Source organism: Enterococcus sp. 3G6_DIV0642 (assembly GCF_002140635.1).
Lineage (GTDB): Bacteria > Bacillota > Bacilli > Lactobacillales > Enterococcaceae > Enterococcus_D > Enterococcus_D casseliflavus.
In genome coordinates this window covers 1,930,547-1,988,217 of record NZ_NGLH01000001.1, presented here as the reverse complement: position 1 = coordinate 1,988,217, position 57,671 = coordinate 1,930,547, and the positions used below count along the sequence as shown (strand labels likewise).

Annotated in this window: 49 protein-coding genes, 1 rRNA gene, 1 pseudogene and 1 other annotated feature (2 of these 52 running past the window's edge); of the genes and pseudogenes, 34 read left to right on the top strand and 17 right to left on the bottom strand. The window is 41.4% G+C overall.

The features are described from left to right. Both A5878_RS09505 and A5878_RS09500 read left to right on the top strand, forming a co-directional pair. On the top strand, positions 1-1,211 hold the 3' portion of the coding sequence (locus A5878_RS09505) for an MDR family MFS transporter (RefSeq protein WP_010749631.1). 268 nt of this gene lie to the left of the window's left edge; the window shows 1,211 of its 1,479 coding nt (coding positions 269-1,479); its start codon lies off the left edge, out of view; it ends in the stop codon at positions 1,209-1,211. Then, positions 1,208-1,915: a DUF4811 domain-containing protein gene (locus tag A5878_RS09500; RefSeq protein WP_005230129.1), complete on the top strand. Its 708-nt coding sequence runs from the start codon at positions 1,208-1,210 to the stop codon at positions 1,913-1,915. Before A5878_RS09505 ends, A5878_RS09500 begins: the two co-directional genes overlap by 4 nt. 133 nt (positions 1,916-2,048) lie before the next feature. Here the strand turns inward: A5878_RS09500 and A5878_RS09495 are convergent, their stop codons facing one another. From A5878_RS09495 to A5878_RS09485, 3 genes are read right to left on the bottom strand one after another with little or no spacing between them, the layout of a single operon-like run. Continuing rightward, entirely contained in the window at positions 2,049-3,203 is a 1,155-nt protein-coding gene (locus tag A5878_RS09495) for a pyridoxal phosphate-dependent aminotransferase (protein WP_074535255.1), read from the bottom strand. Between the two features lie 17 nt (positions 3,204-3,220). Continuing rightward, on the bottom strand, positions 3,221-3,943 hold the full coding sequence (locus A5878_RS09490; protein ID WP_005230134.1) for an amino acid ABC transporter ATP-binding protein: 723 nt from the start codon (positions 3,941-3,943) through the stop codon (positions 3,221-3,223). After that, positions 3,936-5,417 carry an ABC transporter permease subunit gene (locus tag A5878_RS09485; RefSeq protein ID WP_005230136.1) on the bottom strand — a complete coding sequence of 494 codons (1,482 nt, stop codon included), beginning with the start codon at positions 5,415-5,417 and terminating at the stop codon, positions 3,936-3,938. Before A5878_RS09485 ends, A5878_RS09490 begins: the two co-directional genes overlap by 8 nt. A 415-nt stretch (positions 5,418-5,832) precedes the next feature. Here A5878_RS09485 and A5878_RS09475 point away from each other — a divergent pair, with 415 nt between their 5' ends. The 5 genes from A5878_RS09475 (at position 5,833) to A5878_RS09450 (ending at position 10,790) form a co-directional block, all read left to right on the top strand. Next, positions 5,833-6,495 (top strand): 2,3-diphosphoglycerate-dependent phosphoglycerate mutase, encoded by a 663-nt coding sequence (locus A5878_RS09475; protein ID WP_074535257.1) that lies wholly within the window; start codon positions 5,833-5,835, stop codon positions 6,493-6,495. A 103-nt stretch (positions 6,496-6,598) separates the two neighbouring features. Beyond that, positions 6,599-6,865, top strand: a complete 267-nt coding sequence (locus A5878_RS09470; protein WP_005230142.1) for an ACT domain-containing protein — start codon at positions 6,599-6,601, stop codon at positions 6,863-6,865. Between the two features lie 8 nt (positions 6,866-6,873). Then, positions 6,874-8,223 (top strand): PFL family protein, encoded by a 1,350-nt coding sequence (locus A5878_RS09465; protein ID WP_081116911.1) that lies wholly within the window; start codon positions 6,874-6,876, stop codon positions 8,221-8,223. Positions 8,224-8,363: 140 nt separating this feature from the next. Continuing rightward, positions 8,364-9,956 (top strand): TPM domain-containing protein, encoded by a 1,593-nt coding sequence (locus A5878_RS09460; RefSeq protein WP_086295478.1) that lies wholly within the window; start codon positions 8,364-8,366, stop codon positions 9,954-9,956. A gap of 216 nt (positions 9,957-10,172) precedes the next feature. Further along, complete coding sequence (locus A5878_RS09450; RefSeq protein WP_005230151.1) at positions 10,173-10,790, top strand: HAD-IA family hydrolase; 618 nt, start codon at positions 10,173-10,175, stop codon at positions 10,788-10,790. A gap of 72 nt (positions 10,791-10,862) precedes the next feature. On the opposite strand, the gene A5878_RS09445 is transcribed toward A5878_RS09450, so the two are convergent. Together A5878_RS09445 and A5878_RS09440 are read right to left on the bottom strand one after the other, a co-directional pair. Then, positions 10,863-12,305, bottom strand: coding sequence for a cell wall metabolism sensor histidine kinase WalK (locus A5878_RS09445; RefSeq protein ID WP_086295474.1), 1,443 nt, complete (start codon positions 12,303-12,305; stop codon positions 10,863-10,865). Further along, positions 12,295-12,963, bottom strand: coding sequence for a response regulator transcription factor (locus tag A5878_RS09440; protein ID WP_005230154.1), 669 nt, complete (start codon positions 12,961-12,963; stop codon positions 12,295-12,297). Before A5878_RS09440 ends, A5878_RS09445 begins: the two co-directional genes overlap by 11 nt. Before the next feature lie 170 nt (positions 12,964-13,133). On the opposite strand from A5878_RS09440, the gene A5878_RS09435 reads away from it, so the two are divergent. Both A5878_RS09435 and A5878_RS09430 read left to right on the top strand, forming a co-directional pair. Further along, positions 13,134-14,933 carry a penicillin-binding transpeptidase domain-containing protein gene (locus tag A5878_RS09435; protein WP_086295472.1) on the top strand — a complete coding sequence of 600 codons (1,800 nt, stop codon included), beginning with the start codon at positions 13,134-13,136 and terminating at the stop codon, positions 14,931-14,933. A 198-nt stretch (positions 14,934-15,131) separates the two neighbouring features. Then, entirely contained in the window at positions 15,132-16,172 is a 1,041-nt protein-coding gene (locus A5878_RS09430; RefSeq protein WP_081116914.1) for a CAP-associated domain-containing protein, read from the top strand. 118 nt (positions 16,173-16,290) lie between these two features. Here A5878_RS09430 and A5878_RS09425 read toward each other — a convergent pair whose 3' ends face one another. Next, a complete protein-coding gene (locus tag A5878_RS09425) occupies positions 16,291-17,316 on the bottom strand; it encodes an AraC family transcriptional regulator (protein WP_156236665.1) in 1,026 nt (341 codons plus the stop codon). Between the two features lie 167 nt (positions 17,317-17,483). Here A5878_RS09425 and A5878_RS09420 point away from each other — a divergent pair, with 167 nt between their 5' ends. Together A5878_RS09420 and A5878_RS09415 are read left to right on the top strand one after the other, a co-directional pair. Beyond that, entirely contained in the window at positions 17,484-18,773 is a 1,290-nt protein-coding gene (locus tag A5878_RS09420; RefSeq protein WP_081116916.1) for a PTS sugar transporter subunit IIC, read from the top strand. 19 nt (positions 18,774-18,792) lie between these two features. Further along, the gene (locus A5878_RS09415; protein WP_081116917.1) at positions 18,793-21,384 is read left to right on the top strand and encodes a family 78 glycoside hydrolase catalytic domain; all 2,592 of its coding nucleotides are present in this window, start codon (positions 18,793-18,795) and stop codon (positions 21,382-21,384) included. Between the two features lie 60 nt (positions 21,385-21,444). Here the strand turns inward: A5878_RS09415 and A5878_RS09410 are convergent, their stop codons facing one another. From A5878_RS09410 to A5878_RS09385, 6 genes and pseudogenes are all read right to left on the bottom strand, one after another. Next, positions 21,445-22,113: a metallophosphoesterase gene (locus A5878_RS09410; protein ID WP_179135468.1), complete on the bottom strand. Its 669-nt coding sequence runs from the start codon at positions 22,111-22,113 to the stop codon at positions 21,445-21,447. Between the two features lie 447 nt (positions 22,114-22,560). After that, positions 22,561-24,840, bottom strand: a complete 2,280-nt coding sequence (locus A5878_RS09405) for an ABC transporter permease (RefSeq protein ID WP_081116919.1) — start codon at positions 24,838-24,840, stop codon at positions 22,561-22,563. A gap of 1 nt (position 24,841) precedes the next feature. Further along, positions 24,842-25,534, bottom strand: a pseudogene (locus A5878_RS09400) (ABC transporter ATP-binding protein). Between the two features lie 97 nt (positions 25,535-25,631). Beyond that, a complete protein-coding gene (locus A5878_RS09395; RefSeq protein ID WP_081116921.1) occupies positions 25,632-26,240 on the bottom strand; it encodes a response regulator transcription factor in 609 nt (202 codons plus the stop codon). Next, the gene (locus A5878_RS09390) at positions 26,230-27,120 is read right to left on the bottom strand and encodes a sensor histidine kinase (RefSeq protein WP_086295468.1); all 891 of its coding nucleotides are present in this window, start codon (positions 27,118-27,120) and stop codon (positions 26,230-26,232) included. The genes A5878_RS09395 and A5878_RS09390 overlap by 11 nt, the downstream gene beginning before the upstream one ends. Positions 27,121-27,237: 117 nt before the next feature. After that, positions 27,238-28,002: a hypothetical protein gene (locus A5878_RS09385; RefSeq protein ID WP_081116923.1), complete on the bottom strand. Its 765-nt coding sequence runs from the start codon at positions 28,000-28,002 to the stop codon at positions 27,238-27,240. 368 nt (positions 28,003-28,370) lie between these two features. On the opposite strand from A5878_RS09385, the gene A5878_RS09375 reads away from it, so the two are divergent. From A5878_RS09375 to holA, 4 genes are all read left to right on the top strand, one after another. After that, on the top strand, positions 28,371-29,012 hold the full coding sequence (locus tag A5878_RS09375; RefSeq protein ID WP_081116925.1) for a helix-hairpin-helix domain-containing protein: 642 nt from the start codon (positions 28,371-28,373) through the stop codon (positions 29,010-29,012). 93 nt (positions 29,013-29,105) lie between these two features. Continuing rightward, positions 29,106-29,603, top strand: coding sequence for a ComE operon protein 2 (locus tag A5878_RS09370; protein WP_086295465.1), 498 nt, complete (start codon positions 29,106-29,108; stop codon positions 29,601-29,603). Beyond that, positions 29,575-31,815 (top strand): DNA internalization-related competence protein ComEC/Rec2, encoded by a 2,241-nt coding sequence (locus tag A5878_RS09365; RefSeq protein WP_074535272.1) that lies wholly within the window; start codon positions 29,575-29,577, stop codon positions 31,813-31,815. Before A5878_RS09370 ends, A5878_RS09365 begins: the two co-directional genes overlap by 29 nt. 31 nt (positions 31,816-31,846) lie before the next feature. After that, positions 31,847-32,866, top strand: a complete 1,020-nt coding sequence (gene holA, locus A5878_RS09360; RefSeq protein ID WP_074535294.1) for a DNA polymerase III subunit delta — start codon at positions 31,847-31,849, stop codon at positions 32,864-32,866. Between the two features lie 52 nt (positions 32,867-32,918). On the opposite strand, the gene rpsT is transcribed toward holA, so the two are convergent. Next, complete coding sequence (gene rpsT, locus A5878_RS09355) at positions 32,919-33,173, bottom strand: 30S ribosomal protein S20 (protein WP_005230162.1); 255 nt, start codon at positions 33,171-33,173, stop codon at positions 32,919-32,921. Between the two features lie 236 nt (positions 33,174-33,409). Between rpsT and A5878_RS09345 the strand changes: the two genes are divergently transcribed. Together A5878_RS09345 and A5878_RS09340 are read left to right on the top strand one after the other, a co-directional pair. Further along, positions 33,410-34,465, top strand: a complete 1,056-nt coding sequence (locus A5878_RS09345) for an inorganic phosphate transporter (RefSeq protein WP_005230169.1) — start codon at positions 33,410-33,412, stop codon at positions 34,463-34,465. A gap of 12 nt (positions 34,466-34,477) precedes the next feature. Beyond that, on the top strand, positions 34,478-35,101 hold the full coding sequence (locus A5878_RS09340; protein WP_005230171.1) for a DUF47 domain-containing protein: 624 nt from the start codon (positions 34,478-34,480) through the stop codon (positions 35,099-35,101). Positions 35,102-35,176: 75 nt separating this feature from the next. Here the strand turns inward: A5878_RS09340 and A5878_RS09335 are convergent, their stop codons facing one another. From A5878_RS09335 to A5878_RS09325, 3 genes are all read right to left on the bottom strand, one after another. Then, positions 35,177-36,010, bottom strand: a complete 834-nt coding sequence (locus A5878_RS09335) for an undecaprenyl-diphosphate phosphatase (protein WP_005230172.1) — start codon at positions 36,008-36,010, stop codon at positions 35,177-35,179. Between the two features lie 148 nt (positions 36,011-36,158). Then, complete coding sequence (locus A5878_RS09330; RefSeq protein ID WP_005230175.1) at positions 36,159-36,863, bottom strand: histidine phosphatase family protein; 705 nt, start codon at positions 36,861-36,863, stop codon at positions 36,159-36,161. Between the two features lie 33 nt (positions 36,864-36,896). Continuing rightward, complete coding sequence (locus A5878_RS09325) at positions 36,897-37,517, bottom strand: MBL fold metallo-hydrolase (protein WP_005230178.1); 621 nt, start codon at positions 37,515-37,517, stop codon at positions 36,897-36,899. A gap of 98 nt (positions 37,518-37,615) precedes the next feature. Here A5878_RS09325 and A5878_RS09320 point away from each other — a divergent pair, with 98 nt between their 5' ends. The 3 genes from A5878_RS09320 (at position 37,616) to A5878_RS09310 (ending at position 41,602) form a co-directional block, all read left to right on the top strand. Then, the gene (locus tag A5878_RS09320) at positions 37,616-38,029 is read left to right on the top strand and encodes an N-acetyltransferase (protein ID WP_205905123.1); all 414 of its coding nucleotides are present in this window, start codon (positions 37,616-37,618) and stop codon (positions 38,027-38,029) included. Between the two features lie 280 nt (positions 38,030-38,309). Next, positions 38,310-38,846: a hypothetical protein gene (locus tag A5878_RS09315; RefSeq protein WP_081116929.1), complete on the top strand. Its 537-nt coding sequence runs from the start codon at positions 38,310-38,312 to the stop codon at positions 38,844-38,846. A 257-nt stretch (positions 38,847-39,103) separates the two neighbouring features. Beyond that, positions 39,104-41,602 (top strand): ATP-dependent DNA helicase, encoded by a 2,499-nt coding sequence (locus A5878_RS09310; protein ID WP_086295463.1) that lies wholly within the window; start codon positions 39,104-39,106, stop codon positions 41,600-41,602. A 91-nt stretch (positions 41,603-41,693) separates the two neighbouring features. On the opposite strand, the gene A5878_RS09305 is transcribed toward A5878_RS09310, so the two are convergent. Next, complete coding sequence (locus tag A5878_RS09305) at positions 41,694-42,185, bottom strand: YajQ family cyclic di-GMP-binding protein (RefSeq protein WP_005230187.1); 492 nt, start codon at positions 42,183-42,185, stop codon at positions 41,694-41,696. A 153-nt stretch (positions 42,186-42,338) separates the two neighbouring features. Here A5878_RS09305 and A5878_RS09300 point away from each other — a divergent pair, with 153 nt between their 5' ends. From A5878_RS09300 to A5878_RS09235, 14 genes are all read left to right on the top strand, one after another. Beyond that, positions 42,339-43,274, top strand: coding sequence for a YitT family protein (locus A5878_RS09300; protein WP_005230189.1), 936 nt, complete (start codon positions 42,339-42,341; stop codon positions 43,272-43,274). A gap of 74 nt (positions 43,275-43,348) precedes the next feature. Beyond that, a complete protein-coding gene (locus A5878_RS09295; RefSeq protein ID WP_005231940.1) occupies positions 43,349-43,678 on the top strand; it encodes a metal-sulfur cluster assembly factor in 330 nt (109 codons plus the stop codon). Between the two features lie 756 nt (positions 43,679-44,434). Next, a complete protein-coding gene (locus tag A5878_RS09290; protein WP_081117258.1) occupies positions 44,435-44,752 on the top strand; it encodes a DUF2500 domain-containing protein in 318 nt (105 codons plus the stop codon). Positions 44,753-45,292: 540 nt separating this feature from the next. After that, positions 45,293-46,366 carry an alcohol dehydrogenase catalytic domain-containing protein gene (locus A5878_RS09285; protein WP_167823177.1) on the top strand — a complete coding sequence of 358 codons (1,074 nt, stop codon included), beginning with the start codon at positions 45,293-45,295 and terminating at the stop codon, positions 46,364-46,366. A gap of 24 nt (positions 46,367-46,390) precedes the next feature. Next, the gene (locus A5878_RS09280) at positions 46,391-46,693 is read left to right on the top strand and encodes a PTS sugar transporter subunit IIB (protein ID WP_015509814.1); all 303 of its coding nucleotides are present in this window, start codon (positions 46,391-46,393) and stop codon (positions 46,691-46,693) included. Positions 46,694-46,695: 2 nt separating this feature from the next. Then, positions 46,696-47,952, top strand: a complete 1,257-nt coding sequence (locus A5878_RS09275; protein WP_081117256.1) for a PTS transporter subunit IIC — start codon at positions 46,696-46,698, stop codon at positions 47,950-47,952. 62 nt (positions 47,953-48,014) lie between these two features. Then, positions 48,015-48,455 carry a PTS sugar transporter subunit IIA gene (locus tag A5878_RS09270; RefSeq protein WP_081117255.1) on the top strand — a complete coding sequence of 147 codons (441 nt, stop codon included), beginning with the start codon at positions 48,015-48,017 and terminating at the stop codon, positions 48,453-48,455. Between the two features lie 164 nt (positions 48,456-48,619). Continuing rightward, the gene (locus A5878_RS09265; protein ID WP_256925803.1) at positions 48,620-50,389 is read left to right on the top strand and encodes a PTS sugar transporter subunit IIA; all 1,770 of its coding nucleotides are present in this window, start codon (positions 48,620-48,622) and stop codon (positions 50,387-50,389) included. After that, positions 50,355-51,014, top strand: coding sequence for a class II aldolase/adducin family protein (locus A5878_RS09260; protein ID WP_081117253.1), 660 nt, complete (start codon positions 50,355-50,357; stop codon positions 51,012-51,014). The genes A5878_RS09265 and A5878_RS09260 overlap by 35 nt, the downstream gene beginning before the upstream one ends. A 17-nt stretch (positions 51,015-51,031) precedes the next feature. Further along, positions 51,032-52,072 carry a galactitol-1-phosphate 5-dehydrogenase gene (locus tag A5878_RS09255; RefSeq protein WP_081117252.1) on the top strand — a complete coding sequence of 347 codons (1,041 nt, stop codon included), beginning with the start codon at positions 51,032-51,034 and terminating at the stop codon, positions 52,070-52,072. Positions 52,073-52,281: 209 nt separating this feature from the next. Beyond that, positions 52,282-53,220: a dihydroorotate oxidase gene (locus tag A5878_RS09250; RefSeq protein ID WP_081117251.1), complete on the top strand. Its 939-nt coding sequence runs from the start codon at positions 52,282-52,284 to the stop codon at positions 53,218-53,220. Positions 53,221-53,282: 62 nt separating this feature from the next. Next, positions 53,283-53,804: a GNAT family N-acetyltransferase gene (locus A5878_RS09245; protein ID WP_086295459.1), complete on the top strand. Its 522-nt coding sequence runs from the start codon at positions 53,283-53,285 to the stop codon at positions 53,802-53,804. 139 nt (positions 53,805-53,943) lie between these two features. After that, positions 53,944-54,129: a hypothetical protein gene (locus A5878_RS09240; protein ID WP_005230211.1), complete on the top strand. Its 186-nt coding sequence runs from the start codon at positions 53,944-53,946 to the stop codon at positions 54,127-54,129. A 541-nt stretch (positions 54,130-54,670) separates the two neighbouring features. Beyond that, positions 54,671-56,230, top strand: a 16S ribosomal RNA gene (locus A5878_RS09235). A 229-nt stretch (positions 56,231-56,459) separates the two neighbouring features. Further along, positions 56,460-57,671, top strand: a sequence feature (mutual gap in cmsearch alignment for this rRNA model is longer than 100); it runs 3,114 nt beyond the window's last position.

Below are 57,671 nucleotides of genomic sequence, written 5' to 3'. Positions count from 1 at the left end.
TGAGCATCTTCCTTGCAGGAACGATCGCTTGTTTTGCTGCACCGAACTTTTCTACATTATTGATTGGCCGCTTAGTGCAAGCTGCCGGTGTAGGGATCTCGATGCCGCTTTTGCAAAATATCATGTTGTCGATCTTCCCACCAGAAAAACGCGGTTCAGCCATGGGCATGTCAGGAATCGTTATTGGGTTAGCACCAGCCTTAGGCCCAACGTTATCTGGTTGGATCATTGATCATTATGACTGGCGCTATTTGTTCGGAATGGTCATTCCGATCGTCGTTTTAGTCTTAGTCTTAGCGCTCTTTCTAATGAAGAGTGTGATTGAATTGTCGCATCCGAAAATCGATCTGTTCTCAGCGATTTTATCAACCCTTGGTTTTGGTACATTGCTCTATGGCTTTTCAAGCGTCGGCGACAAAGGGTGGGGCAGTATGGAAGTAATCGGTTTTCTAGCAGCCGGTGTCTTTTTCATTGCTTTCTTTGCATGGCGTCAATTGCACATTGAGCATCCGTTCTTAGAGTTGCGCGTGTTCAAATCAACGACCTTTACCTTGGCGTCGATCCTTTCAGGGGTCACGAATATGGCGATGATCGGTGCTGAAATGGTTCTCCCATTGTATATCCAAAACATTCGTGGTGAGTCAGCGTTTCATTCAGGATTGATGTTATTGCCAGGTGCGTTGATCATGGGGATCATGATGCCGATCACTGGTGCGATCTTTGATAAGTATGGTGCAAAACGTTTAGCTATCACCGGGATGTTTATCTTGACTGCCGCAACCTTACCATTTGCTTTCTTAACAAAAGATACACCGATTTTGCATATCATCATTCTTTATGGGATTCGGATGTTCGGGATCTCAATGGTGATGATGCCAGTAACGACTTCAGGAATGAATGCCTTACCTGGTCATTTGATCAGTCACGGTACCGCGGTAAACAATACGTTCCGTCAAGTAGCCAGCTCAATTGGTACGGCTATCTTGATCAGTGTCTTGACAAACGTCACTAAGGGCAACTTGCCAAGTGATTCTTTGCTGGATGCAACGCCTTTGGCATACAAAGAAAAAGCAATCGAAGCGACTTTATCTGGCTACCATGCCGCCTTTTATGTGGCAGCGGTCTTTAGCTTCTTAGGATTCTTGATCGCCTTCTCCTTAAAGAAAAAAGAACCGCGATTGACGGTTCTTGAAGGAGGTGCGGACAAATGATCTTGCTTTTGATCGTTCTTAGCGTATTAGGGTTTGCGGTACTGAATGTCTTTGCCAAAAACAAGCTGCAAACAGGTTTATCATTGGTCTTAGGTCTAGTCTTCGTGGCAAGTGTCGTCGCACTGATGGCCAATTTGACCTATCATTTTGGAATGGAAAAAGAAACGACTGCTAAAACAACCCCACTGGTTTCTAGTGCCGATAACGAGAATTTTGATTTGCTATTGTATCAGCCATTAGGAGATGGTACGGAAAAAATCTACCTATATAAAACGGATGCTGATCAAGAGGAACCAAAACAAACCGGTACTGATAAAGTGACTAATGTTGTGGAAACAGGGGCTGATTCAGCTCAATTAGAAACAAAAACGACGCGCTGGGTTTATAAAAGTGACCTATCACGCTTCTTGTTCGGGATCGCTGATAACGATGGCCAATATGTCAGCCGTACCAATACGTTCTCATTGCCAGATTCATGGGAAGTCTTGAGTGTGGATCAAGCAAAAAAACTGGCTTCTTTAGCGAAAGAACAAGCAGACACTATGAAAACACAAGGACAAGCCTATGTCCAAGAAAAAATGCAAGCTGCATTAATGGCTGATCCAACTATGGATGAGGCAGCCCAAAAAGCAAAAATCGCTGAATTGACAGAAGCTTATCAAAAAGAAGCGATGGCAAAATTACTAGAAGAAGCAAAAAAGTAAAAACGAGCAGATAGTCAGGGGATGGAAGAATCAAATCGGATTCTTCTGTCCCTTTTTATATGGAACGTGATACTTTTGAAAAACGGCTACCACCAAAAAAAATCCCACACACTAGAAGTGAGTGGGATTTTCTTTAGTCAAATGAGCACGCGGCAATGCGGTCGAAAGCTTCTTTTAACAAGTCCAACGATTGGGTGGCAGCTAAGCGAACATAGCCATCGCCGGTCGTTTCTCCAAAGGCTTTCCCAGGGATCATCAGCACACTGGTTTCCTTTAATAATTTCTCGACAAAGCTGACAGAGTCCAACCCCGTTTGTTTAATGTTGATGAAGGCATACATGCTTCCTTTGACTGGGGATAAGGAAAGGAAGGGGATCTCAGCAACCCGTTGTTCAATGTAGGTCAGTCGTTCCTTAAAGACAGCAACCACTTGCGGCACGAGGGTATCATAGTGATTCAATGCGTAAATACCTGCCCGTTGTGAAGGAGTTGGTGCCGAATAGGCGATCGACTCATTGATCAGTTTTGCCGTAAGATTGATCGATTCAGGTGCGATCATGTAACCGATCCGCCAGCCTGTCATGGCAAAGGCTTTTGAGAAACTGCTGAATGTGATGGTGTTCTCAGGTGCGAAGGCTGCCATCGGTACAAAGGTGTCATCAAAGCAAAAGGCTTCATAGACTTCATCTGAGAGGATTAGTAAGTCATGTTCAATGGCAACTGCTGCGATTTTTTCAAAAGTTTCTGGAGAAAAAACAGCACCAGTAGGATTGTTGGGTGAATTGATAATGATTGCCCGGGTTTTCTCAGTGATAGCGGCCTTTAAAACCTCGACGTCGATTTGAAAGCCATCTTTTTCAAAGGTCGGAATAAAGACTGGCACACCACCGACTAGTTCGACTTGTTGTTTGTAAGGCGAAAAGTACGGTTCGTGAATAATCACTTCATCACCGGGATCAATGATGGCAGCCAAAGCTAAGTACATGCCATGCAATGCACCGACAGTTCCTCGTACTTGGCTAGGAGAAAAAGTAAGCTGGTATTGCTTTTGATAAAAATCAACGACGGTTTGGATAAAATCAGCACTGCCGTCTGAAGCGGTGTATTTTGTATGACCCGCTTTGACGTCAGCAAAAGCTGCATCAATGATTGTCGCATCTGTAATCAAATCAGGATCACCAATCGACAAATCAATCAAATTTGGGGTTTTCTTCGCAAGAGTGGCGATCTCCATTAAAAGATTTTCTTCTGGTTGTAAAAAACGTTCTGCAATCAACGGACGGTTCATTTTGTCATCTCCAATTTCTATAAAACTTTGCTTAAAAAATCCTGTGTCCGCGCATTTTGCGGATGCTCAAAGATCTGTTCTGGTGTTCCTTGTTCTTGAATGATACCGTCAGCCATAAAGATGACACGATCGGCGACTTCTTTTGCGAAGCCCATTTCGTGGGTAACGACGACCATCGTCATGCCTTTTTCTGCCAAAGCTTGCATGACCGTCAACACTTCTCCAACCATTTCTGGGTCCAATGCTGAGGTTGGTTCGTCAAAGAGCATTACATCAGGATCCATTGCCAACGCTCTAGCAATCGCCACCCGTTGCTGCTGCCCGCCAGAAAGGCTAGAGGGGTAACTATCCGCTTTTTCAGCTAAGCCAACTTGCTCCAGCAATCCTTTCGCTGTCTCTTCGGCAGCAGCTTGCTCTTGCTGTTTGACTTTGATCGGGCTGATAGTCAGATTTTCTAACACCGTTTTATGAGGGAATAAATTGAAGCTTTGAAAGACCATTCCCATTTTTTGACGAATCTGATCGATTTTCACCCCTTTTGCCAATAAATCATTGCCTTCGAAGGTGATTTTCCCACCAGTCGGCTGTTCAAGTAGATTCAAGCAGCGTAAGAAAGTACTTTTCCCACTTCCTGAGGGTCCGATGATCACAACGACTTCACCAGGTGTCACTTCAAGATCGATTTCTTTTAAGACGGTATTCTCGCCAAATGTTTTCACTAATTTTTCAACTTTAATCACTAGTTTTCATTCTCCTTTCAGCAACACCCAATAGACGTGAGAGGGCGAAGGTCAATACAAAGTAGATCAATGATACGATAACGTATGGTAAAAATGGTTTGAAGCTGGCCCCTTGAACGACGCCTGTTTGGAAAATCAGTTCAGACACACCGATTACCGATACGACCGAAGACTCTTTGATGACCGTGACAAATTCATTTCCTAAAGCAGGCAAGATGTTTTTGATGGCTTGCGGGAAAATGATGAAGCGCATCGCTTGGATCTGATTCATGCCTAATGAACGAGCGGCTTCCAGCTGTCCTTTATTGACGGCATTGATCCCAGCACGAATGATTTCTGCCACATAGGCGGCACTGTTTAGTGCTAAGGCAATACAGCCAGCAGCTAACTTCGACAGCTCTAAGCCTAACACGCCTGTTCCAAAGTATACAATAAATATTTGTACTAACAAAGGTGTTCCCCGAACATATTCAATATAGACAGCGGCAATGACTTTCAATGCTTTTGACTTAGAAAGCTTCATAAAGGCTAACAAGCTGCCACCGATAGAGCCGAATAATACCCCAACCAAGGCTAGGAAGATCGTATAGCCAGTTCCAGTGATGTAAAAAGGCAGATATTTTTCCCAAAAGCTTTGCTCTTCATCGATCGTGCCTTCTTCGGTAAACATCAATCGATAGGCATCTTCTTTGTATTGGCTTAAAAGATCATTACTAATGATAGTTTCAATGGAGGAATTGAGTTTTTCCAGTAAAACTGGCGCTTCTTTCGAGATGGCGATCGCGGTCTCCTTCACGCCGTTTTCAAACGTGACATTTTCGGCTAATGCCAAGGTATCATTCGCCGTCACATAAGCTTCGGCGACGGGACCTTCCATCACGATCGCATCGATCTTGCGTGATTTTAGATTGGTGATCAAATCAGGCACCCTTTGCAAAGAGGTGACGGTCGAGCCAGTCAATTCTGTATTTGCCAGCTCTTCTTGTGTGGTTTGTCGTTGTGCACCGACAGCTACACCATCAAAATCAGCCGTCGATTGGAAACGATCCGCATCTTCTGCTCGAACCAGGACGGTCTGTTGGACTTCCATATAGGTATCAGTGAAATTGACTTCTTTACGGCGCTCATCCGTAGCAGCCATCCCAGAGATGACGACATCGATTTTACCCGTTTTTAGAGCCCCTAACAGCGCGTCGAACCCAAGCTCCTCAATTTTCAGATCGACCCCTAAGTCATCTGCAATTTTTTGGGCAATCGAGATATCGATCCCCACGATTTCATTTTTTCCATCAACATTGGCACGGAATTCATATGGTGCATAATCGGCAGATAAACCCACGACCAATACACCATTTTCTTTGACTTTTTCATAGATTGGATCGGTTTCTTCTGCATGTGCTTGTCCGACAAAGAAAAACGGCAGCAACGCTGTGATGATCCCCAATAAAACAGTACCCTTACTAAACCTTTTCATGTAAACGCCCCTTTAACTTTTTCTGTGCATCTATTAAAAATGCAAATAATAACTAATAAATGTATAAAAATACATATAAGTGATAGAAACTATCATAGCATAACATCAGTTGAAGTCAATAAGTCAGAGAAAAAAAGTCAAAAATTGTTGTAGAGCGTAAAACCATTTATTCAAATTATTTGCAATCCAAGGAAGAACAAAGTGGAGAAGGAACAGCAGCCATTTTCTATACACATCTATTTGAAAGGATGCTTAGAAAATAACGGATAGTGAAGAAAGAAAGCAGCTTCGCTTAAACGAGAAACAGGATCTGCAATGACAAAATAAAAAGTTGTCTGAAACAAAGCGGCAAAAACGAAACATAAGACATTTTTTGGATTTCTTGCGATAATAAAAGAGAAGAGGAGGCGATAGAGTGAAGGTCGTATTGATTCGACATGGTGAAAGCGAAGCAAATTTTGAAAATTACTGGACAGGCTGGCTAGATGTTTCTCTGACCGAAAAAGGCCGACAACAAGCTTGGGATGCGGGGGAACAGATCAAAGAATTAGGGATTTCCTTTGATTTTGCCTTTGCATCTGTGCTGCAGCGAACGATCATCACCTGCGATGCCGTTCTGGAAGCCAGCGATCAGCTTTGGGTCCCTGTGAAAAAAACATGGCGCCTAAATGAACGTCATTATGGCCAATTAGTAGGGGTCAATAAAGATGAGATGGTGGCAAAGTATGGAAAAGAACAGGTGCAAAAATGGCGACGTGGATATGATGAACCGCCTTTATATGTGGAGGAAAATGATTTAGACCGACGCTATGATTCTTTAGACCCTCGCTTGATACCTAAGGGAGAAAATCTGGGGATGGTGGTGGCGCGAGTAGTCCCATTTTGGCAAGACCAGGTGGTTCCGTTACTTAAAGATCATAAGAATATTCTCATTACTGGTCATGGGAACAGCTTGCGGGCGTTAGTCAAATACTTGGAAGACGTGCCAAAAGATGCCATGGATACGATCGATATTCCTAACGCACAGCCGATCATTTATGAGTTTGATAGCCAAGCAAACTTGATTGAACGGGCGTAATAACGAACATTTAAAGAATAAACCACATTTTCGTTTGATGTTACATCGAAAATGTGGTTTTGTTGTGCTATAATAAGAAAAATTTTATGAAAGGCGGGAGGATATGAAAGCCGTATTAACCGTTATTGGAAAAGACAAGGTTGGGATCATTGCTGGTGTTAGCCAGAAATTAGCAGAACTAGAAATCAATATTTTAGATGTGTCCCAAACGATCATGGAAGATTACTTCACGATGATGATGCTTTTAAACATGGATGCCAATCAGGATTTTGATGGTGTTCGTGAGGAGCTTCACCAAATTGGTCGTACATTAGGTGTAAAAATCAGCATTCAAAATCAAGAGATTTTTGATACCATGCACAAATTATAGGAGGCACTATGGAGACAAATCAAATACTTGAAACCATTCGCATGGTGGAAGAAGAAAACTTAGATATTCGTACCATCACAATGGGGATCTCATTATTGGATTGTATTGACGCCGACATTGATCGTACCTGTGAGAAAATTTTTCAAAAAATTACAACAAAAGCGAAAGATCTTGTCAAAGTCGGCGAAGAGATCGAAAGTGAATATGGCATTCCGATCATTAACAAGCGGATTTCGGTTACCCCTGTAGCGATCATAGTGGCAGCTTGCCAGCCGACACCCGCAGACTGTATCAAAGTTGCGAAGACCTTGGATCGAGCGGCGCAAGAAGTCGGAGTAAATTTCATCGGCGGCTATAGCGCACTAGTAGAAAAAGGCTATCAAGGCGGCGACCTTGCACTGATCGAATCGATTCCAGAAGCCTTGGCTCAAACCAATTTTGTCTGTTCGTCGGTCAATATTGGATCAACGAAAGCTGGGATCAACATGGATGCAGTACGTCTGATGGGAGAAACAGTCAAGAAGACGGCTGAGGCATCAGATATGGGCTGTGCGAAGCTCGTCGTCTTTGCGAATGCAGTGGAAGACAATCCCTTTATGGCGGGTGCTTTTCATGGGGTCGGTGAAGCTGATGTGGAAATCAACGTTGGTGTCAGCGGACCTGGTGTCGTCAAACGTGCCTTGGAAAAAGTCAAAGGCGAGTCCTTTGATGTTGTGGCGGAAACAGTCAAAAAAACAGCTTTCAAGATCACGCGGATGGGGCAATTGGTCGGGCGCGTGGCTTCAGAGCGCTTGGGCGTTCCATTCGGGATCGTCGATCTTTCGCTGGCGCCAACTCCTGCAGTCGGCGATAGTGTGGCATTGATTTTAGAAGAAATGGGTCTAGAATCTGTCGGTACCCACGGAACGACGGCGGCTTTGGCCTTGTTAAATGATGCAGTAAAAAAAGGCGGCGTAATGGCATGTAACCATGTTGGAGGTCTGTCGGGTGCCTTTATCCCCGTTTCTGAAGACGCAGGGATGATCAAGGCTGTAGAAGCTGGTTTATTGAATTTAGAAAAACTTGAAGCCATGACGGCGATCTGTTCTGTCGGTTTGGATATGATTGCGATTCCAGGAGATACTTCTGCTGAGACGATCGCCGCAATGATTGCGGATGAAGCAGCGATCGGCGTCATCAACCACAAGACGACAGCTGTCCGAATCATTCCAGCGAAAGACAAAAAAATCGGCGACCGCATTGAATTTGGTGGATTATTAGGGACGGCACCAGTGATGAAAACCAATCCTGCACAGTCTACTGATTTCATTTTACGTGGGGGACGTATTCCCGCTCCGATCCATTCATTCAAAAATTAATTTGTACTCCTTTACTAGGAAAATATGATAAAATGACCTTTAAAAGACCGACCCAAATGCTGTCTTTTAAAGGTTTTTTAGTCATGTAACTATTTTTTTCATGCTTAAGGCGGATGTTTTATCATTTGAAATCGAATACAATGAAAGATAACACGATGAAAAGGGGTGGTAAAATGAAGAAAATCTTCCAACTTGGGATGTTGGTTTTTGTTGGTTTGATGGGATTTTTTGTCCTTCAACCATCAATTGCCTTTGGACAGACATTTGTTCGTGATGATGCCGGGGTCCTTTCACAAGAGACGATCAAACAAATCGATACTTTGAATAAAGAGAGCTTTCAATCATTGACTGGAGCACCAGAATATGCTGTGATCACGATCCCTTCTTTAGATGGGCAATCGATTGAAGAGCGTAATTTGGAACTGTTCAATGAGTATGGTTTAGGAAATCCAGAGGACAATAATGGACTATTGTTTCTCTTTGCCATTGACGATCGTGAATTTCGTCTGGGTTATGGCGATGGACTATCCTATGTCTTCAGTGAGCTATCGGAAGATGATTTAGTGGATGAAGATGCCAAAGACGCATTACGAGATGAAGATTATGATACAGCGATATTGGCAGCTTCTAATGAAGTCTATCAGCGAATGAAAGAAGCGGATGAAACGATTGGTTTAGGGACGATCTATCAAGATGGCAAGCAAATGTTAGCAGAAAAACAGGCACAAGAAGCAGAAGCCACTAAGCAGATGTGGTTCACTATTGGTAAAATCGTCAGTGGTGTCGTAGCGGCAGCAGCTGCAGGCCTTGTCGGGTTCATCAGTTTTCGCCATCTTAAAACCAAACGGCGTTTTGAAGAGCACCTGCCATTGCCGAAACATCTGTTAGAAGATAGTCACTTCCAACAGAAAGATTTCTTGAAATGGGCTAGCAATAGAAAGAACTATCAGCGTTACCATCAGTATCAGACAGCAAAAGATTGTCAAAAAGCATTTACGCAGTATGTGACGAGTACTTATGTGCCAGCGAAATTGAGTTCGGTCACTGGATTGTCGACAGCGGATAAACGAGTCATCCAACACAGCTTGATGAATCCAGCAATTGGCGCCTATTTTTCAAACTTGCTGATGAAGAAACAAACCACGGTCAAACATTTCGGTCAGGTGATCCTTACACAACATGACACCTTAAAAACCTATGAAGCCCAATTAGGCAGGGAAGTGACTGAACGGATGGCAGACTACGATTTGACTGATGCGGTGTTACCCGAGAATCTGCCTTTAGCAGATGCTTATCGAGCAGAAATAGCCAAGCAAGCCAAAGAAGAGATCAGAAGACGCAATGAGCAAGGGCGATACTTAGCTCAACTTGTGACGGAAAAAGCGACCTATCCTGAGATGGTACAAGCCATTCCAAAAGAAGTTTCTAATGTTCTAGCGGAAGTGAAAACAGATGCCTTGTTCCAAGTTGACTTGAAACAGGTTTATCAAAATCACCCAGATTTAGCAAACAAATTATCCTCATTTGATGCTTCTGATCGAGCAGCCGTTTTGAATAATGCTCGCCAAGAGTATGACCCCCATGGTATGAATATGGCGTTGTTCTTTGTGATGATGAATAATCATGTGACCCATCAAGAACAAGTCATTGCCGATACGCAAAGTTCGTCGAATGATTTTGGCGGTTTTAGCGGAGGAAGCAGTAGCGGTGGCGGTGTTTCTGGTAGCTGGTAATTTTTTCGTAAGGAAGAACGTTCATTGTTCTGCAATGCATTCGCTTGCATGTAGGTTTGTGCAAGCGGAAGGATTGTATGTCAATGGCGTTTTTTCTTGTGGAGGAAATCCCTTGATAAATAAGACAAACCAAACAAAGTGTGGTAAACTTTTTAGAGTTACTGAAAATGAATGGGACTTTCATTCATTTGAAAAAGGGAGAAAACGAGGGATATCATGTACCAATCTTACATATGGGATTTTGACGGAACACTTTACGACAGCTACCCAATCATGTTAAAAGCTTTTATCAAGACATTGAAGGAGTATGGCTTTGATCCAGATCCAGCGGAGATTTATTATATACTGAAAGATTCATCTTCCAAAAAAGTTGCTGAAAAATACAACTTAGATTTTCAAGAGTTCACTAAAGCATTTAAAGCAAATGAAGCGCTGGATGATCGTTTGCCGCTTTCCTTTGCAGGAACCAAAGAAACATTAGAAGCCGTGGTTGCTGCTGGCGGCAAGAACTACATTTTGACCCACCGCGATGTCGTCTCAACGAAAGAGTTGTTAGAAAAAGAACAGATGGCAGACCTGATCGTTGAGATCGTTGGCCCAGAAAACAACTTCCCCCGCAAACCGGATCCAACTTCCCTGATTTATCTTGTTGAAAAGTATCAACTAGACAAAGATCAGACTGTCATGATCGGTGATCGCACGATGGATGTTTTTGCAGGACAAGGAGCAGGTGTCAAGACGATATTTTATGATATAGAAGGTCTCTTAAAAGATGTATCTGCCGACCATACCGTCCAATCAATGGCTGAAATACAAGAAATCATTAAGTCTTGAGAAATCAAGGCTTTTTTTGTGCATAGAAAGTAAGTCATTCAGTACTCATGATGAACGGTATAAACGTAGTTCTCATTGATCTTCTAGTCTCGGCACAACAAACCAAAAACAAGTCACACCATTTTTCGACTCAGCACCATATTCGAAAGCATGAGAAGTCAAAATGGTTTTTACGATCGCTAAGCCGATGCCGGTTCCTTCTTTATGTCCTGCTTGATGTTGGACGCGTTGGTATCTTTCCCAAATAAGTTCGAGTTGTTCTGGAGGGATATCTTTTCCAGTATTGATTACAGCAACTTTTGTTCCTGCAGATGTATTCGTTAATTTGATTAAGAGTCGTTCATTTTTAGGTGTATGGTTGATGCCGTTGTTTATTAAATTACGCAAAACCTGTTCCATTTTGATGCGATCAAAAAGAGCATTTCCATTCGTACGATCTGCTTCAAAATCGACAGTGATGTCATATTGATTGGCGATCCCTCTTGCGTAAGCAACGACGGAGGAAACCACCTCGTATGTATTCCAGATTTCATTTTTAAGTTGTGTGTAGCCAGTTTGCATGATAGAGAAATCCATGATGTCATCGACCATAGCACTCATGCGGTGGGCTTCGCTGATAATTAGGTCCATATGTTCTTTTCGAAGGCGTTCGTCGCTTCCAGATACATCACGTACCATCTCCCCATAGCCAGTGATTAACGCGAGGGGGGAGCGTAGTACATGAGAAACATTGGCAATCACTTCTTTTCGCAAGACGTCTACTCGCTGAAGTTCTGTGCTTAAGTCCGCAACCGATTCAGAAAGTGTACCTAATTCATCACTACGCTTAAGTTTGGGTACGGAATAAAGCTCGCCGTTGGTTAAGCGGATGATGGCTTCTTTGATGGTTTTGATCGGGCGAATAAAATGCTGTGCTAAAAAAAAAGAGATCGTTGACGCAAAAATAGTTAATATGATGGTGAATAGAAAGAGTTGCTGTCGATTCAAGCTTTGAAGCGCTTCGATTTGAGTGATCGTATTGGAGAGCAAAAGGGCAGCTGGGCGTTGGAAAAGAGTGGTAGGAACGCCAATAAGAATGGCAGAAGACTTTTCAAAGTCTTCTACAGCACTCAGGCTCTCACCGTTAAGGACAGTAGGTGCATGAGATAACAACCAGCTGTATTCGTTGTTCAACCCATCTATGTTTAATTGTTGTCCATTGTTAAATGCCGCCAGAATTTCGCCATCCGCGTCGACTAAGAAAAGAGTCCCAACGATCGTTTTACTGAGGAAAAGCAATGGATCTTCTGGTAAATCATCTGGATCTACTGCCATTTCTTCAATAGCGGCAGCTGTTTCCTGAACTGTTTCTAAAAGTGATTCTTTCGTTACATTGATATAATTTGGTTCAAAGAGCAAAATTTGAACAGTCCACAAAAAAGCGATGCCAATGATGACCAGCAGCATATTGGCGGACCAAAGCCGCACGAGTAATTTACTTTTGATGTAAGTAAAACCTAACCGACTAGTCTTCATAATCAAATTTATACCCAACTCCCCATACCGTTTGGATCAACTCACGGTAATCCCCTAGACGCTCTCGCAAGGACTTGATGTGTGTATCCACTGTTCTGGTATCTCCAAAATAATCAAAGCCCCAGACACCTTCTAAAATTGATTCTCGGCTCAAAGCGATATGATTATTTTTCGTCAAATAGACCAGCAAATCGAATTCTTTTGGCGTAAGCGGCAGAGGATTCCCATTGATCGTTACAGTATGAGAAAAAACATTGACTTCGAGATCACCAAAAACGATCTTTTCGAACTGAAACTGACTGCTTCGTTTCAACACAGCTTTGATGCGAGCCATCAGCTCTTTAGGGCTAAATGGTTTGGCAATATAATCATCGGCACCAAGATTGAAGCCAAAGAGTTTGTCATATTCTTCCTTTCGAGCGGTAATCATAATGACTGGCGTGTTACAGCTGCCTCTGATTTCCGAAAGCGTCTGAAAGCCATCTTTTCCCGGCATCATGACATCTAGGAGGATCAAATCGAATGAATGATTGGTTAATTTTTCCAAAGTTTCTTTTCCATCCGCTGCCTCAAAACATAGATACCCTTCGATTTCCGCATAAGTTTTCACTAGGGCACGCATATGGGTGTCATCATCAACGATCAATATTTTTTGCAATTTTATTCACATCCTTAAAAATAATTTATATTTTTTAAAGTATATCGCAGCATAATCGCTGATTTAATAGGAAAATGACTCTTTGAAAAATAATTGTTCTTTCCCTCACAAGATCATCACAAATACCCAATACTATAGAGGTATATTCAATCGAAAGGAGCGCTTTGGCGATGTATGACTATCATATGGTCAGAAAGAAAAAAGCAAAGAAAAATCGTAAGCTAGTCGGTCATTGGTTATACATAATCAGTCTTGCGCTTTTTATGGGGTTTTCTGCACGTTTGATTTACATTGTTCAAGTCGGCGTGATTGCTGGCGTCTCTTTGTCTGAAAGAATAGAAAATTTATATTATAGTTCAAGATCGATCGAAACAAGTCGAGGGGCGATTTTTGATCGGCAGGGGACAGTGATCGCACAGGATATTCTTTCCTATACTGTTCGAGCGGTTCTTTCTGAAGATTACATTGACAATGGACGACCCATGTATTTAGACAGAGCGCGCTTTGAGGAGACCGCAACGATTCTTTCGGAGTATTTACCTATTTCTAACGAGCAAGTTTTATCAATCTTGTCAGATGGTGCGAATCAAACAGATCCGCCTGTCTTTCAAGTGGAATTTGGCAATGTTGGCAGTGGTCTAAGTGTGACTACTCGAAATCAAATCGAAGCGGCGTTTGATGCAGCTGGAATCAACGGTATCTATTTCGATGCTCGTTCAAGTCGCAGTTATCCGAATGGTATCTTTTCTTCACATTTGATAGGGACAACGTCAGATGATGAAGAGATTCGAGTCGGAGTTTCTGGATTAGAATATGTACTGAACGACTTTTTGAAGAATCAAAATGGGCGAGAGTCCTTTCAAGTCAATGCTTCAGGGAATCCTGTTCCCGCAACCAATCAAACCGTAGAAGAAGGAGTAGATGGGAATGATGTTTGGACGACATTAGATGCTCATCTGCAGTTATTCACTGAATCAGTGATGGATGAAGTTATGGAACAAACACGACCAGAAAATCTAACGGCTTTATTGATGGATGCGAAAACTGGGGAGATTTTAACGATGGCTCAAAGACCTAGTTTTCATCCAGAGACCCAAGAAGGAATTACGGATGAACACTTTATTTGGCGTAATCTTTTTACGGAAGAGATGTATGAACCTGGTTCGACCTTGAAGCTGGCAACCGTTGCGGCAGCTATTGATGAAGGTGTTTTTGATCCGACGGAACGCTACAATCCTGTGAGTATGCAGATTGAAGATCGAGTCATCAATGACCACGACTCAGGAGCAAATGGTGAGTTGACGATGCGGCAAGCGTTAGCTTGGTCAAGCAACACTGGGATGGTTCGACTTCAGCAACGGATCGGTTTTGATAATTGGGCACAGTATTTAACTGATTTTGGATTAGGGAAAGTTACAGGAAGTGAGCTTCCTGGGGAAGTGCCTGGGATCTTACCTTCAAGAAATCGGGTGGATTATGCCATGAGTTCCTATGGCCATGCGATCGGCGTCAATCAGATGCAGATGATGCAGCTATTTAGTGCATTTGCCAATGGTGGCGAGATGATACGTCCGCAATTGATTCGGCAAGTAGGGGAAGAGACCCAAGTTTTTCCAGAAGTCGTTTCCCAGCCTATTTCACAAGCAGCAGCTGATGCTGTATTGGAATACATGACCGATGTAGTGACGGATGAACGTTATGGCACCGCTTATGATGTATACCAACTGACGAACCATGAGATTTCTGTCAAAACTGGGACTGCTCAGATCGCCAATGAGAATGGTCAAGGCTACATGACGGGAGAGTTTGATTATATTTATTCGGCGGTCTCCATCTACCCAACGGATGATCCACAGTTTATTCTTTACCTCACCATCAAGCGACCAGAAGAATACGATCGACATACATTAGCTAAAATCGCCAATCCCTTGATGGAGCGTTCGATGGCGCTGCAAAGTTTTCGTGAGTAAAAAAAGTTTCTTAACAGGAGCTTAAAAAGACCTAGATCATCTAAGAAATTTCATGCTACAGCTGGTCAACTTCCCACAGGAATGATAGTCTTTAGAAAAGACAGGAAGGGTGCATCAGCGATCCAATCTAGGGATGAATGAATGGATAAACGATCGTGCTAAAGTTAACACATAAAGATTCATTGACGGAGGTGTCATATGAAAAAAATAAAATTTTTAATCAAAAGCATTTTTCTCATCGGGCTTCTTTATTTTGCAAGCCAGATGATCACATGGCAAGACGGGCGCTTGGCATTTCGTGATGCCCGACTCAACGAGATCACTCAATCTCTCTCGTCCCAATTTTCTCTTTCACAAGACACTTCAGCAAGGCCAGCGGCAGAAACGCCTGCCCAGACATATTTATATAATGAATCACGACAAGTGATCGAAGAAACCTTTGGGGAAGCGATCAATGAATCAGCGAATCGGTATGGACTGAACTGGACTTCCTATCACGATGATTTTCGTAACTTCATGATGGTGATGTATGATGAACATGATATTGCGCAAGGGATCTATACGAATCAAGATACGATTCTTATCGATGACACGCTAGGTATCGGGTCTTCAAAAGCAAACGTTCGTAATCAGATGGGGACGCGTCAAGAAAGTCTACAACGAGGATCACGACGGTATCGCATCGATTCGGATGCCGACTATGATCTGTTCTTGCAAGACGATCAATTGATTACTTTTTTCTATGATGTTCATGCCGAAGATACAGTGACTGCGATCCAAATCATCAATCGCTCCCTAGAAACACGCCATGCGAATGATTTTCGCCAAAATCAAGCCGCCATTTTAAGCGGTTTACGAACACAGTTATTTGAATTAACGAATGCTACCCGAGTGAAATTTGGTTTGTCACCCCTTGGTTTCAGCGAAGCAACCAGTGAGACTGCCGTGAAGCATAGCCAAGACATGGCAGTACATCGATACTTTGACCATATCGGGTTAGATGGATCGACTCCATTTGATCGGATGCAAGAAGACGGGATCAGCTTCACTGCTGCAGGGGAAAATTTGGCATTTGGCCAAGCCAGCAGTATTTACGCCCATCAAGGTTTAATGAATTCAGAGGGACATCGGGCAACGATTCTAAATGATGAGTATCAATTTCTCGGGATCGGTATTGCGATCGATACCAGCGAACAGCCATATTATACAACGTTGTATCACCGAGGATCGGCGTCGTAAATTCCTGAATTGCTTGAAACTGATTAGTTAAAAAACACTGCTCATTTGAGATTGCTGCGTTAGCAGCATCAAGTGAGCAGTGTTTTTTTTTCGATAAAATGGTGTGCAGCAGTATTATTTAGTTTTGACGGTAGGCATGAGGAGAGCACTGATACTTCTTTTGAAACAGCTTATAGAAGAATGAGACATTTTTATAGCCGACTTGGTGTGCGATTTGTTCCACAGGTAGGGAGGAGTTTCTCAACAATAAACTGGCTTGATTGAGTTTTAATTCTTGAAGGATCGTCACAAAGGATCGACCAAGCTGCTGACTGATACGGCGACTCAAATAGCTCGGGTTGTATCCAAATGTCTCCGCAACCGAAGCTAGTGTGCAAGTAGCGAAATGTTTCTCCAGATAGTCCAACACTTCTCCGAGGTACAGTTGGTCACTTTTTTGCGACTCGATCCGTTGTTTTTCCTGGAAGTTACGAACGAGTTCGGAAAAAATAATGATCATATAGGAATGGATGACTTCATGAGAACCGAAGGAGGGATTGAAGAACTGGGCCAAGACCCCGAAAATCGCATCAATCAAATAGTCGTTGTTACTCGTTTCAAACACTAGATATTGATTGTGCTTTTGGCTTTCAGATAATGCATTGATGGCAAAATCGGCGATCATGCTATTGGATGCTAACCGGCTGAGCATCTGCGTGGAAAAGTACTCTTTGCTGATCAAAAAGTTAATAACAATGTCGTCTTGATTTGTTTCGATAATTTGGTGGATCACCCCAGTATCAAGTAAGCAAAAGTCACCTGCCTTTAGGATCACTTTTTTCTCATTGATCATGATCGTGACTGTTCCAGAAAAAACATAATTCATTTCGATAAAATCATGCTGATGTAGTGGTGTAGAAGAAAAGCGTGCATGTTTTAAAATCAAGAGCTGGCTTGTCTTAAGAAATCCGCTATCCTGCGGTCGTTTTCGTATGAGACGAGAAAGGTGTTTTTCGAAGGTATATTGGTAAATTGGCTCATTTTTCTCAGTGTAGACTTTCTTGAAATCCTCATAATTGTATGGAAGGGTTTGCGTCTTTTTAAGGGCTATTTCTTCAGTAGTCGTCAATTGTTGTAACTGCTGCAGAATGTTTTGTTTATCCATCGCTTTCTCCTTAGGTAAAAAATAGTTAATGAAATAGTAGAATATCGTCATTGAAGACAGGTAGAGATAGTATATAATACTTGTATGGTAGCGTTATCAATTATCATAATCCGGATGATAATAATAGTCAATAGTACCAGCAAATTCGAAAGAAATGGGGAATCACCATGAACCACGACAAACCATCATTAGGGGATAAGATCCAAAGTACCCTTGGTCCATTTGCAAGTAAAGTCAATGGGAATATTTATATTACTTCAGTTAGGGATGCAATGTTAGCTTACATGCCATTCACCTTTATTGCGTCAATCTTTTTAATTATTGCTTTTTTTCCGATCCAACAAGTGACCGATTTTATTACTATGGTGTTGCGAACAGAAGATGCTAGTGTCTGGCAAGAGAAATTGCTCTATGTCAACAATGCCACACTCGCAATCGGTGGTTTGCTAGTTGTCATTTCCCTGGCAAAATCACTGGCAGAAAAACTTGAAACAAACGTTTTGCAATGTGTCTTAACTGCTTTTGTTTCCTTTTTACTATTAACACCATTGGATGCAATGGAAGCAGGGACTTTTTTAGATATCACCCGCGTTAGCGCGCAATCGATGTTTTTAGCGATTATTGTCGGTATTTTTAGTACAGTTCTTTATAAAAAAATTGAGGGTAAAGGAATCAAAATCAAAATGCCAGCAGCGGTACCACCAGCTGTTTCTGGTCCATTCGAATCGGTGATTCCATCTTTTCTTGTCATCACAACGATTTGGGTCATCCGACTCATCATCGAAGCCTTATTTAACAGTGATGCCATGACGTTGATCAATGGGACCCTTGGGATTCCATTAACTATGTTAGGTGGCTCCCTAGTTGGAATGGTCGTTGTGAAAATTTTCGAGCAATTCCTATGGTTTTTTGGCCTTCATGGAACTTCGATCATTCAAGCAGTGATGGACCCAATCCATCAAGTCCTTGAAGATCAAAATCGTGTGGCATCAGTGGCGGGAGAGATTCCAACGAATATTATCAGTATGAGCTTTCGGAATCATTTTGCCTCGATTGGGGTCGTCGGTGCGATCATTGCTATTTTGATCGTAGCAAAAAGTAAACAGTACAAAGAGGTTGGAAAAATTGCTAGTGTTCCTTATATTTTCAATATCGGTGAACCAGCGTTGTTCGGGATACCGTTGATGTTGAATTTCAGTTTTATCATTCCTTTTGTTTTTGCAAATGCCGTCACAACGATCGTCGCTTACTTTGCTTTTTATTTCGGGCTAGTCCCGATCCCAACTGGGCTTGCGCAAATTCCGTGGACCACTCCGCCAATCATTAGCGGCTATTTTGTCACTGGTAGTATCATGGGCGCATTGCTACAAATCGTCTTGATCGTGATCGCAACGATGATTTGGTTGCCATTTATCAAAGTTGCTGATAAGCAGATCTGTATTGAAGAAGCACAATAACCCACGAAAGGAGCAGCGTATGAAAGAAACGATAACCATCAACGGAAAGATAAAGCCATTAACAGTGGATTTAAATGATCCGATCCTTATTGAATGGTCGATGACCAATTATCAAGGCTACCGATTGCAAATTTTCAATGAACAGCAGCAAGCAGTGTATGACGTTTCCAACATAGCCGCTTCTGAGAATAAACTGGCGGTCCACTTGCCACAGCATCCGCAGCGAAAAAAATATCAAGTCAAATTGACCGCCGGAGCAGGAAACGATGTCACCAGTTACAGCAGTGTGTTTTTCACGATAGAAAAGCGTGAGAAACCTAAAGAAACTATGGGCAAGTGGATCACTCGCTTAGATGATCCTATTAAAAAAGAACGGTTTTACTTTTCAGAAGAGAAAAATAGCTGCTTGTCCCGCTCCTTCACACTGGAAAAGTGTCCTTCCTATGCAGTGATCGATTGCTGCGGGCTTGGTTTTTATCGCTTGTCTGTTAATGGTAAAACGGTATCAGATGTTTATTTAAACAGTGATGTAACGAACTATGATCAAGTCGTCTACTATGATACTTATGAATTAACTGATTTTTTACAGGAGGGAGACAATCGGATCGAAGTTGAACTTGCGAATGGCTGGTACAACCCAGCTCCGATTGAGATTTTAGGTCGGTATAACATCCGCAAACAACTAGCGATCGGTAAACCCTGTTTCTGGGGGGAGCTTCAGTTAAATGACGGAGGAGAGAATCGCTACATTTACTCAGACAATCAGTGGCAAAGTAGTTTTGGGCCTTATTTGCAAAACAATCTTTATATAGGAGAAATCGTTACCGATGTACCTGATCCTCGACCAGAAGGAAAAACGGTACAAATTGCTGGTCCCGCGGGACGTTTTAAGCCAAGCTTTATTCCTAAAATCAAGCGCACACAATCGATCATTCCCCAAAAAATGACCGAAACTGCAGCGGGACTGCTTATTGACTTCGGTCAAATCATCAGCGGTCAATTTGCTTGTACACTTGAGAAAGATTTCATTGGTCAGATCAGAATCAGCTATGCAGAAACATTAGATGAGCAAGGCAACCCTGATTATACGTCTACGATCAGTGGAACTTATGGCATCTACGATCCCTATGAAGGGAAGCAGCCAGATGATCCCATCGTTCAACGAGACATCATTGAGAAAACGGCAGCGAGGACGTTCGTTTTTGAAAACCGCTACACGTATCATTCCTTTCGCTATGCGTTGATCGAGACGAAACTTGCTAACAACCTTCAAGCGATTGTGGGCGCAATCAAAGCCTATCGTCTACATACGGATGTGAAATCGTTGGTAACCCTTGAAACCTCCGATCCCTTCTTGAATCAGTTATGGGCGGTTGGCCAAGCCACGCGGTTGAACAACATCCACTCGTATTTTGAGGACTGCACTCGTGAGCGGTTCGGATATGGCGGAGACATCGTCGCTTTATTGCCAACACAGATGGCAGATCTGGCGATTGAGCCGTTGTTGGAAAAAGTGTTGTGGGATTTTGCCAACGACCAACAACCGGATGGTGCAATGACTGCAACTGCGCCATTTGTAGGAATCATGACAAATGGTCCATCAAATGGTGGTGGTGCGTTAGGGTGGCAATTGGTAGTTCCAGAGCTTGCTTTGGCATTGGTGAAGACCTATGGGAAACAAGCAGCGGTTGCCAAGCTGCGTCCACACTTGGAAAGGCATCTCAACTATTTACTCGCTTTTGATTTTGATTATATCGCCCAGTGCTGCCTCGGTGATTGGGGAGCAATTGATGAAACTCAGCAAAACGGGGTGATTACTTCGCCAGATCAGTCCTTTTGCTCTGCCTGCATGTATCTGCTTTTACTACAGCGTTACCAAGAATTGATCGACTTGAGGATCATTGGTAACGAGGACTATTGTCAGCGAGTGACAGCAGCGATCCAGTATACGACACAGCAAATCAAACAGCAGTTTTCTAAAGGAAATGAGCAATACGGTACGGATACCTTGTCTAGCATGATCTTTGCAATGAAAACAGGACTCAGTGAAAAAAAACAAATCTTGCCAAAACTAGTACAAAGGATCAAGCAGCAAGAGGGTATTTTCTCTTTCGGCATCTTCGGGATGGCATGGAGTTATCAGTTGCTGGCTGAAGCTGGCTATAATGATATTATTTTTGATTGGTTGGCGAGGAAATCTGCACCTAGTTATGCAGCAATGCTGGCAAGCGGAAACGGCACTTTGATGGAACATTTTCCAACGCCGCAACATTCAGCCACTTACGAGGGTTCGTTGAATCATGCCATGTTTGCTTCTTATGGGTATTGGTTTGTCCGTCATTTATTAGGCATTCAGATGACAAGCGCTGGGATACTGATACAACCAGCCTTCGATGTACCTGTAGCCCATGTCAAAGGCTCCTTACAAAGTACGTTTGGAGTAGTAACTTTAAGCTGGGAAAAGACTGATCGTACCGTTCGCTTAACGGTGGAGTTGCCACGAACATGTGGCTATGAAATCAGTCAGATGAAAGGTTTTAGAAAAGTCAGCGAGAAAATAGAGGATGTGGGGAGCCAACAGCGGGGCTGCTATTTGTTTAAAAAAGAATAGACAACTGAAAGCAACCAGACTAACTTACATAAAGATTGTCTGGTTGCTTTGTACACTTTTTTAATAGAAAGTGACGTTGATTGTGACGATCTCACTGGCTGTGCCTAGTCTTAGAGGCGGTCCCCAGGTACCAACACCAGAAGAGACGATGATTTGTTCACCAGATACTGCTTGTAAGTGACCATAATCGATCTCGTAAAAAGCCTTGGTCACTAAATTAAAAGGGAATAGCTGCCCTTGATGCGTATGTCCAGATAAGATGAGGTCCACCTCTTGATAGTCAGAAAGAGGCGAAGGTTGATGATCCATGACGATCACAGGATAGGAAGCCATCTCTGGTGAAACTAAATCTGACAAGTCTGCTCTTGGCATCGTTCCTTGATAACCAATAGGTGAAAGATCTTTGCGACCAATAAGGTAGAAGGCTTCATCTATCAAAATTGCTTCATCGGAGAGTATTTCGATTCCTGCGTCTTGGATAAACGAGAGCATTTGCAAGAAAGTGTCTCCAGCATCATGATTCCCCAAAATCAAGTAATTGCCATAAGTTGATGATAATTGTTGAAATGATTCGATGAGTTGGTTTGGGTTTGAAATTGCCTGAAGATTGCCATCGAAAAAGTCACCAGCAATCAATACGATATCGGGCTGAAGCTGGTTGATTTGTTCGACGATTCGATCGACTCGTTCTTGACCATTCACATATCCTAAGTGTAAATCGCTAAACATCACGATCTTTAGTGAATCTAGATTGCTTTTTTTCTCAATCTTTACTTCATATGTAGTATGGACAATGCGATTTGCCGACACCATCCCATAAATAAAGCAGCATATGATTAAAACGATCGACCCTATACCAATCAGCAGCGTTCCTTTTTCAGAAATGTTGCTCGTTCCTATGTGCCCAAATATCCAAATGAGACTGTCAATAACGAAAAAAATTAGTGATGAGACACAAATTAGCCCGAACCAATACATACCGAAAGTACCCAAGAGACCCCAATTCACGTTTTCAATTAAAAAAGCAGCAATCGTGGTCAATGAACAGAGAAGAAAAAAGAGGTGCAGAAAACTGAAGTGCTATAAATACCGATACCTCCAAAAAAAGTTTAAATAGGTTAGAAAGACGGTGTAATCGTAGAAACCAATCATAGATGTGCCTCCTTTTGCAGAGAATCAATCAACATTTTTCAATGCAGAAACCAAGTCTAGTTTTTTAAGCCGTTGGCTGACAAGAAATGTTGTACTTAACGAACTAAGCCAAACAATCATAGAGGCGATTGTGACATTAATCCAGGTGAAGTGGGCGGTGTATTCAATCGTAATGGTTGAAAAGGTGCTTACATACTGTGAAAGGAACCAACTTCCTGCAGGAATTCCAATCAGCCAGCCAACCATTGTTGTTGCAGCATTTTCAATCATGGTGATTCGGCGAAGTTCTTTTTTTCTAAAGCCAAGGACGCTTAATGTCGTATAGTCACGAGTTCGTTCAACAAAATTTAGCGTCCCTAAATTGTATAGGACAACGATGACTAACAAAACTGCAAAAGCAATGATCATTGTAAAGATCCCTCCTAGACTATCAACAAATTCATACGCATTGTCCATTTGATCTTGTCGCGCAATCGTTGATGTGATTGCAGGATTGCCGGACAATGCTTCAGCAGTTTCCTCGTCTACTAAAAGCGTCTGAGGCAGAAAAGTCCCACCAGCTTCCAGCCAAGTTTTTTTTAACAAATAAGCACCTTGGTTCGTTTCACTAGTTATGATCCCAGATACTTCAAAGCGAAATGAGCTTTCATGAAATGCAGGAAAGACTTCTATTTGATCGCCTTTTTGAATGCCCGCTCTGTTAGCAAAACCTTCTGTTAGATAAATACCGCCAGGAGTGATCAACTCATTGTCAGTTGTTTTCATATGAACAAAATCCCCTTGATCAATGATCATCAGTAAGCGATTGTAGCCGTCATCAGGTGCAAAACGGGTAGGCAAAATTTGCACCTCTTGTCCAAAGGATTCTTCCAAAAATGCTGAATCACTAGTATTTATTCGTTGATGATAAGTAAAATCCTCTGTATAAGCTTTGTTAACTAAGTGGTTGATGGATTGGGGCATGCCTAGTCCGGCTGTGATCAGCATCATACCACCAGCAACTCCGATGATCCCCATTAAAACTCTCATTTTGTTAGAAGCAGCATCGCGAACCCCCCATTTGGCTTCATAACTTAACGGGTTCCAGAAGAACGAAAGCTTTTCTAGTAACAAATGGGCACTCTTGCCTTTTGTATTCCCTCTAAGGAAGTCCGCTGGCAGGCCAGTACATGCTTGATCAGAAGCAAAATAAGCAGAAGCCATACAAATGATTAACACGAGCAGACAAACGATTAATGAAAGGGAATTGTAGGAAACTGTCCAGTGTGGGAGAGATAGAATATTCTTTTGCGTTTCTAAAACAAAATGCGAAAGCAAGGGCGCTGCTGCCAAGCCAGCGGCGATGCCAAAGCTGCCGATGATCAAGCCGAAGCTAGTGAAATGAAACCCGATTGTTCTATTTGAAAACCCCAACGCTTGAAGGACTGCGATCTCTTTTGTTTGGGTATCAATCAACCGTTTGATCGTTGTATACATTGCAAGAATTGCTAGTAGGATAAACAAGAACGAAAACATAAAGGATAGATTTTGAATTTGAGTGACGCGGCCCAAGGCTTCAGAAACTTCCGTCAAGGTTGCTTGATCATAGTACGCAATATGGCGTTCCCCCATAATCGATTCAATTTCGGTTCTTAAGCGAGAGCTAGTCCCAGAGACTTCGACGACGTTAGGTAAAACGGATGTCTCCAGCATCATTTCTAAAGTTGCTTCAGATAAAATCCCGTAACCATAGCGTTGCGGGTCGGGAGCAATATACTCTTGTGTACCAGTGAAGAAGAGTTTGTCAGTTGTTAAAATCATCCCTGCTATGGTCAACTCAATTTCGCGACCATCAACCATAATCCTCAGTGATTGGTCTAAGGTAAGATTATTCGCCTGTGCATAGTCATGATTGATCCAAATAAAACCAGGGGATTCATGGAATGAAGAACCTTGAACGAAATAAGGCTCTGCGATCGGTTCTCCAAGTGGTGAACGAAGAGTCAAAGTGCGTTCTGATGATGAGGAAGATGCCTGATTAGTCAAATCAGAAACTGTAAATTCGAACTGAGGAAATGTCTTTTCTATCCCATCTAGTGCTTCGATTGATTGGATATCGTTTTCAGTAAAGCCAGTACCATAAACCCAGGCATCTGCCAGACCATTTGCATCAATAAAGTTGTTCAGACTTTTTTCCAAACCACCCCAAACACCTTGTAACCCAACAAATACAAGGACACTTAGAAACGCCATTAAGAAGACGGAGAAGAATTGCGTCCAATTTCTTTTGAGATCTCTAACCAGTTTTATAGACAGAAATTTCATATCAAGACTCCTTTGTATTTGCCGTCAGAGGCTTTTTTTGTTCAATCGATTTGATTTTTCCATCATGCAAATGAATAATTTTATCCGCATATTGAGCGAACTCTGCATTATGAGTGACCATCACCACAGCAGTATCCACATTTTCCGAAGCTTTTTTTAATAAAAATAATATTTTTTCCCCTGTATTTGAATCCAAGGCACCAGTTGGTTCGTCGCAAAGTAAGAGTTTTGGGGCTTTTGCCAAGGCGCGTGCAATCGATACTCGCTGCATTTCTCCACCAGATAATTGGTTAGGGAAATTATTTTTTCTATGGGATAATCCCACAGATTCAAGGTAGTGAGAGGCTGGTTCATTATTTGTACTCAGTTGTTGTGCAATGCCGACATTTTCTAATGCAGTTAAGCTAGGAATCAAGTTGTAGAACTGAAAGACAAATCCAACGACGTCGCGCCGATAATCTGAAAGCTGTTCATCAGAAAGACGAGAGATGTCTTTTTCTTCCATGCGAAACTCTCCTTAGCTTGGACGATCCATACCGCCTAAAAGGTTTAAAAGCGTGCTTTTTCCTGAGCCTGATGGTCCTAAAATGATGGTGAATTCCCCCTTATTAATCGTGAGGCTCACATCATTTAACGCTATGACTTTACGATTATTTTCACCATAAAATTTATTGATATGTTTCAATTCGATCATTTTGATCCTCCTAAAAATTTCTTGTATGTACTGTTATCTTAATAAAGGAAAAACAAAAAAACATCCGTAATATCCGAATGTTTTTTTGCGGGGTTCATCATTTGATTAAATTCAGTTTGAGTCCTTCACGAACAGCACCGATCCTTGTTTGTACATTCAACTTATTGCAGATGGAGGAAACGTGGTTTTCAACGGTTCTGCGACTGATAAATAGTTTTTTTGCGATTTTTTCATTGGTTTGTTCCTGTGCAATCAATTCTAATACTTGCCGTTCTATCTCACTTAAGAGACGCATATCCTTTTCAAGAAAAAGGTGTTCAGGGGAAACTTTATTGCCATGGTAGACCGTTTTTATCGTTGTGATCAATTCGTCATACGATGCTTCTTTTCTTAAAAAAGCCCATACGCCAAGCTCAAAGGCTCGCTTGTGAATAAGTGGTTCATAAAAACCAGAAAGCATAATTATTTTTGGCAAAGTATCCTCATTCGTTGAGTGAATACGCGGAATCAGCTCAAAGGCGTGTGTGCCATTCAGCATCATATCGAGGATGACAATATCAATTGACTGGTCTGCCATAACTTGAAAAAACTCAGTTGGTTTTGTAAATGCACCTATAATCGAAAATGAGGGCTCTTTTTGCAGCGTATTTTTGATTCCTTCAAGGACGAGTTCGTGGTCGTCTAACAATGCAAGTTTAATCGGCATAGTCTGCTCCTTCGAAAAATTTTTTGGGAATTTTAAGCTGAACGGTTGTAGGTGAGTAGTGAATGACAAATCTACCCGACAATAACGAAAGTTTTTCTTTGATTACATTCAATCCGAAATGAGGACCTTTACTAAGAGAGTCTTGTCCAAAAGTTCCGTTATCACTAATTTCGAATACTACTGTATCATCCTCAACTGCATTTGTGATTATCAGTTCTGTTGCATGTCCATGCAAAATACTGTTATTGAGCAATTCTTTGACTGAGCGCAAGATGAAGTTGTTGATTTCAGGTGAATCTGAATGGATGGTTCGGTCATAGGCAAAATGTATGAGCACAGGGTGGTTTTGCTGTATTTGAACGAAAAGAGAAGCCAATGTTTTTTCTAATCCTATTTCTTGCAGAAGCAGAGGATATACATCTGAGCAAAGTTCTCTTAAATCATAAATCAATTCATCAAGCTGCTGGATGATTTTTTCTTTTGGCACTGTTTGTCTATCATTTTCAATTTGACGTAACAAGTGGATGATCTCTTGAATGATCCCATCGTGAATATAGCTTGAAATTGTCTCTCGTTCTTTTTCAACTGCTAAAAATACATCTAGTGAATTCATTGGTTCATTATGGCGACTTGCTAAATAGAATAATTCTTGTAGAAGTGGCAAAAGAGTATATATTAAAAGGAAGAGATAAAGAATAATTAGTAGATTAGGAACGTAAGCGTTAAGTTGGCTGATAAAAATGACGATTACCGTTAAAAATAGTGAGAGTATCAAATACATCGATCTGGTTGTGATACGGTACCGAAATTTCAAGACGCGATCAATTGCTAAGCGATGGAAAATTCCTATAAAAGGCAGAAAGATAAAAAATACCAGCATATAGTAAGGTGCACTCCATCCAATAGGGAATGCATATAAATAAAGAAAAGGGGCAATACTTACAAATAGAATTACTGGAAGGTTGACTTTGGTAGCTGTTCTATGTTTTTTGTGACTTTAATTAAAAAAAGAGAAGCAATATTCGCCAAGCATCACTAGCATCAAGCTGTAAACAAAACCGACTGATAAATATTCAGCGAGTACATAGCCAATCTGAAAAAAAGCGGCATAACAGGTTGCTGCTAGATTTAATAGGAGGAGCAGTGCTGGAAAGATTCCTATATTGCTTATTTTATATGAGCTGTTGATCTTCAAAAATGAATTCAAGAAAAATGGAAAAGTGGATAAGGAGATAATCAAAATCACTCTACCTAACGTATTCCCAATACTTGAAGGAAACGCCGCTAAAAAAATAAACGCAAATACAAAGAGCCATAAATAAAAAAGCCGTGATCTTTTTGAAAGAAGCTGTTTTCGATAAAAAAAGAGCAAGAATAAAACTAACGATCCACTAAAAGCTAAAAGTGTAAAAAATATCGGCAGAAATGTTTTGGGCGAATCAAAGCGATAAGTGATTCGTTGCTGCTCTCTTTGGATCGTGAGTGAATTGATTTGCTCGACAACTAGCCAATTTGTTAATTGTTTGTTCTCTTTTGGTAACTGTCCATCGAGCTCTACTAGCTGATCATTGATTTGCAGCGAAGTTTCTGCTCCCAGACCACCTTCATAAATACGTTTTATAAACCATTCGTCATTTATTTGGTAAGCCCGAATGCCTAAATAAGTCGTTTGATACATGGTCTGAATGAAATAAATAATCAAAATTAGGTAGAGACTCCCCAGTAAGATATGCAACGCTGGCCATCTATTCGATTTAATCAAGTCTGCCTCCTTTTTTTTGAAAAAATTCCAATACAATGTTCAATTTATCACAAGGGTGGTTGTCGTTGGCAGCATTCTTATCCATGGACTTTGAAACGCTGGGTGATTTTAGACATCCAACATTTCCCTGTGATTTTTTATCAAATAGTGTATCAATAGTTTCAGTCTGATTCAAGCGCTTTTTAAAGATTTGCGTTAACAGCACTCTATTTCTGCTATACATTGTCATTTTCTCTAAGAATTTGCATTCTATGAAATTGGCACTATGATTGGTTCCATCATTTTTTGCTACACAAAAATCGTCTTTATTTATCCGTTTTCCAAATAATGCTGAATTATCTGCGTATTTCATCTATGAGGTGGTGAAAATGGATCAATGGAAGCTGCTCAAAGACTATTGGCGATTTGCAGTTGGTGGTGCTGTTTTGATGGTTTTGCTGATCATCTGGTTTGTACCGTTCTCGCAAAACAAAGAAACAAACTGGCAATCAATGGCAGATGCAGAAGGTCAATCGTCTAAAATGGGGGAAGGTGGAACCCTTCAAGAAGATGGTCTTCACGATGAAGAGTATGAGATCGTTATCGATGTCAAAGGAGAAGTGCACCAACCGGGCATTTATCGTTTAAAATCAGGTGCGCGGATGTATGAATTGATCGAACAAGCAGGTGGTCTGACAGAAGAGGCGTTAGAAACAGCGATAAACTTAGCACAAGTGCTGCAAGATCAACAGATGGTGATCGTCCCTCATAAAGAGGATCAAGCGTTTATGGAGATGAATGCTTCAGGAGTAGGTAGCAGCCAGACAGCAGTGACACAAATCAATCTGAATCAAGCCAATGCGCAGCAACTGCAAGAACTGCCAGGCGTGGGTGCCAAAAAAGCAGAAGCAATCATCGCTTACCGCGAAGAATATGGCTTTTTTAAACAGATTGATGACCTAAAAAACATCACAGGCATCGGAGAGAAGACCTTTGAGTCCTTGAAAGAGATGATTACAGTGACGGACTGAACCAAACAAAAGTAAGAAATACTAAGAAATGACGGTTGAAAATTCAAGAAATTCGATTAGAATAGAACTAATCAATGGCAAAGGAGCAAACGAATGAGCAATACGAGAATCCCATGGGACCAGTATTTTATGGCGCAAGCTGTTTTACTTTCTTTACGCAGTACGTGTTCCCGACTTGAAGTCGGCGCTACATTAGTCAAAGATCGCCGAATCATCGCTGGAGGCTACAATGGGTCAGTCAGTGGCGATGTACACTGCATCGACGATGGCTGTTATGTTGTCGATGACCATTGTATTCGGACGATTCATGCAGAAATGAATGCCTTATTGCAATGTGCAAAATTAGGGGTGTCAACAGACAATGCGGAAATCTATGTGACGCATTTTCCTTGCCTTCCCTGTACGAAAGCAATTTTGCAAGCAGGGGTTAAAAAGATCCATTATTTGAATGATTATCGTAACAATCAGTATGCACTAGAATTGATTCAACAAGTAGGTGCTTCCGTCCACCAAGTTGAACTTGATCCGGTGTATTTTGAAAAACTTTCATTTGGTATGCTGAATGATGCACAACCAACAAAAGAGAACTGATTCATTTTTATTTCTTAGTATTATTTTTGCTTGTTCGGTGACTGCTTACTATGTGCAGTCCATCTTACTGGGACTCATTGCACTTTATTATTTCGGAATGCTTGTCTTAAAACGACAAGCATTTTTGTGCATGATTTGTTTTGTCGGACTGTTGCTGTTAAGTGTCCGCGTCTGTCTTTCTCGGACTGGAAACATACAAGAAGGTGAGTATCAAGGGGTAGTCAATGTGTTGCCAGACACGATCAAAATCAATGGTGATCTGCTTACGTTTGAAGCAAAATCTTCGACAGGTAAAGTGATTGGTCGTTACACGATTTCTTCAGAGACTGAAAAACAGCAATGGCAGGATCGATCCGATTGGGGAAGAAAGCTGCTGGTGAATGGATTTTTTTCTCTTCCTGAAAAACCACGAAATCGCCACAGCTTTGACTATTCTGCCTATTTGGCCAGTCGATCGATTATTGGCACAGTCCATATTGAGAAAATTGTAGGAATGGAAGAAGCAGACTCAGGCTTTTCGCTTGCAAAAGTTCGAGCAGAGGTTATTTCTTCTGTGCAACGAATCTTTCCTGAACGCTCAGCAGCCTATATCAATGCGTTGCTCTTTGGTTTTAAAGACCATGACTTTCAAGAAGTACGTCAAATGTATCGTGCGAGTGGCTTATTGCATTTTTTTACGATCTCAGGAATGCATGTTGTCTTATTTTTCAAATGGTTTCGCGGATGCTTCTGCCGATTGGGGTTTACGCAAAAAGAAATGCTGTTGCCAATGGGGGTCTTTTTCTTGGTCGTAATTGGGATTTGTGGCGGCATTAGTGTCTGGCGTGCTGTCTTGGCATTGTCGGTTACTCAAGTGACCACTCTTTATCAACAACGGCTATCGGCAAGTGATCATTATGGGATCGTCTTAACGGCTCTTTTATTCGTTGATCCCAAAGTATTGCTTCAAACATCGGGGCAACTAAGTCTTTTGATGACCTTCTTGATAGTAATGCAGCGACCAATCGGATTGACGTGGTTTTGGCGCTGTCAGTTCCTCACGGTGCTGGCTGCGCCTGTCATTGTCTCGCTCTTTTATGAATTCCCATTATTTGGGGGCTTTTTGACGTTTGTCTTTTTACCGTTTTTTCAATTGGTTTTGCTACCAGCCTGTTTCGTAATGTTCATTGCTGGGACGCTTTTCCCAACCATCAGTGGGCTGATTGCCCTTTTTGAAGGGCTTTTGCTGCTTATGGAAGTTGTCGTGGGCGCTGTAGGAGGCGTGTCGATAACGGTGGGTGCCGTTCCTGCAGGATTGGCTGCTAGTTGTTGTTTGCTCAGCTTGCTCTGTTACCAAAAGAAACGGTGGCTGCTGGTGATCTGTTTTTCGCTTGTTGTACCAATCGTCTTTCAGAAGAATCGCGTTTTACCCACCATTAGTTATGTCGACGTTGGTCAAGGCGATAGTATCGTTTTACAGGCAGAAAAAAATCGCGAAGTTTATGTGATCGATACTGGAGGTTCTCTGTCTTTTCCGAAAGAAAACTGGCAAGAGCGCAAACGACAAGCTGCCGCGGAATCTACATTGATTCCTTTTTTGAAAGGGGAGGGAGTCAGGAAGATCACCGGTTTGTTTCTAACTCATGGCGACACGGACCATATGGGAGATGCGCTAGCATTGATGAAGGCGATCCCCGTTGAAACGTTATATCTCGTACCAGGAAGTGAACAAGATCACCGCATCGCCAAGCTTTTAAACGAACTGCCTAAGCAGACAAGCGTTGTTTGGACGACGGTTGGCCAAGTAGTGGGTGATTTCCTTCAGTTGCAAGTATTGGCACCAGAATCAGGTGCAGGACAAAACGAAGATTCGCTGGTGATTAAAACCAAGGTAGGGGATAAAACATTTTTATTTACTGGCGATCTCGAACAAGCAGGGGAAAAAAAGTTGATTCATGATTATCCGAATCTTAAAGTTGATGTATTGAAACTAGGGCATCATGGCAGTCGAACCTCGACGGCACCTGAGTTTGTTGCGGCAATCGATCCCCAATTCGGGATCATTTCAAGTGGACGGAACAATCGGTACGGGCATCCTCATGAAGAGGTGCTTGAAACGTTGGTAAATCAGACCGTTTTGCGAACCGATCAGCAAGGCATGATCCAATTTATTTGGTCTGAAAAACAACAATCATTTTTGATAAAAACGCTGCTAGACTATCCGATTGACTAATGGTAGGATAAGAATGAAAGCGGGGGGAACGATGGAATTACAAAAAGCGTTGCAAGCAATTCGAACCAAGGAGTTGCAATCGATTTATCTAGTCATCGGCAGTGAAATGTTTTTACAAGAGCAAGTTCGCACGGCCTTTTTGGAGCGTTTTTCCGTTGGGAAAGATGATCTGAATTTTGCTTCCTTTGACATGGAGAAAGATCCCCTTGATATGGTGATCCAAGAAGCTCAATCGTTGCCTTTTTTTGGCGATCAGCGATTACTGTTTGTTGAGCGGCCATTTTTCTTAACGGCTGAAAAAAAGAGCCATGCACCTGAGCATGACTTAGATGATTTTTTGAATTATATCAAAGAACCATTGGAATCATCGGTAATGGTGATTTTTGCAGATGTCGATAAATTAGATGAACGGAAAAAAATTACTAAGCAATTGAAGAAAGCCGCAGTTGTGATTGATGTCGCACCTATGAAAGAAGCCGACGTGCGTCAGTATCTCCAACAGTCGTTGGCCAATGATGGCATCGAGATGAGCCGAGAGGCGTTTGATTTGTTTTTACGGTTAACGGATTTGCACCTATCAAAAGCGATGCAGGAGTTACAGAAACTACGGCTGTATGCAGGAAATGGTAATAAAATTACGAAAGAGATCGTCTTGCAGTTGATCCCTAAGACGTTGGAACACAATGTCTTTGAATTAACCAGCGATGTCTTAAAGGGGAACGTATCGGATGCGTTGCGCTTGTATGACGATCTATTATTGCAAGGGGAAGAGACGATCAAGATCAATGCTATCTTGATCAGCCAAGTCCGTCTGCTGTTACAGGCGGCGATTTTGATGAAAATTGGCTACCAGCAAGCCAATATCGCAGAAACGTTGGGGATTCATCCGTACCGAGTGAAGTTAGCGATGCAGCAAGCTCGGGGGTTTGGAGAAAAGCAATTAGCGGCACTATATAGTGAATTGATCGAAAATGATTACTTAGTAAAAAGTGGTCAGATGGACAAAGAGTATTTGTTCCAGCTATTTGTTTTAAAACATGGCAAACAGTAAGTCAAAAAGAAAGGCGCAGCAATCATCGATTGCTGCGCCTTTCTTAATTTGCTTATTTTGCAATTTTTTTACTTAAACGAGATTTGTCGCGACTAGCTTTGTTCTTGTGGATCAATCCTTTAGTCTCAGCCATATCGATTGCTTTAACAGCATCTTTATATAACGCATCTACGTTATCAGCACCAGCTTCAACAGCTTGATCAAATTTTTTGATTGCTGTACGCATTGTGCTTACTTGAGATGAATTCTTAGCATTAGCCGCTTCGCTTGTGCGAACACGTTTGATTGCAGATTCAATGTTTGGCATGTATTTCACCTCCGAAAAAAAAGTTCAATTACGTTTAGAAAACGTATAAATCAACACTAGTCATTATACCTAATGCCAAGAGTGATTGCAATAAAAGTTGTAAAGAAATTTTACTTAACACAAAAATTTGTTTTTTGGCCGTGCTATTTTTTGCTTTATAGATTTTAAAAATGCTTCTTTACACATTTTTTACTGAATAGTTATAAAAAGTTTACACAGAAACAGCTTTCTATGCTATGATTACTTCGGAATTTTTAAATGGGGGAATCTATGTGAATATCGCTTTGTTTCTAACGATTGTGTTGTCATTAGGGGTGATTTTCGTCAACGGCTGGACGGATGCGCCGAATGCTATTGCAACCGCTGTCTCCACGAGAGTCTTACGCCCGAATATCGCCATTGGCATGGCAGTCGTCATGAATTTCTTAGGTGTGCTGGTGATGACGTATTTTAATGCGCAAGTTGCAGAAACCATCAGTAATATTGTGACTTTTGACTCAGGCGGGAGTTTTCGGGTCTCACAGATCGCATTAGCCGCTGCCTTGTTTTCAATTGTTGTTTGGACGGTCGCAGCTTGGTATTTTGGGATCCCAACTAGTGAATCCCACGCGTTGATCGCAGGACTGACTGGTGCAGCCATGGCCCTTGGTGGGTTACATGCAGTCAATGGCGAGGAGTGGCTGAAAGTTTTGATCGGTCTTGTCGTTTCTACGTTGATGGGCTTCATTGGCGGCTTTCTGATCACGAAACTGATCGTATGGCTCTTTCGCGATACCCAACGGCGAAAAGCCAACAAAATTTTTACAGTTGGTCAAGCCATTGCGGCTGGTGCCAATGCGTTCTTACATGGTGCACAAGATGGCCAAAAATTTATGGGTGTCTTCATGTTAGGGCTTTTCTACAACAATCTTGCTGAAAAGACCGGCAATGGCTTTTCGATCCCACTCTGGGTGATGGTTCTTTGTTCCTTGACCATGGGGATCGGTACTTCTGTCGGTGGGATGAAAATCATCAAATCAGTAGGGATGGATATGGTAAAACTGGAAAAATACCAGGGCTTTTCTGCAGATGTTACCGCTGCGATCTGTTTATTCTTGTCTTCCGTATTTGGTATCCCAGTTTCAACGACCCATACAAAAACGACTGCCATCATGGGGGTAGGGGCTTCTCGACGTTTTTCTAGCGTTGATTGGCGCATCGTTAAAGAAATGATCTATGCTTGGATTTTAACGTTCCCTGGTTGCGGGTTGATTGCGTTTCTAATGGTGAAAATTTTATTGCTAATTTTGTGAGGAGAGAAAGTAATGGCACGAAAAAAAGGATTTGATTATTTTGCGGCAATGGAGCAGTTGGCAACAAATGGGCATCTAGCTGCGAAACGTTTTTCGCTGTTGATCAATGATTACTCTGAAACAGCGTTAAGTGAAGCGGCAGCTGAGATTCATGGATTAGAAAAGGAAGGCGATCAGGTGATCGCTGAGTTAACGAATGAGTTGTACGACTCATTTATCACACCGATCGATCGCGAAGACATCCTGGTCATCTCCGAGCGCTTAGATGATATTTTGGATGGCATTATGGGACTGACTTATTTATTTGAGAATTTGGTCATTACGAAGATCCGCCCTGAGACGAACTTATTTGCTGAAATGATCGTTCAAGCGACACAGGGGGTCGAAACAGCATTAAAAGAGTTTCCGAAGTTCAAAAATTCAAAAACATTGCGTCAAATGATCAACGATGTCAATACGATTGAATCAGAAGCAGATCTTTTGTATTCAAAAATGAAAAAAGCGTTGTTTACGGATGAAAAAGAAGTGCTGGAAATCATTAAATGGAAAGATATTTATGATCGCTTTGAATCGATTATCAACGACACCGAAAGTGCGGTTGATATTATTGACGGTATGGTAATCAAAAACACGTGATGGAATAAGAATTCTACTTAACGAAAAAAGAGCAACTATTGCAGCATTGAAATGCCCAAGAGTTGCTCTTTTTGCTTATAATTGGATCAGCCAATAGCCGATCAAAATGATTCCTAAAACGATGCGATACCATCCAAATACGGTAAAATCATTCCGTTTGATGTAGTTCATCAAGAAACGGATCGCGATGATCGAAACGATGAATGACACGATGGTTCCTGTCAATAAGATGACGGTTCCTTGGAAATCAAAGGCATTGCCATCTTTCAAAAACTTGAAGATTTTCAAGGCACTGGCACCAAACATGGTGGGAATACCTAAGAAAAATGAAAATTCAGCAGCAACATAACGAGAAGCGCCGATCATGATAGCACCTAAGATAGTAGCACCAGAACGAGAAGTTCCTGGGATCAATGCCAATACTTGGAACATCCCTACGATCAATGCCGCTTTGTAGGTGAACTTGTTCAAATCGGTACATTTTGGTGCTTTATTTTTGTTGCGTTTTTCTACCACGATAAAGCCGATCCCATAAACGATCAAGACGATCGAAACGGAGAAAAAGTTGTAGAAGTGCGCATCTAACCAATCATCTAAGGGTAATCCGATAATAACCGATGGCAAGACCGCCACGACGACTTTAAACCATAACGTCCATGTATCTTTTTTCTCTAACTCATTTTTCTGCGGTGAAAAAGGGTTTAGTTTATGGAAATATAAGTAGACGACTGCTAAAATCGCGCCCAATTGAATGACAACATTGAACATCGTCATAAATTCGGGGGTAACATTCAAACCGATAAATTCGTCGGCAAGAATCAAGTGACCCGTGCTGCTGATTGGCAGCCATTCCGTGATCCCTTCAATGATCCCAAATAAAATCGCTTTTATAAAATTTGTAAAAAACATTGGTTCAGTCCTTTCTATGACAAAATACAACTCTTAGTATACCGTTTCCTGATTCGAATACCAATCTTTTTCCTAAAAAAAGAGGGCAGTTTTTAAAACAAAAACTGCTCCTTTCTTAAAGAAATTGATCAACTGCCAAAGGTTTCTCTTAGGATAAAAGTTCTTGAGAGAGTGCTAAGCCTTTTTTGATGTAATCGGTATTGCCCACTTCAGCAATCGTAAAGCTGCCATCTTCGTAGATCAGTCGAGTGACCGAGCCATTTTCAATATCCATGCGAACATTGTTCTCATCATTGATCAGATGCAAAAGAAAAGCGATCGTTAAGCCGTGAGACACAACTAGCGCATTGCCGCCGCCTTTTTTCTCAACGCGGTAGGCGATATCTTCAAACCCTGTTTTGACACGTTCGGTCAACACATCAAAGGTTTCCGCCCAATTGGCTGTATCTGCGTGATAGATCGCATTGGCGATCGCCTCAAACGAGACATGATTGGCAATCATATCATCGTAATCAGGAAAGTCAAGAATCCGTGGCAGAACGCCCCACATTTCTGCATCATAGGCACCTTCAAGTGAGCCAAAGCACCATTCACGAATCCGTTTGTCGATATGATAAGGGATCTCTGGTCCTCTGACATGTTCACCCAGTATCAGACGCATCGTTTCGATCGCGCGGCCGCTGTCACTGGATACTGCTTCCACAAAATCCACATCTCGTAACCCGAGTCCTAAATAATGGATGCCTTGTTCACCAGTACGAGTCAATGGGGTGTCGCACCAGCCTTGCACACGCTGCAATGTGTTGAACATGGTTTTCCCGTGACGCACGACATACAATTCCGTTTTTGCCATAAGTAGTAATTCCTCCTTTGGTTCGTAATTCGTTTATGCGTTAAAAAACGGATTGGTCCGTTTCTCAATCTCGATCGTTGTTGGTTCCCCGTGGCCAGGATAAACGGCCATCTGATTCGGTAAAACAAAAAGTTGCGTTTGGATGCTGGTCAGCAATTGCTCAAGGTTGCCAGTTGGTAGATCGGTCCGACCGATGCTGCCTTTAAATAAGGCGTCTCCAGAAACGACAAACTTGTCAAAAATAAAACTGACGCTGCCGATGGAATGACCTGGGGTTGCAACAACCTTAAAGGACATGCCAGCTATCTCGTACTCTTTCAATTCTAGCTCGAATTCTGCTGGACGTGCGGTGATGGTTCCTAATTCAGGATGACGACCAGAAAGGTTTTTCATAGGATCACTTAACCATTCTTGCTCAAGTGGACTAACGTAAACGGGGATCTGATAATAATCCCGCAAATGGTCAACTGCGCCGATATGGTCATAATGAGTGTGGGTCAATAAAATCGCTGCTGGTTTTGCGCCTGTTTTTTCGATCTCAGCGATCAATCTCGCTGCTTCTGCTCCAGGATCAATAATCAACAAAAAATCTTCTTTCCAAATAAGGTAACAATTTTCTTGAACGGGTCCTGTCACTAAACCAATGATTTTCATGCTAAAACCTCCTAGGATCACAAATACTTGTGTCTGACTATAAGTATAGCTTAAAGTATAAGAGGAAACAAAGAAAGGTTTTTAGGAGTGAAAAATTAATGATAGAAACGATTAACACAGAAGACAATCGTCAGGCGATCTGTCAATGGCTCAATTATTCAACGAAAAAAACAGAGGCAGTGAGTGCCTTTTCCGATCAAGAGCAGCTTTCATTTGCATTTTTTGACAATCACGATCAACTTGGTGGGTTGATTGGGAAACGGACAGGTAATACGATTCATATTCAATTGTTTGCAGTTGATCCAAACCATCAGAATCAAGGGGTGGGGAAACAATTGATGGAAGCACTTTTCGATCACGGTAAAAAAGCGGGGTGTCGTTCCGTGACAGTTACCACCCAAGACTACCAAGCGCCACAGTTCTATCAAGCAGTCGGCTTCGAACAATTTGCTGTGCTTTCTGACACACCTGTACTTGGCACGGATAGGCTTTATTTCGTGAAGATGCTGTGACCACCCTATGGCAGGCAGGTGATAAGGCTAACCAATAGTTTGATGAGAGAAAAGCTCAGAATTATTGTGGGAATTCGAAAATTTTTCTAAGAAACCGCATTAGCAAAAAACTGCTGTTATACTAATTAAAATAAGAAAGCGCGTGTTTCGTTTGAAACTGGTCTAATTTTTTCCTGCAGCAGAAACATTCGTCGTGACTAAGTTCGGGGAAAGTAAGTGTTCAGGACCTTGTGTTCGTTTTGATTGGTATACATCAACTTTTTGTAAGAAGGTGTTTTTTATGAAAAAATCGCTCCAATTCTTTTTCACTGTATGCTTTGCTGTGCTTCTTTTAGCGAGCTGTGGTGAGGAAGAGCTATCCATCGATGATTCGAAAGAAGTTTCTGAAACCGTTACTTCCGCCTCCAAAGCAGTTGAAAATGGCGACCTTGATTTGATGTTGATCCAAGATGAGAGTGTCATCTTTCCGCAAAGTCAAGGGGTTTATGATTTCCATGAGAATGAGTTGACGATCGTTAAGCAGTATTTGCCGATGGCAGACTTAGAAGATAGTTCAGCCAGCGCTAGTGATGTTGCCTTGTATGAAGGACAAATCGAAAGTGATTTTCAGCGTCATTTTTCCCATTCAGAGGTACAGTTGTCCAACGATCCTTATCAAATTTATGAGATCACCTATCAAGATGCCTCATACATCGTCGAAGGAAAACGTTTGACGATCATGGCAGATGGGCGAACCTTTGAGTTCACCTTAGATCCTAATAATCAGAAGGCCTATGATCAAAATGGCGTTAGCTATGACATTCAGGTCGATCAATAAATTTTCTTAAAAAAATATTCCTGCTTTACTTGCTTAGGTGAGTAGAGTAGGTTTTTTTGGTAACCTTTCGTCAAACCCATTTTCTGGAAGTGGAAATGGCGTTGATTACCTGATGAGAAGGCATTTTGCCGCAAGTGGTTTTTTTAGAGATCAAACCTATTTGGATAGGATACTCTCCGCAGAGGATGAAAAGCTGTTTCTGTTCGCTTTTCCAAAAGTGATCTATCCGCTATAATGGCAAACGAGAAGGTGAACACGTGTATAAAGGAAAAGTTGCGGTTAGAAAAATCGTAGAATTTATTTTGCGCAGAGGCGATATTGATAGCCGCAAAGTCAGTAATCATACCGCACAAGAAGGCGCCCGTATCCATCGCCAACTACAAAAAGAGGCTGGGGATGCGTATCAAAAAGAAGTCTTTTTCAAACGAGAAAGCCAAATTGAGAAAGATTCGATCACTGTCGAAGGACGTGCCGATGGTCTCTTTTTTGATGCAGCTGTTAATTCTTGGGTGATCGATGAGATCAAAACTTCAGAACCAGCTTTCGAAGATATCCCTGAAGATCAAATCGATTTGTTTTTTGCCCAGGGAATGGTTTATGCTTATTTGTTTTTACTACAAGAAAATGAACAAGCAGCGCTTAATGACAGTGAAAAACAAGAGAAACCAGAAGCAGAAGCAGAAGCTACTGCTGATGGAGAAAATGATCCGAGGAGACCCATCGATCGGATCGCCGTACAATTGACTTATTATCAAACCACTGAAAAGCTGACCACCCGTACGAGAAGAACATTTCAGTTGTCAGAATTAGCTGTTTTTTATGAAGAATTACTTCAGGAATATCATAAATGGTTAGTTTTTCAAGAGAATTGGCGCCGTGTCCGCAATACGTCTTTGCAGCTGCTGTCTTTTCCCTTTGAAACCTTTCGCAAAGGGCAGCGAGAGTTAGCAGCAGCGGCGTATAAAACACTAAAAAATGGCAAGCGACTTTTTGCGGAAGCGCCAACGGGAACTGGAAAAACCATGTCAACGCTGTTTCCCGCATTAAAAGTTCTCGGGGAAGAAGGGGCAGATCGGGTCTTTTATCTGACGGCGAAGACGATCACCAGACAAGTGGCTGAAGATGCGTTGAGCAAGTTAGCAGACAACGGTAGTGAAACCAAGAGTGTCACGATCACTGCCAAAGATAAAATTTGCTTTCTGGATGAACGAAATTGTACGCCAGAGCATTGTCCTTATGCACAAGGTTATTACAATCGAATCAACGAAGCTTTGTGGGATCTGTTGCATCACGAAAACCAAATAACCCGAGAAGTGATCGAGACTTATGGAATGAAGCATACGGTTTGTCCCTTTGAGCTTTCACTGGATGTCAGTGTCTTTTGCGATGTCATTATTGGTGATTATAATTATTTGTTTGATCCAACCGTTTATTTACGGAGATTTTTTGAAGAGCCAGACGAAGAGTATTTCTTTTTAGTGGATGAAGCCCATAACTTAGTTAATCGTTCGAAAGAAATGTATTCTGCAACGATCTCCCGACAGCCATTTAAGGAATTAAAGAAGAAGCTGCCGAAGGATCAACAGAAATTAAAACGCGCACTAAACAGAGTTGATAAAGAATTTGCGGCTTTAGCCCAATTAGCAAAAGAGGAAGGATGGTCATACCACCATCAAGCAGCTCCCCATGAAACAATGGTCAATCAGCTATACAAATTAGCTGAATTGATGAAGGAATGGTTGCCGGCAAATCCTGAGCATGAATTGCAAGAAGAAGTGCTGCAAGTGTATTTTGAAGCTAACCATTATTTGAAGATCAGTGAATTTTATGATGATCACTACGAAACGACGGTGGAGATCGACCGCTATGATATCAAACTACGGCAATTTTGCATCGAACCAGCGCCGTTTTTGGAATCCGTGTTAGATAAGGGCAAGGCCAGCCTGTTGTTTTCTGCGAGCTTTACCCCTTTGTCGTATTATCAAGAAGTATTAGGTGGCGGCGATGAAGCTTTGCGCTATCGCTTGCCAAGTCCTTTTGATCCGAAAAATCAGGGGATTTTTATTGCGGACTATATTCAAACGACGTATCGCCAACGTGAAGCCAGCATTCCTGCGATCGTTGATGCGATCCAGCAAATGACGGCAGCGAAAGCGGGAAACTATATGGTCTTTTTCCCATCTTATCGTTACTTGGATGATGTGGCGGCAGCATTTTCTCAACAGGCGCCAGAGGTGGAGGTCTTGATTCAGGGGACTGCTATGAACGAAGCAGAGCGCGAGGCGTTTCTTGCGCAGTTTCAATCTTTTGACCCGCAACAATCATCCTTGGTGGATAAAAGTCAAGACGAACCAAAGAGTCAACCAAAAACATTGGTGGCATTTTGTGTCCTTGGAGGAATTTTTTCTGAAGGGATCGACCTAAAAGGCGATCGCTTGATCGGTGCAGCAGTGGTAGGAGTCGGACTGCCGCAAATCAATCACGAGCAAGAATTGATTCGGGAATATTACGATGAGAAAAAGGCAGCTGGCTTTGCGTATGCCTATCAGCTGCCAGGGATGAATAAAGTCCTGCAAGCAGCCGGTCGAGTGATTCGGGATGTCAGCGATCGTGGCGTGGTGTTATTGCTGGATCAGCGCTTTCGGACACCGCGTTACCAAGAACTTTTCCCACTACATTGGCAGCATGCCTTGCAGATTCGTCGGCCGCAAGAGTTATCAAAGGCATTGACTCATTTTTGGCAAGAAAAAAACTAGAAGCAGAGCTTTCAAGAGCGGTTGCGCAAAATCAGTAGATAAAGCTGATTTTGCCTAACCATCACGTTAGACTCTGTTCTAGTTTTTTTGATTAGCGATAATTTGTAAATTGTAAATCGATCGTCAGGGGCAGTTTACGCAACAATTGGATCACCTCTTGCAGATCGTCACGACTTTTGCCTGTTACCCGAATTTGATTGTCTTGAATTTGGGTTTTAACTTTTAGCTTGGCGTTTTTGATCGCTGTCGTTATTTTTTTTGCGTTTTCTTTATCGATGCCATTGATCAATTCTGCCGTTTGACGAGCTTTTGCCCCCAAGGCATGCTCCGTTTCGCCAAATTGAATATTTTTCGTTGGTACATTCCGTTTGATCAGCTTCGCAAAGAGCACATCTTTGATTTGCTCCAACTTAAATTCGTCATCTCCAACGATCGTCAGTTTGCCCTCAGTCATCTTGATTTCTACTGTGGAGCCTTTAAAATCAAATCGGTTTTTCAATTCTTTTTCCGCCTGTTGAATGGCGTTTTTCACTTCTTCTGTGTTGATCTCAGATACGACATCAAAACTTGCTTCTTTTGCCAAAATCAATCACTCCTCTCATCTCTTACCTATGATTTTAACATGGAGGCGAACGATGCGGGAATGAAAAGTAAATTTTTGCAAATAATTGTTTCATTTTTTCACACAAACTGCTATTCTTTGGAAGGAGATTTTTAGTGAAGGAGCTAGATCATTGTGAGTAAGTTATTAACGAAGCACGAACAATCAGAACGATTGAAAAAAATAGGGGTTATTTTGCTGTCAGGTATCACTGCAGCCATTGCTTTAAATTTCTTTTTGATTCCCGCAAACGTTCTTTCTGCTGGGATGAACGGGGTCGCCCAATTGATCGTGGCACTTGCCTTGGAGCATTTTGGCGTTCACCTTAGTACAGGGCTGTTTATTTTCCTCTTAAACTTGCCTATCTTTGTTCTCGGGTTCATCAAACTCGGGAAATCATCGACACTATTGAGCTTTATCAATGTCGTTGTCGTTTCCGTCTTAACGATGATTCTTCCGCAAGGAGCGATCACTGACAATATTTTGGTTAACGCTTTGCTAGGTGGCGTACTGTTGGGCGTCGGCGTTGCGTTTTCACTGAAAATGGGTTTTACCACCGGCGGAATGGATATCCTTTCGTTGATATTATCAAAAACGACTGGAAAAACGGTCGGTAAATATATGTTTATTTTAAACGGCATCATTGTCATGGTCTCAGGTTTCGTCTTTTCTTGGGAAAGTGCCTTGTACACGATCATTTCGATTTTCGCGATGAGCTACGTTGTGGACATGCTGCACACAAGTCATCAAAAGGTAACGGCAATGATTATTACGACCAATGCGGAAGCTGTTGGGAAAAATATTTCTAAGCATGTGTTTCGCGGCATGACTTTGTTCCCCTCAGTCGGAGGGTATTCAGGCGTACCTGGCAATATGATCATGATGGTCGTGACGCGCTACGAGATCTACGATTTAGAACAAGCCGTTTTAGAAGCTGACGGCAATGCGTTTATTAATTTTGTGCCGACCCAATCGATTACAGGCCGTTTTGCGACAGATGATGAACAACGGACCTTTAAAACGACAGGGGTCTTCCCAGAACTGAAAATACACAAGAAAAGCCGTCCATAATCAAGGATCGTCCATTTACAAATCTTGCAAAAGAAGGTATTATTTGAAACAAGAATTAAAGGAGGTCTTCAACCGTGGCATATACTGAAGTAGAAGCAGAAGCAATCAAAGAGCGTGTCTTGGCTGCCTTGGAAACCGTGATTGACCCTGAGTTGGGGATTGATATAGTGAATCTAGGCTTAGTTTATGAAGTCGAATTTGATGCAGAAACAGGCAATACCGTAATCAAAATGACCTTAACAACAATGGGCTGTCCCTTAGCCGACGTATTGACTGAATCGATACACGAAGCACTAAGCGATATTCCAGAAGTCAAAAATCCAGAGGTGAAATTAGTCTGGTATCCCGCTTGGACGACCGATAAAATGAGTCGTTATGCAAGGATTGCTTTGGGGATTCGTTAAGGATTTTCAATCATAGAAAGTTGTTTCATATTTGTTAACTAGATGGAACAAGCTGTTTTCTTAGGTGTCGGACAGTTGGCAAAATGAGGATATAAACACAGAACTCTTTTATTAACTTTGAAAAAGTTGGTAGAAGAGTTTTTTTATAGAATACTTTCTTAAATAAACAGTTACTTGGTGAAAAAGTTATGCTTTTTTACTAAAAGCATTAAAGAAAATCATATATTTTAAAACTTGAAAGCTCAACGTATTTTCCATTCATATAACAACTCAAAGTGAGTTAGTATTTAACTTTGCCGAAATAGTAATACTTTCTATAAACCTTCGATCACTTTGACAAAAAGAGAGCATAGATTAAATTCTTATTCATCCACATTGATAACCTTAAGGTGCATCCCAGAAAACATGTCTAAATAAAAGTTACTGAATTTAGTCAGAGATTTTGGGATACGATGAATTTTCCTTAAGGAGTCAATGTAGAATGAAGAAGGATGATTCTAGGAATGCTTTTTCAAAGGTCATGTGATTTCATCCTATCAACTGACTCTTGGTTAACAAATATACAAATGTGTTCTATGCAACCATACATATAGGAAAACGATAGCCAAACTACAGTTTCGGTCAATCATTTAGCGAGTTACATATTTTTAATAGAGATTCGAGATTAATTAATTGTATTAATGTATAATTATAGTTAAGTTGTAAAAATGATTTGGTTGATTCCCTTGATCATAAAAACAAAAAGGAGTGTGTTTTGTGGATTTTCTATTTACTTTATTTGCTTTTATTTTCGTCGCAGTTATCTTATATCATATTGTCGAATTCTTAAAGGATCAATCTACGCCAGAAGTGGCAGTACTTGCCACGCTAGTAGACAAACGAATGACTAGTAGCACGAATATTGCTGCAAACGGCTTTACGAATCAATCCATTACCTATTATCTTTTATTTGAAATCGCAAGTGGCGAAAGATTAGAATTTAAAGTAGGGTATGGAAAATACAAATTATACGTCATCGGAGATAATGGAGTGTTGAGGTATCAAAGAAAAAGGTTTAATTCACTTGATAGGTAAAAAATTTGTATGTATATAGTATGTGTTTATTCGTTTTCAATTTAAAAAAAAGTTGAACAGTCAATTAAAAAACTCCTATTCAAGTGTCTTATCATTTGAAATGATTTGAATTGTACGCTTTCGATGGAAAACGCAAGTATTATCGAGTAACACTTGAGAATTTCTACTTATGAGGTCGCATAAATAAAACCAAAACCGAAGGAAATTTCCTGCGACGAATGGCTTAATTTAGTTTACCCATCCGTTTTATTGGCGGAAGTGATGAGCTACAGATAGTTTTTAAATACTCATAAATAGAATAGATTGCTTCACCAAAACCTCGTGACTCATTGTTACGAGGTTTTTTGTTTTTTACGTGACTTCAGAAATAATTGCAAAAAGGAAAAATCGTTCTTGGTTTTTCACAAACATTTTCTCTTTCAAGTAACAAATATGGAACTTGAAATACTAAAAGTGTTACTTGTGAGGTACATCCGACGCACCTTACAATGAACATGTAAAATAAGAAAGAATGAATGGAGTTGAACGTTTGTGAAAAAAATGAAGGCTGCGTTGATGTATGGACCAGGAGATATTCGCTATGAACAAGTAGAGCGACCCTGCTGTCCAGAAGGAGGTTTTCTATTGAAGGTTAAGGCAGTTGGTCTGTGCGGATCTGATATTCGCAATTTGCTGACTGATTCAAAAGCGGGGCGCTACCCTCATATTTATGGACACGAAATCGTTGGTGAGATCGTCGAAATTGATGAAAATGTGACGAAGTATCAAAGAGGGCAGATGGTTTATGTATACCCTATGGCTCATTGCCTACGTTGCGAAAATTGTCGTAATGGGAAGCACGATTGTTGTACGGAAGCTGAAAGTTACACCGATCTTCAAGGCGGTTTTGCAGAGTATATAGCATATAGTGCTACAAGAGTAGAACGAGGAGCGATTTTTGAAGTGCCAGAAGGACGAGAGCCTATCGCGGCAACATTAGCTGAACCCTTATCCTCCACTTATGCATGCATGGAGAATATTCAGGTTTCGTTAGGTGATTCGGTCGTCATTATTGGTGCAGGTCCTATTGGGGTCTTTTTAGCGATTCTAGCAAGGATTCGTGGAGCAAGCAAGGTGATCGTGATTGATAAAAATGCTGACAGACTAGCTCTTATGGAAGCGTTTGATGTAGATCATAGGATCGATTCTTCAAAAGAAAATCCTGTTGAAAAGGTGAAAGAGTATACGAATGGACATGGCGCACATAAAGTGATTTCAGCCAATCCATCAATAGAAGCACAGCAACAAAGTATTTTTATGGCTAGAAAATGTGGGACTGTCGTCTTTTTTGGTGGTGTAGCAAAGAATCAACTAACGCCTATAGATACGAATGCAGTTCATTATAACAATCTCTGGATTTATGGTCATTATGGTGCAAATAGTATTCAAGTCGAAAAAGCTTTCCATTTATCCTTATCAGATCAGTTTCCTGCTGAAAAAATTATTTCTCATGTGTTGCCTTTAACTGACATCAATCAGGCCATCGAATTGACAAGAGAAGGGAAGGCGTTAAAAGTCGTTTTACTACCAGAAGAAGAGTATAAAATTCATTCTATATTGAAATCTCAAAAATAGAGTAAGGAAAGGAGGAGAAAGAAAATGAATAAAAAAATTGAGATCTATATTGCCTGTGGTAGTGGGATCGCCACGTCCACAGTTGTTCAAGAGAAAGTCAAACAAATCTTGGCTCAGAGCAACATTCAGGCTTCCATCACCAAAGGGAATATTAGTCAAATTCCCTCAAAAGCAGAAACGGTGGATTTAATCTTGGTGACTACTCGATATGTCAAGCCAGTAAAAGTACCGATTCTTCCTGTTTTCAGTTTGATCTCTGGAATCAACGAAGAGCAGACCGCGCAGAAAATCGTTGAAGAGTGCCATCGAATTATTAAAGGGGGATAAAAATGGAAGCTGTATTATCAGTTATTCAGAACATCATGGATATGGGGGCATCGGTTATGCTACCCGTTGTCATTTTTATTTTGAGCTGTGTCTTTAGGATGAAAATTGGCAAAGCGCTAAAAACAGGGCTTTTAGTCGGCATCGGCTTTCAAGGGTTGGGACTTGTTGTAGGACTCCTTGGTACTTCCTTGCAACCAGCCATCGATTATTATCAGGAAATGGGATCAGGATATACCACGATGGATGTTGGCTGGGCTGCTGTTGGAGCGGCTTCGTGGTCAGTACCTTTTGCAGCGATTGCTATTTTGATGATCGTGGGGTTGAATGTATTGTTTATTCTTTTGAAATGGACAACGGTCATGAATGTCGACATTTGGAACTATATTCATTTTTTGATTCCTGGAGCATTAGCGTATGCCTTGTTTGATAGTTTTTGGCTAGGTTTGACTGTTACGGTTGGCTTATCAATTGTCACTTTATTCGTGGCTCAGTGGTTTGCTCCTAGATGGGAGGCGTATTACGGACTGGAAGGCACGACTTGTACGACATTTTCATTTATTACATTCGCTTATCCTTTTGGACTATTAGTAAATAAACTGATCGATCTGATTCCTGGTCTTAACAAAATCGATATCAGTTTGGAAAAAGTGGAAAGTAAAATTGGTTTTTTTGGAGATCCAGCAGTTATCGGTTTGTTGGTGGGAACTTTTCTAGGCGTATTGACACGCCAAGAATTTACGGTAGCGATTTCTATGGGGGGTGGAGTTTCGGCGGTGCTAGTACTGATACCCAAAATGGTCTCTGTTATGATGGAAGGCTTGACTGCTATCGGAGAAGCTGCCAAAGAATTTATGAAGAAACATATTGGCGAAGGGAAAAAATTATATATCGGAATGGACATTGCTCTTGGTCTTGGAGATCCGACAGCGATCACAACGACAGTGATTCTGATTCCGATAGCAATATTCTTAGCATTTATTATCCCTGGTATGCATTATTTTCCAGTAGGTGTTTTAACAGTAATCGTATATATGATTCCACTGCTAGCATTAGCATCAAATGGCAATCTTTTTCGAACACTCGTCACTGGCTTTTTCTTCTTAGTTATCGTTCTAATTGGAACAAACACCTTTGCACCTGAAGCAACCGAAATGATGAATGCGACCGGTGTGCCTGTGGAAGGTGTTGTGACAGATAGTTTCTGGGGCTACAATTTAGCAAATATTATAATCAGCTTATTTCATCGAATCGTTGGGTAATTGACCGAATGAATAAACGAATTATTGATAAAATAAATGGCTTAGTGGGAGAGAAATAGTGTATGAAATTTAAAGCAATCGAATTGAATGAGCGCTCAAATATAGAAGTGATTAAACAATGCGGACTTGAGCTGCTTAACGAAGGGATCGTCGGGAATAGTTTTATTGAGTCTTGTATCGAACGCGAACATCATTTTCCTACTGGTTTGCCAGTTGACCCGCCAGTTGCGATTCCGCATACCTTTGATCCCTCTGTGAAAGAATCTTCTGTTTGTTATGCAAGACTAAAAAAGCCTGTGACTTTTAAACAGATGGATACTCAAGTAGACGACTTAGCAGTCGAACATGTATTTTGCATGGCACTAAAAGATGAGCATACCTATATTGATTTTCTTCAAAAATTAATTTTAAGCATCCAGTCTCAAAATTTTATTGTTCAATTAAGCAAGTGTGAACCTGAAAACCTTGTTGATTTTCTAAGAGAGAATTTGTCTATTCATTAAGGAGGAGTGCTGTGAGGAAAATTACTGCTGAAATCATCTATCTCCTACTATATAACAAAATAACGAAAATTAGATTGGAGCAACTTTATAAGAACTTGAATCTCTCGCCAAAGAAATTCACGAGTGAAATCAAAGTCTTGAACTCGTTTCTAAATACTCACGATATGCCGCAAGTGAAAATTGAAAGCGGATACTTACGGGTTCCTGATGAACTAGATTTGTCAGAAGCTTATCAGCTTGTTTTAGAATTGTCCCCTTACGACTATTCCTTGAATCCTGATGAAAGACGCACATTACTTCTGATCAATTTATTGATAACAGAAGATGTTCTTACGATGGATCATTTTGCTGATTTGTTTTACGTCAGTCGATTAACAATCATCCGCGATATCAATACGTTGAAAAAACAAGAAGTGATCATGAGTAAATATATCGAAACGCTTAGGGGTGAAGGGGTTATCCTTAAGATGAATCAATCGGAGAAAAGAGAGTATTTGTTTACATTGTTTTTAGAAAATATAGACGCAAAAGGATACATCAATTATGTCGGAATGCAAATCCTTCGGACATTTGACGGGTCAATGGAGTATTTAGACTTTTTGGGATTCATTTTTAACGAGTTAAAGTATGCAGAAAAGTATCAGCAGTTTGATCTTTTCGTCTATATTTTTATCGTTATCAATATGCCTCGCAAAGAACAAGGTGAATCTCCCAAATTTGTCGTTATGTCGGAAAACCTGAGCATACTCATCGATCAAATTGAAAAAAGATTTGATCGAACGATCTCTTTCGAAGACAAACAGGCAATAGCAGAATATTGTCATTTGAAAAAGCGAAAAAATGCGAAGGATGCTGAATTGTATAATTTGGTCATCTATTTTCTGAATAAAATTGATGAAGATTTAGGGACGACTCTAAAGTACGAATTTGACTTAATTTCTGATCTATACAATCACTTACAAATTATTGAAGAAGAGAACATTATTTTGGATATTGAAAATATCGGTCTTTTGCGGCATCAGTTTATGGATATTATCGTAGCTGTAAGGGCTAATAGTGGTGTCATTGAAAACTACCTGTCCCGATCCTTCAATGAATCATTTATTACTACGATCGCTATTCATATCGCAACTGCCTTAACCCGACAAGAATATAAGATGAGCAAAATCGATATCTGGATCGTGTGTGAAAATTTATCGATAGCGAAAATGATTGCTATGAAAATTAGTCGATACAAGCAGTTCAAAATTATGAATGTGCTAACATTTGGTACTTATCGTAAGATGTGCTTCCGTCAAAAAGCCAGTCGTTTAATCTTAACTGCTGATTCTTTGCCTTTTTTGGAAGAGGATGTTTTAAGAATAACACCTTTTGTGACCCAAGAAGATATCCAAAAAATAGTAAAGATGGTTGACCGTTTGTTTACGATTAATGAAGAAGAGACTGAAGAAAAATTTGTTCAATTTGTCCAACAACCACAAAGGAGATTGCATGATTACTTGTTAAATTCGCATGTTATCAGAATCGACCAAAAATGTTCTTGGGAGCGTTCTTTACGCTTAGCAGGGGAAGTATTGACACAAAATGAGTGTATCGAGCAGAGCTATGTAGAAGAAGTCGTTGAAAACGTGAAACAAAATGGACCTTATATCGTAATAAGTGAAGGTGTTGCTTTAGCTCATGCGAACAATCGGGGAAATGTCCACCGTAGCACGATTAGCCTTTTGACGAATAAACAAAAAATCTCTTACGGATCTGAGGATTATTTTCAAGTGACTTATGTTTTCTTCGTCGCTCTTGTAAGAAGTGAAGAATACTTAGAAATTGTTGAAGATATAATGTTTCTTGGGAAATATGGATTAATTGAAAAATATTTACGTTTTAGACAGGAGGAAGCCGATGGATTATTTAGAAGAACGGAAATTCATATGTAAGATCGCCAAATCTTTATTTGACAGGAAGCTAACGGATGCTGCTGGTGGCAATATCTCTATAAAAGTTTCAGAAGATCATTTCTTGATGACGCCTACTTTGGCATCTGTTCAGTATCTTTGGGAATTAGAGGCAGCGCAAATTCTTTTGGTAGATAAGAAACTATCCCTCATCGAAGGTACTGGTCGCTTGACCAGGGAAATCAATATGCATATGAGTTTTTATCACTCAGATCCACGGATAAAAGCAGTGATTCATGCTCATCCATTAAATTTGATGGTTTACAGTTGTATAGGGACTGATATGCCCATCGTCTGTGAAAACCTTCGTTTCGGACCGGATGCGATCCGTTGTTTGGATTATGCACCTGCAACAACTGAAAAGTTAGCAAACTTTGTTGGTGACTACTCTCAAAACATGGCGACAAATAAAGAAAGACTACCATATGGAATGTTACTGCGAGAACATGGGGTAATTGTTGGAGCCACTAATTTGGCTTTTGCAAATGATTATCTGGAGAGACTAGAAACAAATGCTTATGTGCATTTACATTCGCAAGCGCTTCTCCAGCAGGGCTATGAATATTATACTGATAAAACAAACGTTACCTATGAATCCCATGAATGAAGATTGGAGGAGAGTAGATGAGGGCTGGTTTCTTAATTGGACTGAATGAATTTGAGATTCGAGAAATGGATGTTCCACAATGCCATCAGAATGAAGTGATTGTAAAAGTTGAAGCTTCAGGAATCTGTGGGTCAGATATCCACAAAATGAGTAAAGGTTGGAAATACCAGTTACCTATGATCATGGGGCACGAGATGGCTGGGACTATTGTAAAAGTTGGTCGTTCTGTTCATCATTTAAAAAAAGACGATCGAGTTGCTGTTGTCCCATTTATTCCTTGTCATAACTGTGCATATTGTGCTATCGGGAAGTATCAATTATGCACGGACTATATCATGATGGGCTCGCAACGGTTTGGAGGATTTGCTGAATACGTCTCCGTGCCAGCGAGCAATATCGTGAAAATAGGAACTAAGTTGACGTTTGAAGAAGCGTCCATGATTGAGCCTCTTGCTGTCTCAGCGCATGGTGTTTATGGAATCGAACCTAGAGTGGGCGATGTCGTTGCCGTTTTTGGGTTAGGAACGATTGGGTTGCTGACGATCCAATGGTTAAAAATTGCGGGTGTGAAAACGATCATTGGCATTGATATTCAATCAGAGAAACTGGAACAAGCATTAGATTTAGGTGTCACCGATACGATCGATCCTAGTGTTCAAGACCTTGAAAAAGAGATTTCTCGGATAACGGATGGTTTAGGCGTGGATATTGCAATAGAATGTGCAGGTACTAAAATAACTGAAGAACAATGTCTCTTAGTGACAAAAAAAGGCGGGAAAATTGGATTTCAAGGGATCGCTTATTCTGATGTTTTGATTAAGCAACGGGCATTTGAAAAAATCTTTCGCAGTGAATTAACCATTAAGGGTTTTTGGAATAGCTATTCTGCACCTTTCCCAGGCAAAGAATGGTTTGATTCGATCACCTTTTTAGAAAGTGGACGCTTAAGTGTCAGTCATATGATTTCCCATCGCTTTCCGTTAGAGGATCTTCAAAGAGCATTTGATTTAGCGGTAAATAGAAGTGAAAGCTTTAATAAAATCATGATCATGCTCTAAAAAACCAACATTTGATTACAGAACAAACAGATTGTTTTCAAAAACAATATTTATTCAGCAAGCTTTAATAAGCTGTATGGATATGGTTTTTTGATTTGCTACAGTGATTAAAGAGGTTGCTCCTTCTAAAACCTGTCCCACTCAAAGACACCGTTGCATTTTCAGAAATGAAACGGTAAACTAGTTGAAAAGATTGGAGGAATGAATCAATGTTAGCTACGAATTTTGGGAAATATACATACGAAAATCCGTTTATGAACGCCTCAGGGGTCCATTGTATGACGATCGAGGAATTAGATGAATTAGCGGCATCAGCAGCTGGATCATTTGTCACGAAAAGTGCAACGCTAGAAGCACGTGCCGGAAATCCAGAACCACGTTATACCGATTTACCGTTAGGAAGCATCAATTCGATGGGATTACCAAATCTAGGGGTGGACTACTACTTAGACTATGCCATAAAAAAACAGCAGGAAATGACCCAGCAAGCGCCTTTCTTTTTCTCTGTCGCTGGTATGAGCGTGGCTGAAAACATTGAGTTATTAAAGAAAATCCAAGAAAGTGATTTCGAAGGAATCACTGAGTTGAATCTTTCTTGTCCAAACGTGCCAGGAAAACCACAAGTTGCCTATGATTTTCCTTTGACCGATCAAATTCTTGAAACAGTCTTTGGTTTTTTCACAAAACCTTTAGGTGTCAAATTGCCGCCATACTTTGATTTGGCTCACTTTGATGAGATGGCTAAGATATTAAACAAGTATCCGTTAACCTACATCAATTCAATCAATAGTATTGGGAATGCTTTATTCATCGATCCTGCTACTGACTCGGTAGTCATCAAACCAAAAGATGGTTTTGGTGGTCTCGGAGGCGAATATGTGAAACCAACGGCATTAGCCAATGTGCGGGCTTTCTATACACGTCTCAAGCCAGAAATCAAAATTATTGGTACTGGTGGAATTCGTAATGGGCAAGATGCGTATGAGCATTTGTTGTGTGGTGCCTCTATGTTGCAGATCGGCACAGAGTTGCAAAAAGAAGGGCCGGCGATCTTTGAACGATTGACGAAAGAATTAGAAACGATCATGAAAGAAAAAGGATATCAATCAATCAGTGAATTTCAAGGCAAACTAAAAACGATTGATTAAAACGACTATTAACGACTTTCTATCATCATCTGTTTCTTTTTATAGAAGAAAGGTGGGGTTAAATGGAGAAATTTCGTAAAACAACTGAGGACGATTTAACGGAGTTAATGGCGCTGATTGAGGAAGGAATTGCTTTTTTAAAAGCTCAAGGATCACCACAATGGCAAAATGGCTATGGCCCAAAAGAAACTCAAATCAAAGAAGATATTGCAAAAGGCGAAAGCTATGTGTTAGTGAAAGATGGGAAAATCGCAGCGTCTGCGGCACTGGTTTCTGGTGATGATCCTGTCTACAACGCAATTACCGGCGCAGGGTGGGATGGAAACGGTCTGTATCTATCCATTCATCGCGTCGTTGTCAGTTCTCATTTTAAAGGGCAAAAGTTAAGTGCCAAATTGCTGCAAGCTCTTGAAGTGGTTGCATTAGAGCGAGGAATCGTTGATTTGCGTATCGATACGTATAAAGCCAATATTGGGATGCAAAAGAATATCCAAGCAGCTGGCTATCAATATAAAGGAGAGGTAACATTTCCTTTTCCGAATGGAGAGCGATTGGCTTTTCAAAAACGTTTGATCACAAACTAAACATTCTTTTTCAATTCTTGTCAATTGGCTGAAAGAATGGAAAAGTTGTGTCAAAGTGAATTTTTGGTATGAAAATGTGGATAATGGTTGTCAGAATCCTTTCGGCTTGCTAAGATAAGCACGTAAAGGACGGTGCCAAATGAAGAAAAGAATCAAAAAGAAAAAAGCTTATAAAAAATACATCCATGATATTTTTGCAGGTTATGAAGAAATGCTTGAAAATCCAGCGATCGATGAGAAAAAATTCTCTTATTTGAAAGAAGAAACAACCTTAAAACGAGACGATCAAAATCAAATCCGTTTCCGTACGATCGATATTGATTAAACTACCTTTTGGGTAGTTTTTTTCTTTGTTTTTATTAATTGGAAAAATTTCAGAAAAAAGCTTGCTCTTTCATTCATAGAATGATAAAGTATTCAACGTTGGCAATTGAGCCAGCGGGTCAAAACAACAGTTGAAAAAACTTCAAAAAAAGACTTGACCAAAAATAAAACAGATGATATTATAACGAAGTCGCAATAATAAAACAGTTAATCAATGTTGATACATCAACAAAATTAATTGAAAAAAGTTGTTGACAAATAACAAATCATTTGTTATTCTAATTAAGTCGCTGAGACAGCCGCTACGAAGTTGAAAAACAACGAGTGAAAAAAAACTTTTGAAAAAGAGTTGACAAACAAACGTCGCTCTGATATGATATAAAAGTTGCTAACACAGCACGGTAGACCTTTGAAAACTGAACAAAGCAAGCAAACGAACCAATGTGTAGGACGTTTCAATTTATTGAAACAAATACATGCAAGCAATAGCTAGCAAAGTTAATTTTTATGAGCTTAATGACCGTATGGTCATTCAAACAAATCATTATGAGAGTTTGATCCTGGCTCAGGACGAACGCTGGCGGCGTGCCTAATACATGCAAGTCGAACGCTTTTCCTTTCATCGGAGCTTGCTCCACCGAAAGGAAAAGAGTGGCGAACGGGTGAGTAACACGTGGGTAACCTGCCCATCAGAAGGGGATAACACTTGGAAACAGGTGCTAATACCGTATAACACTATTTTCCGCATGGAAGAAAGTTGAAAGGCGCTTTTGCGTCACTGATGGATGGACCCGCGGTGCATTAGCTAGTTGGTGAGGTAACGGCTCACCAAGGCAACGATGCATAGCCGACCTGAGAGGGTGATCGGCCACACTGGGACTGAGACACGGCCCAGACTCCTACGGGAGGCAGCAGTAGGGAATCTTCGGCAATGGACGAAAGTCTGACCGAGCAACGCCGCGTGAGTGAAGAAGGTTTTCGGATCGTAAAACTCTGTTGTTAGAGAAGAACAAGGATGAGAGTAAAATGTTCATCCCTTGACGGTATCTAACCAGAAAGCCACGGCTAACTACGTGCCAGCAGCCGCGGTAATACGTAGGTGGCAAGCGTTGTCCGGATTTATTGGGCGTAAAGCGAGCGCAGGCGGTTTCTTAAGTCTGATGTGAAAGCCCCCGGCTCAACCGGGGAGGGTCATTGGAAACTGGGAGACTTGAGTGCAGAAGAGGAGAGTGGAATTCCATGTGTAGCGGTGAAATGCGTAGATATATGGAGGAACACCAGTGGCGAAGGCGGCTCTCTGGTCTGTAACTGACGCTGAGGCTCGAAAGCGTGGGGAGCGAACAGGATTAGATACCCTGGTAGTCCACGCCGTAAACGATGAGTGCTAAGTGTTGGAGGGTTTCCGCCCTTCAGTGCTGCAGCAAACGCATTAAGCACTCCGCCTGGGGAGTACGACCGCAAGGTTGAAACTCAAAGGAATTGACGGGGGCCCGCACAAGCGGTGGAGCATGTGGTTTAATTCGAAGCAACGCGAAGAACCTTACCAGGTCTTGACATCCTTTGACCACTCTAGAGATAGAGCTTCCCCTTCGGGGGCAAAGTGACAGGTGGTGCATGGTTGTCGTCAGCTCGTGTCGTGAGATGTTGGGTTAAGTCCCGCAACGAGCGCAACCCTTATTGTTAGTTGCCATCATTTAGTTGGGCACTCTAGCGAGACTGCCGGTGACAAACCGGAGGAAGGTGGGGATGACGTCAAATCATCATGCCCCTTATGACCTGGGCTACACACGTGCTACAATGGGAAGTACAACGAGTTGCGAAGTCGCGAGGCTAAGCTAATCTCTTAAAGCTTCTCTCAGTTCGGATTGTAGGCTGCAACTCGCCTACATGAAGCCGGAATCGCTAGTAATCGCGGATCAGCACGCCGCGGTGAATACGTTCCCGGGCCTTGTACACACCGCCCGTCACACCACGAGAGTTTGTAACACCCGAAGTCGGTGAGGTAACCTTTTTGGAGCCAGCCGCCTAAGGTGGGATAGATGATTGGGGTGAAGTCGTAACAAGGTAGCCGTATCGGAAGGTGCGGCTGGATCACCTCCTTTCTAAGGAATATTTCGGAAGACTACACATCGTTTGCCTTTGTTCAGTTTTGAGAGGTTTACTCTCAAACAAAACTTGTTCATTGAAAACTGGATATCGAAGAAATAATCAAAACAAGTAACACACACCGAGTTGAAATGTTAAAAGAGTTTTTTAATAAGTTCAACGCTTATTTTCTTGAGCAACCTTCTATCGCTAGAAGAAGTACTCAAAACCGACCGTAAGGTCAAAGGTTAAGTGAATAAGGGCGCACGGTGGATGCCTTGGCACTAGGAGCCGATGAAGGACGGGACTAACACCGATATGCTTTGGGGAGCTGTAAGTAAGCTATGATCCAGAGATTTCCGAATGGGGGAACCCAGCATCTTTTATAGGATGTTACGTCTGCGTGAATACATAGCGCAGTCGAGGTAGACGCAGAGAACTGAAACATCTAAGTACCTGCAGGAAGAGAAAGAAAATTCGATTCCCTGAGTAGCGGCGAGCGAAACGGGAAAAGCCCAAACCAACAAGCTTGCTTGTTGGGGTTGTAGGACTCCGATATGGTAGTCTATTCAGATAGTCGAAATACTTGGAAAAGTATGTCAAAGAGGGTAAAAACCCCGTAGGCGAAATTTGGATAACACCTAGGAGGATCCTGAGTACGGCGGAACACGAGGAATTCCGTCGGAATCCGGGAGGACCATCTCCCAAGGCTAAATACTCCCTAGTGACCGATAGTGAACCAGTACCGTGAGGGAAAGGTGAAAAGCACCCCGGAAGGGGAGTGAAATAGATCCTGAAACCGTGTGCCTACAACAAGTTAGAGCCCGTTAATGGGTGATAGCGTGCCTTTTGTAGAATGAACCGGCGAGTTACGATAGCATGCGAGGTTAAGTTGAAGAGACGGAGCCGCAGCGAAAGCGAGTCTGAATAGGGCGAATGAGTATGTTGTCGTAGACCCGAAACCATGTGATCTACCCATGTCCAGGTTGAAGGTGCGGTAAAACGCACTGGAGGACCGAACCCACGTACGTTGAAAAGTGCGGGGATGAGGTGTGGGTAGCGGAGAAATTCCAAACGAACTTGGAGATAGCTGGTTCTCTCCGAAATAGCTTTAGGGCTAGCCTCGGAATTGAGAATGATGGAGGTAGAGCACTGTTTGGACTAGGGGCCCATCTCGGGTTACCGAATTCAGATAAACTCCGAATGCCATTCATTCATATCCGGGAGTCAGACTGTGAGTGATAAGATCCATAGTCGAAAGGGAAACAGCCCAGACCACCAGCTAAGGTCCCCAAATAACTATTAAGTGGAAAAGGATGTGGGGTTGCACAGACAACTAGGATGTTGGCTTAGAAGCAGCCACCATTTAAAGAGTGCGTAATAGCTCACTAGTCGAGTGACCCTGCGCCGAAAATGTACCGGGGCTAAATAGTTTACCGAAGCTGTGGAGTGCACCAT

Excerpts from the sequence above, each read along its gene's own strand:
- A5878_RS09240 (WP_005230211.1), top strand. The coding sequence starts at position 53,944 with ATGAAGAAAAGAATCAAAAAGAAAAAAGCTTATAAAAAATACATCCAT.
- A5878_RS09405 (WP_081116919.1), bottom strand. The coding sequence starts at position 24,840 with ATGAAATTTCTGTCTATAAAACTGGTTAGAGATCTCAAAAGAAATTGG.
- A5878_RS09395 (WP_081116921.1), bottom strand. The coding sequence starts at position 26,240 with ATGCCGATTAAACTTGCATTGTTAGACGACCACGAACTCGTCCTTGAA.
- A5878_RS09365 (WP_074535272.1), top strand. The coding sequence starts at position 29,575 with ATGATGCACAACCAACAAAAGAGAACTGATTCATTTTTATTTCTTAGT.
- A5878_RS09415 (WP_081116917.1), top strand. The coding sequence starts at position 18,793 with ATGAAAGAAACGATAACCATCAACGGAAAGATAAAGCCATTAACAGTG.
- A5878_RS09325 (WP_005230178.1), bottom strand. The coding sequence starts at position 37,517 with ATGAAAATCATTGGTTTAGTGACAGGACCCGTTCAAGAAAATTGTTAC.
- A5878_RS09465 (WP_081116911.1), top strand. The coding sequence starts at position 6,874 with ATGGAGACAAATCAAATACTTGAAACCATTCGCATGGTGGAAGAAGAA.
- A5878_RS09285 (WP_167823177.1), top strand. The coding sequence starts at position 45,293 with ATGAAGGCTGCGTTGATGTATGGACCAGGAGATATTCGCTATGAACAA.
- A5878_RS09390 (WP_086295468.1), bottom strand. The coding sequence starts at position 27,120 with ATGCTGGTATTTTTTATCTTTCTGCCTTTTATAGGAATTTTCCATCGC.
- A5878_RS09320 (WP_205905123.1), top strand. The coding sequence starts at position 37,616 with ATGATAGAAACGATTAACACAGAAGACAATCGTCAGGCGATCTGTCAA.
- A5878_RS09470 (WP_005230142.1), top strand. The coding sequence starts at position 6,599 with ATGAAAGCCGTATTAACCGTTATTGGAAAAGACAAGGTTGGGATCATT.
- A5878_RS09430 (WP_081116914.1), top strand. The coding sequence starts at position 15,132 with ATGAAAAAAATAAAATTTTTAATCAAAAGCATTTTTCTCATCGGGCTT.
- A5878_RS09445 (WP_086295474.1), bottom strand. The coding sequence starts at position 12,305 with ATGAAGACTAGTCGGTTAGGTTTTACTTACATCAAAAGTAAATTACTC.
- A5878_RS09460 (WP_086295478.1), top strand. The coding sequence starts at position 8,364 with ATGAAAGATAACACGATGAAAAGGGGTGGTAAAATGAAGAAAATCTTC.
- A5878_RS09500 (WP_005230129.1), top strand. The coding sequence starts at position 1,208 with ATGATCTTGCTTTTGATCGTTCTTAGCGTATTAGGGTTTGCGGTACTG.
- A5878_RS09335 (WP_005230172.1), bottom strand. The coding sequence starts at position 36,010 with ATGTTTTTTACAAATTTTATAAAAGCGATTTTATTTGGGATCATTGAA.
- A5878_RS09410 (WP_179135468.1), bottom strand. The coding sequence starts at position 22,113 with ATGTTTAGCGATTTACACTTAGGATATGTGAATGGTCAAGAACGAGTC.
- rpsT (WP_005230162.1), bottom strand. The coding sequence starts at position 33,173 with ATGCCAAACATTGAATCTGCAATCAAACGTGTTCGCACAAGCGAAGCG.
- A5878_RS09485 (WP_005230136.1), bottom strand. The coding sequence starts at position 5,417 with ATGAAAAGGTTTAGTAAGGGTACTGTTTTATTGGGGATCATCACAGCG.
- A5878_RS09340 (WP_005230171.1), top strand. The coding sequence starts at position 34,478 with ATGGCACGAAAAAAAGGATTTGATTATTTTGCGGCAATGGAGCAGTTG.
- A5878_RS09245 (WP_086295459.1), top strand. The coding sequence starts at position 53,283 with ATGGAGAAATTTCGTAAAACAACTGAGGACGATTTAACGGAGTTAATG.
- A5878_RS09375 (WP_081116925.1), top strand. The coding sequence starts at position 28,371 with ATGGATCAATGGAAGCTGCTCAAAGACTATTGGCGATTTGCAGTTGGT.
- A5878_RS09420 (WP_081116916.1), top strand. The coding sequence starts at position 17,484 with ATGAACCACGACAAACCATCATTAGGGGATAAGATCCAAAGTACCCTT.
- A5878_RS09270 (WP_081117255.1), top strand. The coding sequence starts at position 48,015 with ATGAAATTTAAAGCAATCGAATTGAATGAGCGCTCAAATATAGAAGTG.
- A5878_RS09450 (WP_005230151.1), top strand. The coding sequence starts at position 10,173 with ATGTACCAATCTTACATATGGGATTTTGACGGAACACTTTACGACAGC.
- A5878_RS09255 (WP_081117252.1), top strand. The coding sequence starts at position 51,032 with ATGAGGGCTGGTTTCTTAATTGGACTGAATGAATTTGAGATTCGAGAA.
- A5878_RS09495 (WP_074535255.1), bottom strand. The coding sequence starts at position 3,203 with ATGAACCGTCCGTTGATTGCAGAACGTTTTTTACAACCAGAAGAAAAT.
- A5878_RS09370 (WP_086295465.1), top strand. The coding sequence starts at position 29,106 with ATGAGCAATACGAGAATCCCATGGGACCAGTATTTTATGGCGCAAGCT.
- A5878_RS09250 (WP_081117251.1), top strand. The coding sequence starts at position 52,282 with ATGTTAGCTACGAATTTTGGGAAATATACATACGAAAATCCGTTTATG.
- A5878_RS09315 (WP_081116929.1), top strand. The coding sequence starts at position 38,310 with ATGAAAAAATCGCTCCAATTCTTTTTCACTGTATGCTTTGCTGTGCTT.
- A5878_RS09275 (WP_081117256.1), top strand. The coding sequence starts at position 46,696 with ATGGAAGCTGTATTATCAGTTATTCAGAACATCATGGATATGGGGGCA.
- A5878_RS09425 (WP_156236665.1), bottom strand. The coding sequence starts at position 17,316 with ATGGATAAACAAAACATTCTGCAGCAGTTACAACAATTGACGACTACT.
- A5878_RS09265 (WP_256925803.1), top strand. The coding sequence starts at position 48,620 with ATGCCGCAAGTGAAAATTGAAAGCGGATACTTACGGGTTCCTGATGAA.
- A5878_RS09260 (WP_081117253.1), top strand. The coding sequence starts at position 50,355 with ATGGATTATTTAGAAGAACGGAAATTCATATGTAAGATCGCCAAATCT.
- A5878_RS09435 (WP_086295472.1), top strand. The coding sequence starts at position 13,134 with ATGTATGACTATCATATGGTCAGAAAGAAAAAAGCAAAGAAAAATCGT.
- holA (WP_074535294.1), top strand. The coding sequence starts at position 31,847 with ATGGAATTACAAAAAGCGTTGCAAGCAATTCGAACCAAGGAGTTGCAA.
- A5878_RS09280 (WP_015509814.1), top strand. The coding sequence starts at position 46,391 with ATGAATAAAAAAATTGAGATCTATATTGCCTGTGGTAGTGGGATCGCC.
- A5878_RS09330 (WP_005230175.1), bottom strand. The coding sequence starts at position 36,863 with ATGGCAAAAACGGAATTGTATGTCGTGCGTCACGGGAAAACCATGTTC.
- A5878_RS09345 (WP_005230169.1), top strand. The coding sequence starts at position 33,410 with ATGATTACTTCGGAATTTTTAAATGGGGGAATCTATGTGAATATCGCT.